We start from the raw sequence: 57,671 nt of genomic DNA, 5'->3' as shown, positions 1-57,671 counted from the left end.
TCGATGTACTGCACCAAGTAATTTTGGTATTTCGTTTTTGCGAACAGGCCATGGGGATCGATGTATTTCCGGAGCTGGCGGTAACGGTTAGGGCTAAGTGTTTCCTCCAAGCAGCTTGCTAAAGCGCTTTGAAATTTGCGGACAGCCGTTACCGATGGGTCCCAGCTATGGGCCCTTTCGCCGTCCGTATAATGGCTGATGAAATCGTTGAAGGCAAATGCTGCAAAAAGAACCTCAGGCCATAGCGCTTCAAATCTCAAATACACATTATTGCCTGTGTATTCCACCGGTATCCCAAGATCCTCCTCCTCGCTAAAGACGTTCGGCACAGCCTCGATGCCCCGGTTGCCGAGCTGTGCCTGCTGCAGCTCACTGAACAGTCCGAGAATCCGGCGACGCGGCTGACCGTAACCATCGTCTTCTTCCCGGCTGCGTATAATACGGTGAACAGCCTCGTTCAACTCATCAAAATCGGAATAGTCGCCCGAAATATGGACGCCGGCAAAATTTGGCGTGTTGCGGATTCGGATCATCGGAAACAACCCTTTCCTGTTTTATTGGCATATATAAATAAATTCTCTTGCACTAAGGATAATACAGATGGGTGATTTAGGGTAGAGAATGATAGTTATTTGACTTATCAGATTTTTTTGTAGACAATAAGTCTAATGAAGAACATAATATTTTCACATCGCTTATTGAAAAAGGTTTAAAAGAAGGTATAAAAGCATAGAATCTGTAGTTGAAATGAAGGGAGTTGGCCAATGGGGATGAAACCGTTTCTCGCATTTCTGTGGGCTGCGGCCATTATCGTTGCAACCTGCAATAATGATGCACACGCTTTTCTATTTGACCGGATCGTCGGATTCAGTTTCAATGCGTCTCCTGATCTGATGGATCTCCTGATCATCAACGACATAGATTTTACAGATAGCTTCTACTTAATACAAAAAACAGGTCATTTCCTGTCTTTTGCGTTATTGTATGTGCTGCTGTTCAACTGGCTGAAAAAGCACTTGCCGGCGGTAGCCATTGCCGTGGTGTTTGCGGTATTTACAGAAATCCTGCAATTGTATTTTGAGCGGGACGGACGGCTTTTTGATGCCTTCATCGACAGTTTGGGCATACTGTTGGCATTTGTCCTTGTTATTATCGTGATAAGCTTCAAGCGTGACGCTGCAGAAGACACATCTTATTAAGCGTCTTGGTAGAATGGATTTAAAACTATAAAAAATGTCAAAAAGCACTTCTGTAGATACGTAGCAAAACTGCGGAGAAAACTTTACTGCTCTTGTGGAGCTATGCGCTTCGTTGCAAAGGGGCAGTGAAGCGACGAGAAAGCTGAGACCTGCAACGGTTTTTCAAGTCCCGAAGCTAGGCAACTCTTTTTCATGTCTCGAAGCTAGCGCAGCGATGCAACGCACCTTCAAGTCTCGAAGCTAGCGAAGCGTTGCAACGCACCTTCATGTCTCGAAGCTAGCGAAGCGTTGCAGTGACAGGGACAGGGACAGGAGCGAAGCGGCTCAGCGCTCGTCCACGGCAAGCCTAGCGGTTTTGCGGAGTATCCACAAGTGAAATATGTATACTAAGCAAATTCGATACCATCAGAGGAGGTTCCGAAGTGAAAAAGAAAGTTACGAAAGCAATTATTCCCGCAGCGGGACTGGGTACCAGATTTCTACCTGCTACTAAAGCGATGCCAAAAGAAATGCTGCCAATATTGAATAAGCCGACAATCCAATATATAGTCGAAGAAGCGATCGAATCGGGGATCGAAGACATTATTATCGTAACCGGTAAAGGGAAAAGAGCAATTGAAGACCATTTCGACAATAACTTCGAACTTGAAGACAATTTGCTGAAACGCGAAAAATATGAGCTGTTGGAACAAGTTCGCGATTCATCCAAAGTGGAAATCCATTATATCCGCCAAAAAGAACCGAAAGGCTTGGGGCACGCAATTTGGTGTGCGCGCAAGTTTATCGGCAATGAGCCTTTCGGCGTTTTACTGGGGGATGACATCATCCAATCTGAAACCCCAGCGCTTAAGCAATTAATGGCGCAGTACGAAGCCAAAGGATCGTCCGTAATCGGCGTCCAGCAAGTCGGGATGTCCGAAACCCACCGCTACGGCATTATCGATCCAGGTAAGGCGGATGGCCGCCTTTTTAAAGTCGAGAACTTTGTAGAAAAACCGATGCCGGGAACAGCCCCATCTGATTTAGCGATTTTAGGGCGCTACGTCCTGACGCCGGAAATCTTTCAGTTTCTGGGCCAGCATAAAATTGGAGCCGGCGGAGAAATCCAATTGACAGACGCTATCCAACTTTTGAATCAGCATCAAAAGGTGTTTGCCTATAATTTTGAAGGGAAGCGCTATGATGTCGGGGAGATGGTCGGGTTTATCCGGACAACGATGGAGTTCGCCTTGAAAAACGATGAGTATGCCGAGGAAGTCGCTGGCATCATGGCCGCTTTGTTGGCTGAACGGAAACGTGCAATCGAGTTAAAATATTAATTAGGTGCCGGCCGATTCGTTATTCGAATCAGTCGGCGCTTTTTTGTGTAGCTGAAAAGTTAGAAAGAGAAAGTGGGTATAAATATTAAAAATTCAGATAATTAATTGACTTGCTTTTAACAGCTTGATATCCTAGTTATAAATACCCTGGTTTATATTGTGCGGAAAGTAACGTTATTTTTGAATTGATGGGCAATGCGTTTGTAATGTTGGATGATGCCATAGCTCTGTAGGGAAGGTGGGATTCGAATTGATTGATGGGAAAAAGAAGATTCTGATTCTCGGCGGGACGCACCATATGATTGATGTTGTAAAAACGGCGAATGCGATGGGATTCTATACAATTGTCGCGGATAATGTAGCGGGCTCTCCGGCTAAGGTCCATGCAGCTAAGTTTTTTGATGAAAGTACTGCCGACATTCAAAAGATGGCAGAAATCGTGCGTGAAGAAAAGGTAGACGGAGTATTTACGGCTTTTGAGGACATTAATACATGGAATGCGGAAAAATTGGCGCGCGAAACTGGCCTCCCATTTTACGCTACCGAGGAGCAACTGGAAGTCTCCTCGAATAAAAAAAAATTCAAGGAATTCTGCCGGCGTTATGAGGTTCCGGTCATCCCGGAATACACCGCAGATAGAACGCTGGATGATGAAGTGGTGCAAAACATGAAGTTCCCTGTCATTGCGAAACCTGTGGACAGCTATGCCAGCAAAGGGATTACCGTATGCCACAATTCAGCAGAAGTGAAGGCCGGATTTGAGAACGCGCTTGGCTTTTCGAAATCGGGAAAAGTAATTGTTGAGCCGTTCATCGATAATTCTTACGGAGTCCAGATATTCTACGCCGTCCGCAATGGCGAGATTGTGTTGAATGGCACCACTGACCGATATGTCCACAAGCAGTCGAAAGAGCATCCGCCGCTGCCGATAGCGATGACGTTCCCTTCGAAACACCAACAGCATTATATTGACAACGTGGATCCAAATGTCCGAAACCTGATCAGTGGCTTGGGGATTGAGAATGGGTTGGTGTTCATCCAGTCGCTTTACGAAGATGGAGCATTCTACATTTACGAGATGGGCTTCCGGTTCAGCGGTGAGCAGCATTATAAAATTATCGAGAAGCAGACAGGCATCAATTTACTGGAAATGATGCTCGATTTCGCGGTAGGTGAAGATATCGGAAAATACGATGTTCCGGCATTCGATTATGGATATATGCCCAAGCCATCGTGCAACCTGCCGATTCTCCTCGATAATGGGATCATTGCGAAAGTCAGCGGGATGGACAAAATCGATCGCATGGAAGAAGTCGTTTCCTACTGCCTAAACCACGAAGTGGGAGATGTGATTGTGGCGAACGGCTCGTATGCGCAGATGTTCGGCAGGTTCAATCTGGTCGCAGCTTCAGAAGAAGCGTTGCACAGCGCCATCGAAAAACTCTACAAACTTCTGGAAATTGAGTCTATCGAAGGTGCGGATATGGTGCTGGCGAAGCACGAACCAGCCAAAACAAGGGTCCAATAAAAAATTCGGTAAATCTAAAAGGCAGAGGCGATAAATTCGCTCCTGCCTTTTTCGTTTCCAAATTATCCGCGGTAAAGCGGGAAATGTCCCGGATTCTCAATTACGCCTCTGCTTAAATTATAATCCACGAGGAGGTTGTAAATTGTTTCGTTGCGGACTTTCTTGCCTGTCAGGATTTCGAGGGGCTCAGTTTTCGTGAATCCGCGCTTGAAGCGGTACAGCACGTCGCTCGTTGCTCCGCCAAGGTGTAATTGTTTTTTGCCATTCTCGACACCCCAGCGGCAGCCTTCGTTCAGCACTAGGCTGTTGCCGGCGACGTTGAAGAATTCAGGGTCATTCGCAGACAGGTGATAATGGAGGAAATCGCCATGGTGCAAATACATCGCCGCTGAAATGTATTGGCCATCGTATTTCGCATAGACGATAAACTGTTTGCCTTCCAGCAACGTAAAAGATTCCGCCAATAGCTCTTTTGAGAACCGGTAATGATTCGGGATGTTATTCCTTTTCGCCATGATTTCATAGAGGCGGTGGAACTCATCGATCGTGGCACCCGTATAATCATACTCAATTTCCACATTGTTTTTTAATGCACGGCGAACTTGCTGCCGCGTGCTGGATTTGAATTCTTTTAGGAAATAATCGCCTACGCTCAAATCGATGTACATCGTTATCCCCCGGTTGTCCATGCTGTAGATTTCATTGAAATCTACCGCATTCTTCACGCAGGAGTTGAAGCGGACATATTCAGAAACGATATTATTGGCGATGCAGTATTTTTGGAATTCTGCGTCGAATGCCGCTGCCAGCTCTTTTCTTCTTCCGGCAGCACAGCTGATGATCACCGGACCGCTTTGGCCAAACGGGGTGATCGTGTCGTAATAATTTACATCACCTAAAGCAATCGGGATTGGCCGCAGGACAAACTGGTAGTAGATGTAGCCGTAATCGGGAGCGAATTCGAAAACTTTGCTCTCTCCCAAGTCCTGTGTTGCGTAGGCCTTGCCCCATTCCGGCAAGAAAAAAATGTCAGACAATAATGTTGTCAGCATAACCGCCATTTCGTGCTTCCTCCTTTGAATAGCTGCAAATAAAAAATTTCGAGTGTTTTATTTAAATCTAAATTAATGATAATTATGATTGGTTAAAACTAGGTTAAATGAATCATACTCATTAAGTAGGAAAAAAAACATACGCTAGGAACTTAAATATTCGGGATTCTATCGTAAAAGAGTTGATATACCTAAGCGGAAAGCGTAGATATTCAAGTATTTAAAAATTCAGAATAGTATATTGACAATGCGGCAACGAACTGATAACTTGGTAGTTAATAGGTAAAAGGTTTCTGGAACATCCAGATTTTAGTTGAATTCATGATGTGTATTTGCTCTCTAGGGTCGACAATGGATGAAAAGCGGGAAACGCAAGCACGGTGCAACAGGGGTGATTAGCGATTGCTGCTCATTCACAAAACATGCTGGGAGATGTTATGGATGAAAACAGCTAAACAGAGAAAAGTGCTGATACTTGGCGGCATTACACATATGATTGATGTTGTGAAAACCGCTAAGAAAATGGGGATGTATGCTATTGTAACGGACAATAATGTCGGATCTCCCGCTAAGAAATTTGCAGACAAAGCTTATGACATCAGCACCTCGGATACCGAAAAGCTGGCGAAAATCGCGAATGAAGAAGGAATAGATGGGGTTTTTACAGCGTTTGATGACCTCAATACGTGGAATGCCTTAAAATTATGCAAAAAACTAAATTTGCCGTTCTATGCGTCCAATGAACAATTGGCGATTACATCGAACAAGGACAAATTCAAGGAATTCTGCCGCACATTCAATGTGCCGGTCATCGAGGAATACAGCAGCGAAGAAATTCTATGGGGAAAAATGGAATTCCCTCTCTTTGTTGAACAGTTAATCGATAATGACAGTGGTGTCAAATTTAATTACACGGTGCAGGAAGGCCGTGCTATATTGACAGAAGTGACTGACAAAAATGAAATGATCCTTGCACGATATGAACCTTATATAGCAGAAATGGGGACGGCGTGATGATGGATATTTTTTTCGAACCGGATTATGGAAAATTATACGAGGAGATCGAGGGCGGGGTTTGCGAAGCTTATGAGTTTTCGCATCCGCTCGGCTCCGTCACGCACCTTTTCATAAAAAGGCAAGCACCGATTCTTGTTGATGGGAAAAAATACTATGACATCGTTACACCTTATGGTTATGGCGGTCCGCTGATCACCTGCAGTGCAGAAAACGATAAAGCCGAATTGGTCCGGGCGTTCAAAGATGCTTTCCAGCAATACTGCGACGCCAACCACATCGTGGGCGAATTTGTCCGCTTCCATCCAGTCCTCGGCAATGCCGAGGACTTCAAGGAATGCTACGATGTCGAGTTTACGAGGAAAACGGTGGGTACCAATTTGAAGGATTTCGCCGATCCTATCCAGGAAGAATTTTCGAAATCGACGCGCAAGGCGATTCGCCATGCGCTGCGCTTAGGAATCGAGTACCGCATTACTGTTAATCCGGTAAACCTCGATAAATTTGCCGAACTTTATCATATCAATATGGAACGTGTGCACGCCGACATGTTCTATTATTTCGACAAAGCTTATTTCGATCGCATCTTGCATTATTTTGGCGAGCATGTCGTTCTGGTAGAGGCCATGTTTGAAGGCGAAGTTATTGGAGCAGAAATGCATTTCACCTATAATAATCTGATCCACACGCATTTATCCGGTACTTTGGAAGGCTATCATCATTTATCGCCAGTCTACGTTATGACGTATGCGATTGCCTTATGGGGCAAGGAAAATGGCATGGAACTGATCCACGCGGGCGGCGGGTTCACCAACGAACCGGATGATACTTTGCTGCTTTTTAAAAAGAAATTCGGCAAGAACACGGAATTTGATTTCCATGTCGGGCGCAAAGTATGGAATGAGGCGGTCTATGCGGAGCTCTGCATCGCATCCGGAGCCGCGGAAGAAGAAGAATTCTTTCCTGCATACCGTGCGAAAGGTGCCTGGAAAGTCAGCCAACCTTAACGGGTTCTCATGGAATAAATATATCAGAATGAAAACGAATTAAAAAAGCCGCAGCGCTGCTGCGGCTTTTTTTTATTCCTCCCGTACTTCCAAATTGATCGGGCGTATCGTTCCCCACGGGGAAACATCGATGGTCACTTGCAAATCGACCGCTTCTTCAAGCTCAGGTCCGAGGCCTTGTTCTACATAATACTGTTCAAGCTGGGGTGCGGCGACCCGATTGTCGTAAGTGGATCCGGAAATGGCACCGAAGAACGGTTCATTTTCCATCCGGTCAACGACCGCGTAGCCATCTGCTTCTTCTTTCAACGTGAAATAGACGGGACCGTCCTTGATGCCGGAAGGCGCTTCGAGATCCGGGTATTGCAGCATCACATATTCTCCGTAAAACGGATTGAAAGGATCATATGGTTCTGCCCGCAGCAAGTATTCATCACCGAACCAGGAGGCAGCGTAGAAGCTTGTGACAAGAATTGCGACAAATATGGTCATAATGATCGGCAAGAGCCATGCTTTCATAACGATACACCTTCTCTCTTACGGTTGAGCCACCAGGCGATGCCGGAAAGGGCAAAAAGCAAAAGCGCACCGATCAGGAAGAATAGCGACATATCCAGGCGTTCCCATGCATAGATGAAGTAAATGACGAACTGGACAACGATGAAATAGACAAAGCCGAGTGCCAGTGGCTTATCTTGCCGCTGGGCAATGATCAAATAGGCGAGAGCCGATAATTCGGCGACTATCGCCAAACCGATGGCTGTTTCATCAAACAGCAGCAAGCCCGTCGCACCGAGCAGAGCGATCCACATGATCGGACGGAATTTGATATACGTCACTACTAGGACAACGAGCCCAGTCACAGCTAACGCAATCGATTCCGGCCAATTCAAGTCGACAAGCGACAGTTCGGTTTCGCCGCGTACCGCCAAATAGACCACGAGCATGATGGCGCCAAAAACCAGGTATAGCGGCGACAGCAAGCGCTGTTTGTCAGCCGGTATGATGAACAGCAGGAGTACGAGCGCGAACAGCGTCCATACTGGCCAAAATGGGCTGGTGTATTCAACGAGATCCCAAAGCGTCAGACCTGAGAAGAACAACAGCATCCAGCTGAAAATCATCGAAGCATCGTCTTTGCTGAAGAAGAACCATGCCAAGGCCACTGCAACGAAGATTCCCCATTCAAGCCAGCTAGTAAATGGCAGGAATGAAGTCAGCGTTGAGATGCCGAAGATGAATGCGACGACAGCGTAAGCAAAATGGCGCCAGTAGAAGTAATGAGCCAGTGCAGCGATGAAGATAGCCCATGGCAACACCGAGTTTGACGTAGAAAAATGGAATGTCTGCGCAGCGACCAGAATGCTTGCCGCGAACATCGCCAAACCAAGCAGCCTGAAAATGATTGGACGGCCAAAATGCTTTTTCTCTGAAAAATAAGCTAAGATATAAAAAATCCACATCAACAAAACGACCATAGCTACTTTCAGCAAATCCGGAATCAGCTGCCAGTTGGCAGCGATAAAGCTGAATACGGCCAGAGCGAAGAAAATAAGTCCGATGACCAAAAGCAACGGCACTTTTCTCTTTTGCGGCTGGCGTTTTTCAAATGCCAAAATGCGATCGAAAGCCGCTTGGTCCAGCAATCCTTCATTGCGCCACTGCACCAATTTCCGTTCCGTTTCCATACAAGCACCTCCCTAATCTTTACCTGTATTATAAACCTTTTTTATCAGAATTGATAGAAAATAAGCATGTACAGAGAGGCGGAAACAGGAATATTTTCCTGCATAATTCGATTCTCAAAGTGCTTTGGCATTTCACAGTTAACGCTGGTTTTAAGCAGGCCGCGAAGGGTAAAATGGGAAAAAGGGCTTGAGCAGGAACCATCAATAGAAGCTCTTATTCTAGAGGGGGAAGCATAATGGCAAAAGATTATATATTGTCCATCGACCAAGGGACCACCAGTTCACGGGCGATTCTGTTTAATCACGAAGGGGAAATCGTTGCGGTCGGGCAGCAGGAATTCGAACAATTCTTCCAAAAGCCGGGCTGGGTTGAACATGACGCCAGCGAAATATGGACATCGGTGCTCGCTTGCATAGCGCAAGTGCTTCGTATTGCTGACATCAATCCGGACCAGGTAGCGGGGATAGGCATAACGAACCAACGTGAAACAACAGTTGTCTGGGACCGCCATACCGGACGCCCGGTTTACAAAGCCATCGTTTGGCAATCTCGCCAGACAGATGCAATCTGCAAAGATTTAAAGGAGCAAGGCCTTGAAGGGAAATTCCGTGAGAAAACAGGGCTTTTGCTCGACGCTTATTTCTCGGGGACGAAAGTCAAATGGATCCTTGACCATGTGGATGGCGCCAGGGAAAAAGCGGATCGCGGCGACCTGATGTTCGGCACGATCGATTCATGGTTAGTTTATAAGCTGTCAGGCGGCAAACGCCATGTTACGGATTACAGCAACGCATCCCGCACCTTGATGTACAACATCTACGAACTCCAATGGGATAAGGAATTATTGGAAATTTTAACGGTGCCCGAAAGCATGCTGCCGGAAGTACGGCCGTCGTCTGAAATCTATGCCCATACAATCGACTATCATTTCTTCGGCTGTGAAGTGCCGATAGCGGGAATTGCCGGAGACCAGCAGGCAGCTTTGTTCGGACAGGCTTGCTTTGAGAAAGGCATGGCAAAAAATACCTATGGTACTGGATGCTTCATGTTGATGAATACCGGCGAGCAAGGCATGAAATCCGAACACGGCTTGCTGACGACGATTGCTTGGGGAGTCGGCGGCCAAGTGGAGTATGCGCTAGAAGGCAGTATATTTGTAGCGGGATCCGCTATTCAATGGCTGCGTGACGGGCTGCAGCTGCTGGACAAGGCGTCTGATAGCGAAGGGTTTGCAAGGCAAGTGGAAACGGCTGAGGGGGTTTACATGGTGCCGGCTTTTGTCGGCCTTGGGACGCCTTATTGGGATACGGATGCGAGAGGGGCAATTTTCGGATTGACGCGCGGCACCACAAAGTCTCATTTGATCCGTGCCACGCTTGAATCTCTCGCGTACCAAACGAAAGATGTTGTGGATGTCATGGTTGAAGATTCCGGCATTGAACTGAAAACATTGCGCGTCGATGGCGGAGCGGTAGCCAATGACCTGTTGATGCAATTCCAGAGCGATATGCTCGGAGTGCCTGTAGAACGCCCGAAAGTCCAAGAAACTACTGCCCTAGGCGCAGCCTATTTAGCCGGTCTGGCTGTCGGCTACTGGAAAGACAAAGAAGAAATCTCACATCAATGGAAGCTCGATAAGACGTTTGATCCGTCCATGGAAAACGGACAGCGAGATGAGCTTTACAGCGGCTGGCAGCAAGCAGTAGCGGCCACCAGAACGTTTAAAACAAAGAATGGCAGCTGATCATCCTTTGTTCTCGGCCATAAACTGAACGAAAAGCCCGTGGATGTTTAGATCCATAGGCTTTTTTTATTGAAAAAAAGGGTTATTGCGCCTGCCGTCGTATGTTATTCAGTAAATAAGCTTTCATTCTTTGAAACGGGGTGGAAACATGGGGAACAGAAAAGGCAAGGGCTTGTGGCAAAAAATGGCCCTTAGTGGAGCGGCTGCTGCTATCGTCTATACGCTGCATGTCATCATTGGCGGCGCTTTATGGGATGGCTACAGCCATGTCAGGCAAACCATCAGCGAACTGACTGGCAACGGAGCTCCGAATGCGGGCATGCTGAAAATATTCACAGTTATCTACGGCGTATTGGCTTTGGTTTTTTCGGTATCGGTATACATGCTTTTTTTGAAATACAACGTCCATAAATGGGCATTGACGGGAGCAGCGCTGTTGATCCTCATGGAGTTTACATCGCTTGTAGGCTACAACCTTTTTCCGCTCCAAGACGGAGGGGCTGTCCTGACGGTTGGAAACCTCATGCATTTGGCAGTAACAGCCATTGTCGCATTGTCGGCAATCGGCGCGATTTTTGCCATTAGTTTCGGTCTGCTGAAGACAGAGCATTTCCGGTCAATCGGGATGCTGTCGCTGTTTTGCGCTGTGGTTGTGACCATTTCGGGAATCGCGACACCCCTTGTGCTGAACAATAGCATGGCCATTGCCGGCCTAGTGGAACGCATCAATATCTTCACATTGCAGATTTGGCTCTTTTCGCTATCGCTTTTCCTGTTCAACGTCAAGCTGCCCAAAAAAAAAGCTTTGGATTTAGAACGGATGGGCCTTATCGATGTGTACCGGCATAACGGGCGAAAAGGACAATGAAAAACCCGCTCTTCCGAAGTTCGGAAGAGCGGGCGGCATTAGTAATAATTTATCGGCGTATAGACGGAGTTCCATGCTTTCGGGCTTTTGCCATATGCATTTGCCCCTAGGTCGCTATTGAATAATGTGAAAGCGATAAGCGCAATCCATCCGATGACAGGAACGAGATACAGGAGGGACCACCATCCGCTGCGGCCGGTGTCATGCAGGCGGCGTATCGTCACAGAAACGGTTGGAGCGGCAATGGCGAGTGCATAGATTGTAGATAAGATGCCAATATCCTGAGCCAATTGCAGCCCAAGCAGTGTTTCGATAATTGTTAGGCCTGCAGCGAGCACTGAAGCGATCAGCATAAACATCCAAAATTCTCTTCTTCTGGATCTCCCTTTCAAATCGAATGACTTTTTGACGGCATTTACAAAATCTTGCATAAACAAACCCCCTAGGTAGTAATGCTTAATTAACATGATTATACCAATCTACCTAAATGCTGTATAGATACTTTTAACCAAATTTACTGATTATTTTTAATTATTGATAAATAGGGTAAAAAAAATACAAAAAAAGCCTTCTTTTGCTAAAGTGCAAAACGATTTTTACAATTTGATGTGTAAATTGATTAACTGTTAAATATATGTAAAATATAGTTTTATTACAAATGAGATTATTTTATTACAATTAGGAACCAGTTGTAGTTTGGCTTCGTCAATGGGTTTATAATGAGGTCTATTACATCGAATGAGGTTTTTGCATCTAAGGGGGTACTGATATGATTTGTAACAAGTGCGGACATGAAAATAGCTTGCAAGACAATTTCTGCGGAAATTGTGGAAAAGCGTTAATGAATAAAAAAAAGACTGCCAAACTAAATAAAAAGGTGGCGGTGATAGCCCTTTTCCTTCTAGTTTTAGGGAGTATCGGACTTGGTGCAGCATGGATTTTGCCAGAAGAAAAAACGCCATCTTCTTCAATTGCTGATAGTAAGATTGCCGAGCCGGAAGAATTGGTAAAGACGGAAGAACCTGTTGAAGGTGCTGTCATTCAAGCGGAAGACATCATTCCGCCTTCTGAACAGCCCGAGAAAGTGGACCCTAAAAAGGTTGGAAAGACAGTAGTAATTAAAGAATCGCAGCAAAAAACATATACCATTTTAACTGAGAGTGGACAAGGCTCTGGATTTCTATTCACCGACCAAGGCATGGTAGTGACAAACGCCCATGTAGTCGCAGGGGTTAAGGAAGTCATCGTAAGAAATATTAACGGACAAGATGTTCCCGGAAAAGTGGTCGGCATTTCTGATAAGTCCGATATTGCATTGATTAAAGTGGAAGCATTCGAAGGAATTGTGCCACTTGAAAGTGAGCTGGAACCAACGGATGTTGGCACGGAAGTGATTGCGCTCGGCAGTCCTTCCGGTTTTGAAAACACGGCGACTATTGGATACCTGACTGGCATTGACCGTGATTTTGAGCAGGAATTCATGTATGACGACATTTATCAAATTGACGCACCGATTGCTCCGGGAAGCAGTGGGGGACCGCTATTGGATGCCAGCACAGGAAAAGTGATAGGCATCAATTCTCTCGTCATGACGGAAGGGGATTCAATCGGATTTTCAATTCCGCTATATTCCATGCACGCGGAACTTATGGAATGGGCTGTAAACCCGCTTTCTCCGGAAGAAGTAGAGGGGAAATTTCATGTCTACGATGACTTCAGCGGCTATGAGGACGAGGAGTACGAGTACGAGTACGATTTGGAAATGGAATTCAGTGAGACAAATTTACAACAATTTATCGGAGATTTCCGTTATTACTATGAATTGGCGCTGCAAAATGAAGATTTCTTTTATGTACAGAATGTCCTAGTTTACAAAAGTAATATTTACAATAGTATCCTAGATTATATCAATGAAATTGCGGGTCAAGGCATGGAATTCAATTTCCGGAAGTTAGAGATAACCGACATTGAAATTAAAGACGATCACGCTGTTGTGCAGACGGAAGAGTCATTTGATTTAAAGAATGCAGAAGGTGAATTGACTGTAGAGGAGCGGCGTAAATCCTATACAATTGTGATGGATGAAAATGGTTTCTATTATGTCTCTGATATTATTAATCATGAGTAGGAGTAGCGTATTATACGAGGGATTCACCTCGTATAATACTTTTTTGTTTATAAGTAAATATTATTACATTTATGTAAAACAAAATAGTTCTATTTAACCTCTCCTTAACGTTTCAAAGATAAAATAGCAACAAATGAAATTTTTAGGAGGTGAAACAATTCCGGATATGCATGCTAACTTGAATAGAGGGAGGCAGCAACTGATCATGCGGATCATGTGGAAGGGGAGGACGTTTAATGACTTATTATTTCATCGCATCGAAGAACATTCTCGGGGTAAAAACGAATATTAAAAATTTCACTTGGAGTTTCGGTACGGAAATGCCGCAAGCGACAAAGGAAGAATACGACAAATGCGCGGTCAGAATCAATGTCGTATTGGAGAATTTCAATGATGATGAGCAACTCAAGGGGATGGGGCGCTATCATTATTTCAATGGCAACCCGGGGGAAGACAAGATCTATTACACACGCAAACTCGCATTAAATCAAAAGATGAGAGTGAAAGCGGAAAATCTGATGTCAGATGAAGCGATAATCACAGTCAACAAAGCCTATTATAAATTCATCACGCACAGAATCATGAATCTGCATTCAATCCATTACATCGTTACCGACCTCGCGGCGCTGTTATTGCTGAAAAAGGGTTATGCCCCGATTCATTGCTCCGCATTTGAAAAAGACGGAAAAACCGTTGCAATATTCGCTCCGCCGGATACCGGGAAAACATTGAGCGCAACAACTGCATGTATGGAATATGGCGCACAGTTCATAGCGGAAGATCTGGCAATAACCGATGGCCATAAAATTTATGCGGTGCCGTGGACAAATTCGTTTTGCCATTACTCAAAAAATAACGATAAAAAGGGCGCAGAATCGTCATCAAAAAATGTGAAAAAGAAAAGTCTAATGATTGCGGAAGTGACACATATCGCCATCCTGGAAAAAGGGGCAGATGAAGTGGTACCGCTGCAGGAAAGCGTTGCTGTCAGCAAATTGATGAACTTGAATAGATACGAATTCAATTTTCTCAGAGCACCATTGTTGATCGCCTATGAGTTTTTTAATCCTGGCCTTATGATCGACGATGCCACTCGCGTAGAACTCGAGATATTGTCTGGCCTCAGCCGGAAAAGTGAGAAAGTTTTTTCGCTGAAAAAAGCCAATCCCACGCATTACGCCAAAACGCTTGTTCAGGAAATGGAGAAAGAACAAGACGTCCTTCACATTTCCATTGTTTAAACTCAACTCTCTTGGAGCGCATCTGCTTCTGGAGAGTTTTTTGTCATTGCCCTAAAAGAAAAAATCATCAATGCATCCAAGATGCTTGATGAAGTAAAAGGGAATATTAGTTGGCGGCGTGCACTGAAATGGCCGGTTCTGCCAGCCATATCATCATTATGTTGCATACCATTTCTTGTATTCCGGGTTTAAGGTATAGCACAGCATGTGCTCTACAACATCCCGAGTTTCAGGCTGTTCGATTTCTACCCAGTAAATTGAAATTGAACGCGGAACATCGTTTGCAGGAAATGCAGCTTCCTGTTCAGTGGAGGTCTTTTTGAGTTTAGCGAAATGGCGGCGGATCCGGTTGTAGATTGGAGCACCTTTTCCAATGTATAGAATCCGTTCGTTGGAATCGCTGAAAATATAGATGCCTTTGGCCATGCCCATATTTTTTTTGATCTTGTTGAGAAGCTGGATAGTTCCTGCGTTATACGAGAAAGGCACATTTTCAATCGACTTCCATTTGTCTTTATCGAAAGCGTAATTCTCTTTGGACAATAAATCATTGATCTTTTCTCTCATTTGCATTTCCTCCTCACGTTATCCTGCGTTCAAAAGCCATTTCAATTTAGTGGCTCCCAGAGCTGCTGGCATAATGCCTACATCTACCACCAGCTCTTAATTTGTAATAATACTTCTATTCTAACCAATTAGTTAAAATTAAGCGATACTATTCAAAGAATTTGTAAAATTAAGTTTATTCAAGATCCTATGCATTGATTTTTCGGGAGAAAAAATCTAAAAACCGCCAACGCTAGGGATTCGGCGCGGCGGATGTTTTTTCAATATACATTAAAAGGAATTTCAATTAAATGGTTTCTTCTATAAACCAGCGGTTTCTTTCAGGATGTCCCGGCGGAGTTTGTTCTTCTTGATTTTGTATTCCTTCTGCATAGACGCTACTGTTTCAGTGGAATGCCCATTCGCTTTTAAATCATGTTCCATAATTTGCATGACCACATTGAACACTTTGTCAGTCCGTTCTTCAAGTTTAGCAGCGGCGCCAGTGTATTTATTGTAGAAATATGGATAACTGATATTCTGGTCATTGGCTTCCATTTCCAAGTATTCGCTTTTGGCGAGATCGATCAGATTGTCCAAGTTGTCATATGCTTGTTTTTCGATATCCGCTAAAGCTGGCGCATAATGTTGCTTGATATCTTTCACTGAAGCTTTTGGAGCTTTTCCTTTGGACGCTTTAGATTCAAATGCTTTGCCCGAATTGCCGGAATCGCCTTTTCGGACGGAGGACTTATCGTTTTCACTAGTGGCAGTAGCGACCGCTAGTTCACTGACCTGTGAAATGGGCAAGCTGCCTGCAAAGTCGACTGTAGTCACTTTGCCATCTGTCCCTGTAATGTGGCGGATCAAGTTGCCGTTTTTATCCAACACAATTTTCGAGCCATCCGCAAGCTCAATGACATATTCTTCTTTTGTCAGGACGTCGACTTCTGCATCAGATGTATTGTATTCCTTAAACTCAAACAAGTAGACCAGATAACCTCCCAGTATCAATATTACAGCACCGAACAGAAGCCCATACTTTTTCATTTCACCATCCTCCTCGCATAATTTTCGATAAGAATCAATGAAACTTAATAAATATTTACCTTAATTAATTGAATATTAACACGATTGAAAATATTAAACAATACAATCCGTAGTAAAAAAGTTGTTGAATACTCGAAAAGAAAATCAGGAAGTTACATAAAAAAACTTATTTTTATTAAGTATTGTTCGTTATTAGTTATTATTTAAGTTGAATTGAAGAAATGACTTAAAGGGCACCGCTTCGGACGCTTTGGGCAGTGCAAAAACGATGGCTCCTGCACAAGCTCGTCGAAAAGGAGTTGCCGCAAGTGCCTGGCACTTCCTTGGCTCCTGCAATGAGCCGGGAAGAACACTCGTATCAATACTAAAAACCTCCTGCTTCTGCATCGCTGCGCTAGCTTCGAAGCAAAGGAAATGGTCCAAATTTCATTTGGCCATCTCCTTGCCTAGCCCCTTGACACGCCTTCGCTGGATAAGCTCTTTGAACAATAGAGTGTGAGGGGATATTTCTTTGATAGAATTTATTGTAGGGGTGAAAAGAAGATATTTTATTTTTATCAGACAATTCGAGAGCTAAATAAAAAGACCGCAAGCAGCTCGTGTTTCTTGAGCTTGCTTGTGATCTTTTAAAATGCTTGCATCATTCCGAAGAAATGAGGTCAGCGACTAAAATATAGCGATCGGGTGCGTAGCCGACGAAATCGAACGGGTAGCACGTTGATACGGTGAGCGTGGCTCTAGGTTTCGGGACGATGACGGTGCGGTCATCTTCATCGACGATCCGGACTTGGCGGACTTTGTAAGTGAATTTGCCAGCTTCGGTAGTGACAACGAGCAAATCGCCTTTTCCTACTTCACCAAGTTCACGGAACACGGTGTCACGATGGCCTGAGAGAACACTGTTATCGTCTTCGCCAGGAAGGACGCTGCCGGCGAAATGGCCGACGCCTTTTTCAAGTTCTTCTTCGTCAGTTCCGTGGATGATCGGCAAAGAGGCTTCGAGTTTTGGAATGTACAAGTCGCCGATATTGTCGCCTTCCACAGGCTTTTCTTGATAAAGCGCCTTCGGTTTCAGAGTTTTTCCGGTACTTTTGGCTGCCGGCTCTTCAGCAGCAGGTTCGGCTTGGGTAGACTCGATAGCAGAATCGGCTTTATATAGAAGGTAGCCTTTTAAAAATGTTGAAGCATTTGTAGTGCTGAACCAAAGTCCAAAAACAATTAATGCGGCTGACAGGGAAAGAAGAATCAGGCGCTTGCCGCGCCCGATTCTTCTTTCTTCTTTCGACCTTTTTTTCATAGATTATAATCCCATAGCTTTTGAACGACGGAACAACGCAACTCCTGCGAGCGCGATAACCAATCCGATCAAAGCATTTGGAAGGTAATCAGAAGCTGTTTTCGGAAGTTTTCCGCCTTTAACGGTTTTCTTCACTGGTGTTTTTTCCGATTTTTTGCCTGGCGTTTTAACTGCAGGCGGGGCAACTACGACATTTGTTTCTTCTTTAACTTCTTCTTTAACGTCTTCTTCAACCACTTTAATGTCTTCGCCCGTTTCTTTAATGATGTCAGAACCGAACGAGTCGTTTGTCAAAATGAAGTCAGCTAAGAATGTGCCTTGTGTGTTGTAAACTTCAACCAATAGGTCATATCCGTCAACTGTTTCAAGCGTTATCAATGTCCCCAAAGTAATCGGCAACTTTTCTGAGCCTTTTACCAAATAATATTTAGTATCCAGCTCTAGCAAATCAAGCATTTCCGTGTAGATTGCGATCAATTCTGAAATCTGTGCCGCCGTCAATTCATCAGCTGATTCGAATTCTTCGATCATCATCATGCGGTCAGCAAGTGCAGTAGCTCTATCTTGGAAGGCAGGATCTTCAAAATTAAGAGTCTCTAAGTGAGCTTCTAATCTTTCCAATTCTTCCATTGTCAATCCAAGTTCAGTAAATATTCCTTCGATATCAACTTCAATATCGTATTCTTCGCCATATCCGTAAATGTAATCATCTATAGCGTACTCAAGGTCTTCAATGAATTCATAGTTTTCAATTGTATCGCCTTGTTCGTTCAAGAAGTTTTCTAGCTCTTCTTTGGATTCGAATTCGTAGTATTCAAGAAGCTCCTGCAAATTTGCATCTGTAATCGCTGTGCCGCCATTCAAGTAAAAATTGATGCCATCTGAAAGGTCTTCAATGAACAAATACCATTCTGTATCTAGAACATCTTGCCCTTGCTCAATGTCACCATTTTCGACTAGAAGTGCATTCAATTCGCTGCGGCTTAATTCGAAATCCGTAAGAACGGATTGAAGCGTTTCTTCAGTGATTGGCAGTCCCAAGTCATCGGCAGACTCAAACTCCTCTAAAGAATAGCCTTTGCTTTCCAAGTAATCTATGTAGGCCGATTTTTCCCACTGGATTTCCTTAAGAAACTCATCAAACCCTTTGTCGTTTGCTTCCATTGCTAAAGCGGATGCAGGCAAAAATCCAAACATTAATGCAGCTGATAAAATCATTAAAAACAAGCGTTTCATTCCTTACCTCCTAGGTAAATATTGTAATATCTAGAATAGTATAAGCATAAGTCGCTTCTTATAAAATAGGTATTATTAACTATTAACATTTTATTATGAAAAATATTTTGGTAAATGAGGTGTGTATAGCTGAATACCGCATTTTAAACCTTCTATATACACCGAATTGCACAAGTACTTTAAAGGAAATTAAATGTAGCACTTTCCCGTTGGAAGGAATATACTATAAAAAATTAATATTTCAGCCTTTTCATCTTTTAGGTACTGCATACCATCAGAGAAAGAAGAGAGAATCATGAAAGATATTTATTTCGATGATCGTTATGGAAAGTTATTCGAAGAAATGGAGAATGGGGAAGCAGGCAAGTTCAACTTCAAGCATCCACTAGGCAGTGTTCAACATCTATTTATCAAACGGCAAATACCGATTGCCTTGAACGGTGAACATTTTTATGACCTAGTCACGCCTTACGGTTATGGAGGACCATTGATTGTCGAAGGCAGCAAAGGTTCCAGGCTTGAACTGGCCGCTGAGTTTGAAAAAGCTTTTAAAGAGTACTGCCTTTCCAATAAAATCGTTTCTGAATTTATCCGCTTCCATCCTCTTGCTGGCAACGCAGCCGACTTTGAAGAGGCATTCGAAGTAACTTATCTGCGAGAAACAGTGTGCACCAATTTAAGAGAGCATGATACTCCGTTTGATGGCGAATTTTCAAGGTCAGCGCGCAAAAACATCCGCCAAGCGTTGAATGGGGGAGTCCAGTACAAGGTGACGTTAAATCCGGCTAGCCTGGACGCATTCAAAGAAATCTATAACGGAACGATGGAAAGGAACCATGCCGATTCATTCTACTATTTCGAGGATGCCTATTTTAAAAAGTTAATGGAACTTTTCGGAGAGAATCTGCTTTTGGTCGAAGCAAAGTTTGAAGGCAAAGTAATTGGCGCCGGATTAAATTTTGTTTATGGCAATTTGGCCCATACCCATCTTTCCGGCTCGTTATCGGAGTATAACCATCTTTCTCCTGCCTCTGTCATTTACCATGCTTTGGCGGAATGGGGCAAAGAAAATGGGGTTGATGTGATCCATGCCGGAGGAGGGCACACGAATAATCCGGACGATAAATTGTATTTATTCAAGAAACAATTCGGCAAAGAAAGTAACTGCCATTTTTACATTGGAAAGAAAATTTGGAACCCCGAAATTTATAAAGCTTTGTGTGAAGCTTCAGGAATCAATGAAGAAGTCCATTTTTTTCCAGCTTATAGGGTAAAAAAATAAAGCAAACTGAAAATGTAAAAAGAATTGGTTCGCACAGTGGAATTATGCTGTGCGGACTTTTGTGTAAGAAAGCAGTTTGCATTAAGGGAAATTTAGACAATAATGAGGACATAGACTTTTACAGATACAAAAAGAATAAAATCCTACGTTTTCTCGATTATCCCTAGAACTTTTGTCGCAAGCAAGGTATAATTGCCTTGTATATAATCTGATAATTCCAACAATACAAATTTTGTATTTTATAGGGAATTATCCAATAAGATTTGAAGAAGCAAAAATTTAAGCGAATTCATTTCATGAATGGAGTTGAGATTTTGAGAGATTTATACTTTGATGAAAATTATGGGCGGTTGTACGAGGAGATTGAAAACGGGACATGCGAGGTATATCAGTTCCGTCATTCACTCGGAACTATACGGCACATGTTCATTAAACGTGAGATCCCTATAAAACTGAACGGCAAGACTTATTATGACATTGTAACGCCTTATGGCTATGGCGGCCCGTTGATTGAAGAATGCAGCCCGGGCAAAAAGGAACTGTTAGTCGAGGCATTTAAAGAAGCTTTTCAGCGTTACTGTGAAGAGCATGATATTGTCAGCGAATTCATCCGTTTCCAGCCAGTCATCGACAACGCTCAAGATTTCGAAAGTTGCTACGATGTAGTTTATATTCGCAATACGGTAGGAACCAATTTGAAGGAGTACGACGATCCAGTGCAAAAGGAATTTTCCAAATCAACACGCAAGAATATCAGGAAAGCCTTGGAAGCCGGAGTGGAGTTCAACGTGATTATGGGCCCAAATGAATTTAAAGAGTTCAAAGGTATTTACCATGAAACGATGACCCGCAATCAAGCAGATACGTATTATTATTTTGATGATGTGTATTTCGAAAGGCTCATTGCTTATTTCGGCGAAAATATGTTGTTGGTGGAAGCGGTTTACGAAGGGCAGACCATCGGAATGGGCTTAAATTTTGTCTACGACAACATGATCCATACCCATCTTTCCGGAACACTCAACGATTTTCGCCATTTGTCCCCGGCATACATCCTGCAGTACGCACTGGTTGTTTGGGGCAAAGAGAACGGCGTCGATCTAATTCATGACGGCGGTGGACGGACCAATAGCTTGGACGACAAGCTATATCTCTTCAAAAAACAATTCGGAAAGAACACTGGTTTCAAATTTTATATCGGCAAAAAAATATGGCATCCAGAAATATACAAAGAATTATGCGAAGCTGTGGATGTAGAGTCGGATCTTGAATATTTCCCGGCATACAGATCCAGGTCGTTGAAAGAAATAGAGAACGTCTGAATGGAATAACATAAAACAAAAGGGGCAGCCCCAAAAGGCCAGTAAGAATGGCATTTTGGAGGCTGCCTTTTTTTGTGTGTCAAAACAGGGAATAAGAACTAATTTCGGCTACTCATTTCCAGCTATACCATATTCATTATTTTATGTTTGGGCATTTATAAAACAAATAGCTCTATCTTCTATCAACCGCTTATCTAGCACAGGCGCGAATACGGGCTAGGCGGAGCAAGAAGAGGGGCGATTCCTGCTTTGCTTTTAGTGTGAGCCATGTCCTGAGCGTGCTAAGCGACATTTAAGAGCAACAAATTTCTAATACAACAATTCTGCAGAACTTACTGCTTAAAGCAAACCCTAGCGCTATCTACTCAATAATTTTAAAGTATTTTAAATATTAAAACAGTTTAACCTACTTTTAACCTAAACGCTTTAGTATAAAGCTCAATAATAGAGGCGAAAGAGGGGGAGATAGTCATACGTTCCGCCGATGATGCAGATGGGTAGAAAGCAAGACAGAATACACAAGCAAGCGAGGGAGAAAATCATGGAGAAAACCGTCATTGCGCTAATGGCTGTCATCATAGCGACAAAAGTGCTTGGCTTTTCAAGGGACATTTCCCTTTCGTATTTTTACGGTGCCGACGGGCTGACTGATGCTTACTTGATATCCCAGACCATACCTTCCGTTCTTTTTTCTTTTGTCGGGATGGGGATAGCTGCAAGCTTTATACCGATTTTCACTAAGATCAACGAAAATCAGGGGCCGGAATACGCACAGCGCTTCACAGCCAATTTAACAAATATCGTCCTTTTGCTGTCGACGGTGCTGGTCATAACCATGCAGCTCTTTCCAGTACAAATCGTGAAAATCTTTGCCAGCGGATTTGAAGGGGAAACGCTTAAGATCGCTTCAGATTTCACGAGGATTTCCGCTTTCAGCATTTATTTTACCGCACTCGTTTATATCTTCAGTAGTTACTTGGAAGTGAACAGACGCTTCTTGGCAACTGTGCTCAGCGGCTTGCCGCTGAACCTGCTAATCATCTTCTTCATCTACCTCAGCTTTGAAGTGAACTTCTATCTGCTGTCGATCGGATCAGTCGTCGCCGTGGTGGTGCAATTTCTCTTCCTCTTGCCTTCAATCCGTAAAACAGGCTATCGGCACAGGCTGACTGCGGCCCCTCGAGAGCAGAACATCCAAAGGATGCTGCTGCTGGCGATTCCGGTGATTGTCGGCGTTTCCGCAGATCAGATCAATGTCCTGGTAGATAAGACATTGGCTTCGCAGATTTCTGAAGGAGGCATTTCAGCGCTGACTTATTCCCATCGGATTGTCTTCTTCATACAGGCAATTTTTGTAACTGCGATTGTCACTGTAATGTTCCCTAAAATTTCCAAATTAGCAGTAAATAAAAATATTGCACATTTAAAAGATATTGTCGGAAAAATCGTCACGACGGTTGCGCTGTTAGTCATTCCGGCGACAGTGGGGTTGATGATTTTCTCGGAACAAGTAACAGAGATGTTGTTCGGCCGCGGCGCATTTACAAACGATGCAGTTGTTATGACATCCGGAGCACTCTTCTTCTACACAATCGGCATGCTGGGCTTCGGCTTGCGGGAAGTGCTGGCGAAAGTCTTTTATTCGCTGGAAGATTCCAAAACGCCGATGATCAGTGCGGTCGGGGCGATGTTCTTAAATGTCGTATTAAACATCGTGTTGTCGCGGTTCATGGGAATCAACGGATTGGCGCTCGCGACCAGCATTTCGGCATTGGCGACAACCGGCGTGCTATATATATCCCTGGTTCGGAAAGTCGGATCGATGAATACGAAAAAAATCTTGATGGATATAACGAAAGGCGTTTTCGCAGCAGCCGTCATGGGAGTAGCTGCAAAAAGTGTGTTTTCCTATCTCGACAGTCCACAGACAGAATTGCTGGCTCTTGCGGGGGGCATCATTTCCGGTGCTTTGGTTTACGGACTGATGCTCTGGCTGCTTCAGCTCAGCGATATCGCTTATTACAAAGCGAGGTTAGCAGCACTCGCGAAACGTTAAAGAGTTTTTTAAAAAAGCAGACAAGAATATTCCAGGGGGTGCTTGAATCATGCTCTTCGTGCTAGCTTTCTTCATTTTAGAAGTGTTGATCACTTTTTTACTCAAAGACTATATTGTGCTTGGTCCTGGCTACGGCATGATGATGCTGTTTGCCAGCATCGCCGCAATTTCGCTGTATTTGTACCGGACGCTTGAAAAAGAATGGCTGTTGCTGATCTTTGCAGGATTTGTAATCAGGGTGCTGGTGCTGTTCATCGATTTGTATGTACCTTCAATCCAGATTTTCTCCAGTGGAACTGACACGGAATATTTCCATGAAATTTCGCTGCTAATCGCAAATGGCATGTTCCCACTGGAAGACGGCGCGACCAATTACGTTCCTTTCCTTTCAGCCATCTATTACATGGTAGGTGACCAAAGGCCGTTCGCCCAATTCCTTAATGTGGCATTTTGGGTGTTCGCGGCAGTCTATTTGATGAAGGCTTTAATGCATCTTGAAATCGACAAAAAATTGATTTTCATTGCAATGCTGATTTTCACGGTTATGCCAAACAGCATATTCATGTCCAGCATCCTACTGCGTGAATCCATCATCATTTTCCTTATTACGGTTTCGCTTTATCATTTTGTGCGATGGTTCGCCGATGGCACGTTCCCGAATTTCATCATGGCAGTTTTGCTAGCCCTCGGGTCGATGATGTTCCATTCCGGCATGATCGGTTTTGTTATCGCCTATGTTCTGGCATTCATGTTCCTCAGCACGAGCGGTTCGAAAAAGGTAATGCAAAACGCACTCTTTCTCATGTTGCTGGTGGTCATGGCCGCCATTATGATTCAGAATTCGGAACTTTTCCTCAGTAAGTTCATGGGACCTGAAGGCACCGCAGTTTCTGCTCTTGAAATTTCAGGTCGCGGGGGATCGATGTACTTGTCCAGTTTAAATGGTTTGACGGGCATCGTTGCTTTGCTGGTGGCGCCGCTCAAGATGTTTTACTTTATGTTCTCCCCGATTCCGCTGGATTGGCGGGGCCTCGGCGATGTAGCGAGCTTCCTGTTCGATTCGTCGATCTATATTTTCCTGGTAGGGGCAACAATTTACGGGCTATTCAAAAGCGATATGCCGCTGCGCAATAAAATATTCATCCTGCTGTTCCTCGGCATCACCGTTTTGGTTTATTCATACGGGACCCAGAGCGCTGGAACGGCCATGCGCCACCGCAATAAAATTATTCCATTGCTGCTGATCACATTTGCTATTGCCAACAGCAAACAATTGTTAAAAATAGCCGGCAGTCGTTTCCGGAAGTCTGAAGGGGAGAAAGCGGCATGATGAACGACAAATTGACTATTGGAGTAGTTGGCCTCGGGCATGTTGGATTGCCCTTGGCAATGGCTTTTGCCAAGAAATACAGTGTTATCGGCTACGACAGCAATAGAATCCGCATCAAACAGTTGCTTGAAGGAAAGGACAAAACGGGTCAAGCCAACGCGCAGCAGCTTGCGGAGTGCGGTATTGCTTACACTTCTGACCCGTCCTCTTTAAATGCCGCAGGTTTTATCATGATCGCTGTTGCGACGCCAATCGACTCAGCAGACCAACCAGACTTAAGCCAATTGATTGAAGCTTGCAGCATTGTTGGAAAGTACATGAAAAAAGGGGCTGTCATCGTGTTTGAATCGACAGTTTACCCAGGGGCCACAGAAGAAAAATGCATTCCCGTGTTGGAGGAGTATTCCAGTCTGGAGAGCGGTGTTGAGTTTTTTGTCGGCTATTCCCCGGAACGCTTTAACCCTGGAGAACGGAAGTTTCCCATCACCAAAATAAAAAAAGTGGTGGCAGGGCAGAATGATGCGGTTCTCGACTACGTAGCGGAAATCTACGGCAGCGTCATGGATGCCGGCATTTTCAAAGCAAAATCAATCCGTGTTGCTGAGGCAGCAAAAGTCATTGAAAACACACAGCAAGACGTCAATATCGCCTTGATCAATGAATTTTCTTTGATTTTTAATCATCTGGGCATCGATACGGGCGCTGTTTTGGAAACGGCCGGCACCAAAAAGAGCTTTCTGAAATTTACGCCAGGACTTGCAGGCGGGCCGAGGCTAGGAATTGATTCGCATTATTTGGCGCATAAAGCCCGTGCAGTGGGCTACGAGCCGGAAATCATTCTTGCCGGCAGAAAAGTGAACGACGGGATGGGGCATTATATTGCTCGGACAGTAGCAAAACGGCTAATCCAGCGCAATCTGCCATCTCGCGGAACACGTGTGACTGTTCTTGGAATCACCTACAAGGAAGATGTCCAAGATCTTCGGAATTCAAAGATTATTGATGTTATTGAAGAATTGCACGATTACGGTTTTGAAGTCCAGACATCCGATTGCTGTGCCGATCCGCAAGACGCGGATCGGAAGTATGGCGTGATGCTGACGCCGGAACATGAACTGCTGCCAGCGTCGGCTGTCATTTTGGCCATGCCCCATAAGCAATATAAAGAGGCAGGATGGAAGCTGATTCAGCCGCTGCTGGACAGACAAGGCGGCATGGTTTTCGATGTCAAAGGGGTTTTGGAGCAGGAAGGCAAACCTGAGAACGTTGAATTATGGAGATTATAGGGAGGAATTTACATGACTCTTGAAACGGTAGATCCGGTAAAGAGAAAAAACAAAGTGAAAGGCTCTATCAAGCAGGTTTTTGAATTCATCGCTGCGCTGCTAATGCTGGCAGTGCTGTCGCCGGTATTTCTGGTAATTGCGATTCTTGTCAAATCAGAATCGAAAGGACCTGTCTTTTTCACGCAAATGCGCGGCGGCAAGGACAATGTCCATTTTTTGATTTATAAGTTCCGGACAATGGCGGACGATGATTCACTGCGCGATGACACTATCCACGTTTTGGAAACAGATAGCCGCATCACGAAAGTGGGTTATTACCTCCGCAAAATGAGCTTGGATGAATTGCCGCAACTGATCAATATTGTCAAAGGAGACATGTCTTTTGTAGGCCCGCGGCCAACTTTGACTTCCCAGACGGACAGTTACAGCCCTTATCAGATGCAAAGGCTCCTTGTTAAGCCGGGAGTCACAGGATGGGCGCAGGTGAGAGGCCGCAATTCGCTGAGCTGGAATGAAAAAATCGAGTTGGATCTCGAGTACATCGAACGGCAGAGCCTGCGTTTCGATTTTTATATCCTGTTGCAGACTGTGGAGAAAGTATTTAACTCCGAAGGTGTTTTCAGGGGTGAGAGCAAACAACCGGAAGTGAAAAAGAAAAATCAGGATGCCCGCGACAACTGACGGATGGAGCCGGAGCAGAAATAAGGGAGAGGAACCATATGGCGGTGAAAGTGATACATGCGGTGACGATTTCAGAAAGCTTAGTTTTTCTTCAAGGGCAAATGAAATATTTAAATAGCCGCGGCTATGAAGCCAAAGCCTTGAGTTCGAAAGGCAAATACGCCCAAGAATTCGAATCCAATGAAGAAACACAGGTTTTGCTGTTGGATATGGAGCGGGAAATCTCGTTGGCGAAAGACTTCCGGGCATTAATCAGATGCATCCGGATCCTGCGCAGCGAAAAGCCGGATATCGTCAATGCCAGCACTCCGAAAGCAGGGCTCGTCGTTACGCTTGCAGCTTTGATATGCGGCGTGCCGATCCGCGTTTACAATATGCGGGGGCTGAGGTTGGAAACCACCGGCGGGTTAAAGCGTAAAATTTTGCTTGCAGCTGAAAAAGTTTCTGCAGGTGCGGCAACCCATTGCTTGGCTGTTTCTAACAGCCTCAGAGACCAAGTCATCGATTTCAAAATCGTGGATAGCCGGAAAATTTCAGTACTCGGTAAAGGCAGCGGAGATGGCTTTGATGTCGGACGTTTCCGCTTGGACAGCGAACAAGAACGGAATATGGCGGATTTGAAAACGGCATATGGTTTCGCTCCGGACGATTTGGTGCTCGGGTTTGCCGGGCGCTTGACGAATGATAAAGGCATCACGGAACTCGTAAACGTTTTTGAACAATTGGCCAGCAAGTATGAAAACCTGAAGCTGTTGATCGTTGGGGATTATGAATCGACGGATCCCGTTAATGAAGTAACCAAATCGAAAATCGAGGGACATCCGGATATCACGTTTACAGGCTTTCAAAAAGACCCCGTGCCATTTTTCCATATGATGGACATTTTCGTTTTCCTGACCAAACGGGAAGGCTTCGGCAATGTATCGATTGAAGCAGCGCTTTGCGGGACACCGGTAATCGTTTCCGATGTCACGGGGGCAAAAGACACCATAGTCGACGGCCGGAACGGATTTTTAGTGGATTGTGAAAACCAGCAAGATATTGCCGAGAAATTGGAACTGCTCATTTTGGCTCCCGAGATGCGCGCACGGATGGGGGAATTCGGGCAGCGTTGGGCAGCGGAGAATTTCAGCAATGCCACGATCTGGAATGAGCTGGATGGATTTTATCAACAATGCCTCGCAGAACGCATGCGCCCAGCAAGGCAAATCTTATAAAAAAGTAGACTTTATGCGGATAAGAGGGGGAGATTGAGTGATGCATTATTATGTTGCAGCCAAAGGGCTGTTGGCTATCAAAACCAATGTCAAAGACTTTAAATGGTCGTTCGGCCACAATATGCCGGAAGCGTCCCAAGAGGAGTACGAACAATGTGAAGTGAAGCTGCATCTGGCAATCGAAGATTTTAATGAAGACGAAGGTTTAGAGAAACTGGGGAAATACCACTATTTTAATGGCGATCCGGGCGCCGGTAAAATTTATTACACCCGTAATTTTGCCATGAGGATGAAGCTTAGGATCAAAGCAGAGAATCTATTGTCAGAAGAACCGAAAATCACATTTAACCCGAATTACTACAAATTCATCACACACCGGATTATGAATCTCCATTCGGTCGGCTATATCCTGACCGATTTGGCTACATTGCTGTTATTGAAAAAAGGCTACGCGCCAATTCATTGTTCGGCATTTAAAAAAGGCAATTCGGCTGTGGCTGTATTTGCACCGCCGAGCACTGGAAAAACCTTGAGCAGCATGATGGCGTGCATGGACCATGGAGCTCAGTTTATCGCAGAAGACCTCGCCATCACCGACGGCAAAAAAATCTATTCAGTGCCTTGGACGAGTACGTTCCGCTTCTACTCCAATATGGAACCAAGCACTGCATCGAAAATGAAAAATAAGGCGGTTAAAATATTGCCGCCTCTTGAATATGTCTCTTTCTCTAAAGCGAAGCCAGTGACGGATTACGTAGATACAGGATCTATCCTTGACGAGGAAATTGTAACTCATGTCGCTATCTTGGAAAGAGGGATCGAAGAAGTGGCCATTCAAGATGATGCGGAGGCAGTTCGGAAAATGCTGAATTTGAACCGCAATGCTTTCCATTACTTGAAATCGCCATTTTTAACTGCTTATGAATTTTTTAATCCGGAGCTGGATATTGAGTACGCAGCAGCACAGGAAAAAGCTATATTATCAGAGCTGATCAGCAATAGCGAAAAAGTTTTCTCATTGAAGGCGGCGAACCCCACAGATTATGCCCACATATTAGTTGAACAGATTCAAGCGCCTGTACTGAAGTATGGAAGCATCTGAATAAAGGAGTTTTATTTTGCAAAGAAAGGCGGGGGAGAAATATGGCAGCTAAAGTGATCCATGCTGTGACTGTGCCGCAAACCTTGAAACTGATGAAGGGACAGCTGGCTTATTTGAAGAAAAAGGGATATGACACGATGGCCTTAAGTTCCCAAGGGGATTATATCCAAGACTATGAACAGTCGGAGGGTGTAGAGGTACTCATTGTGGAAATGGAAAGAGAGATCTCCCTTTTAAAAGATTTAACCTCGCTGATCACATGCATAAAACTGTTTTATAAAGAAAAGCCAGATATCGTCAATGCGGGAACTCCAAAAGCAGGATTCGTCGCCATACTTGCGGCTTTTTTAACCGGTGTGCCAATCCGTATTTATAATGTGCTTGGTTTGAGGCTGGAAACAACGACAGGGCTGAAAAGATTGATTTTATTGACGGCTGAGAAAATTACAGCGACAGCAGCCACTCATGTTTTGTCCGTTTCGCCTAGCCTGTCAGAGCAATTGGTCTCCAATGAGATTGCTGCTCCTGAGAAGATTAGGGTCTTAGGGAATGGCAGCCTTAACGGCTTTAATCTGACAGATTTTGAAATGGACGATGAGCTGCGAATGAAAATCGATTCCCTCAAAAAAGAGCTTGGTTTGTCAATGGATCACCTTGTGATTGGCTATATGGGCCGCATTACAAGAGACAAAGGCGTCGAGGAAACCGTTGCAGCGTTTCTGGGGCTGAGCCGAAGATATCCGCAGCTCCGGCTGCTGCTGGTGGGAGATTTTGAAGATGGCGATCCGATTGGGGAGAACACGAAACGGGAAATCTTCGACAATCCGTCCATCATCCTGGTCCCTTACCAGAAAGATCCGATCCCTTATTTCTACATGCTGGATATTTTTCTCTTCCTGACGAAAAGGGAAGGGTTCGGCAATGTTTCGATTGAAGCGGCCCTTGCAGGGAAACCCGTCATTGTAGGTGATGTGACAGGAGCTCGAGACACAGTCAACGATTGGGAAACCGGCTTTTTGGTAGATCCTCTAAATGGTGTAGAAGTTATCAATAGGCTGGAACTGCTTATCAATGACAAGGCGCTGCGGCAGCGGCTCGGCGCGAACGGCAAAGTCCATGCTGAAGCCAATTACTGCAATGAGGCGATTTGGATGGAATTGGAACAATTCTACCACCAATTGCTGCTCCAGCAAACGGGAACCTTCCAGCGGACCATGTGAAAGGTGAAGGTTTTAAGCGCTGCGATGGCATTTCCCATGGAAAAGACTGTATGATAAATGAGATTAGCTGTTTAATTGAAAGGAGGATTCCATGAAGTATTTTGCTGTGCTGCTGCCAATGGCTGATAAAGAAAAAAGCGCGCTGTACCGTCCTGATCACTTGGCATTTCTTGAGAAGATGAGGGATGAAGGGCATGTCCGCGTCAATGGCAAATTTACGGACGGATCAGGCGGACTGGTCATCTACCGGGCAGATTCCTACGAACAATGCGAGGAGTTTGTTAAACAAGACCCTTTTATCGTGGAAGGGGCAAGAGATTACGAAATTATCGAATGGGAAGCAGTGTGGAACGAAGATTAGGCAAGTTGGAAGGGGGCTGTTCTGAAGCCGGTGAAAACCGGGTATCGGAGCGGTTCTTTTTATGGGCAAAACTAGAGCTCACCGAAAAATGGGAATTGGCGGTCAAGTTTAAAAATGCTGGAAGAAGGCTATAAAATGTATTGGGCGCTAGCCCTTACATCTCAGAGAAATAGGAAGTGGCTTAACGTGAAAACGAAGAAAAAATTATTGATTGCGTCGCTCGCAGTAAATGTGCTGTTGATCGGAGCGGCAGGGATCATTGTCAATAAACAAGGCGGCATAGGCTTTATAGAAGAACAATATCAAGCGATGGAATCGAAAGAGGAATTCCCAGAGTATTATCGCCAGAAAAAAGATATTTTCGAAGCGCTTGAAGGCGAAAGCGCCGACAAGATTTTTCTCGGTGACAGCATCACTGACCATGGGGAGTTCCCGGAATATTTTCCAGATGAAAAAGTCCTGAACCGCGGAATCGCGGAAGACACAACAAAAGGCGTGCTTAACCGCATTGATGAAGTGGTATCGCGAAACCCGGAAGAAGTTTATATCATGATTGGTGTCAATGATATTGCTGCGGGGGTAAAAAAAGAAACGTACGAGCAAAACATGAAAAAGATTGTCCGGTCATTTGAACAAGAGAAAACCCGCGTGGTCTTGCAATCGCTTCTGCCGGTCAACAACGACAGCTTCAATAACGATTTGCCGAACAGCCAAGTCGATGACTTCAATGCTATTCTTAAAAAAGTGGCATCCGAGAATAATGTTGCATATGTGGATTTGCATACGCATTTCGAAGATGACAATGGACAGCTGCAAAAAGAAATCACGATCGACGGCCTCCATCTCATGGGTGGAGGATATGATATATGGATGGAGCAGCTTGAACAGCAGCTTCCTTAAAATGAGTCTGGGCATTTCCGCATAGGGAGTGCTCTTTTTTTTTGTAGTATTTCACCAAAGGATGTAGTATTATTGGAATATTAAATGTTTTATTTTAACAATAAAGACAAGTATTTAACATAGTTAGTAAAATTAATCAGAATGGGAGTGAGAATATGACAAGTTTTTTTGTTTGGATGATCGGTATTTTACTGATGCTGCAAATATTATTATTAATAGGGTTGATCGGCTGGAAAACGGTGATGCTGCGCAATGAAACAAAGATCAATGCAGAAGTTGTTAGGCTACAACCGCAATACCAGGATTTTGTTGCAGGCCGCCGTCATGGCTATCCAGAAGCTCCGGCGAAGAACCGGTTTCAAATAGCTATTGTCGAACGCTTGCTTGAAGCTATGGTTCATGCCCATACTAGTGCAGAGAATGGAAAAAGGATCACGGAGCTGGCCCAACAGCTCTTAACGGACACTTACCGGATAGTGCTCAAAAAAGGCTCATGGGCCGAGCGGATTAACTGCTTATACTTCATCGAAGATTTCCGGATGCTAGAGTTGAAGGAAGATCTGTATGCCCATTATAAAGGCCTGGACAAGCGGGATGAAGAGCTTCGGCAATGTTTGCGGACAGCTGCTGTATTAGGTGAAGGCCGCATCAACGCCGCCTTGTTTGCTGAGCCGCCCTTATCAATCGGTTTTAACAAAGAACTGTTGGTGCGGATGGACAAAACGATGTTATCGGATTTGGCTGAACACATCGAATCCCGCAAAGAAGTGCCGCAGAACCTGCTATTCGCCTTTATCACATTTAGTGGCGAACAGAAAAATGAAGCGTTTTTTCCTTTTGTCGAGAAAATGATCTTTGACGAACGAAAAGAAGTCCGCATCAAGGCAATGAAAAGCCTTTGCGATTATGAAAAAGTTTCGGATCCATCCATGCTATCCGGATTTTTCAAATCCATCTTTTGGGAAGAGCGGATGTATGCTGCGAAATTGGCCGGCGCTTGCAAACTTGATGAATACAAGAAACCGATGGCGCTGCTGTTTTCAGATCCTGTCTGGTGGGTGCGTTTTGCGGCAGCTGACAATATCTTCGGCCTAGAGGATGGATCGCTCTTGCTGAAGGACATTGCATCGACTAGCAAAGATGCTTTCGCGCGTGATATTGCGAACCATATGCTGACAAGGAAAGGCAGGGCGGTTTCATGAATGATGAAATGCTGAAACTGTGGTTGGAATGGGCTGGCTGGGCGATTATCGTCTATATGGTGATAGCGAATTTGATTTATTTGACGTTGTTTTTGATTGCTGCCCCCAAAATCAATCGGGAGAAAAAATTGAATCGCCTTGAACAGATTGAAGGAATGTTGATCAACAAAGATACGTATCCGATTTCTGTCCTCGTTCCCGCATTCAATGAAGAAATGGGAATAGCAAGTACGGTGCAGTCATTGATAGCATTGAACTATCCGCAATTTGAAGTTGTAGTCATCAACGACGGCTCGACGGACAACACAAGTGGGAAACTCATAAGCCGTTTTCAGATGAAGCCAATCGATCTTGCTGCCCGCAGTTATTTTAAAACTGAAGTAATGGTTCGGGCTTTTCAGTCTCAGCTTCATCCGCACCTGTTTTTGATTGAAAAAATCAATGGCGGCAAGGCAGACGCATTGAATGCTGGAATCAATTTCTCCCATTATCCGTACTTTGCGGCGATAGACGGCGACTCGATTCTTGAACAAGATGCATTGCTTAAATCAATCAAGCCAATCATCGATTCGGATGGGCTGGTCACTGCGACCGGCGGCACTGTGCGCATTGCCAATGGCTGCAAAATTGTCAATGGGTCTGTCCAACAAATGCGTTTGCCAAAAAGTCCACTTGAAATCATGCAGATCATCGAATATTTCCGATCATTCCTGATTGGCCGACTCGGCTTTAGCAGAGTCAATATCCTGCTGATCGTTTCTGGCGCGTTCGGAGTATTTGAAAAAAGCCGCGTTGTGAAAGTAGGCGGCTATAACCGGGAAACAGTCGGCGAAGACATGGAATTAATCGTCCGGATCCATCGATCAATCAAAGAAGAGAAATCGAAGCAACGGATTGAATATATCCAGGATCCTGTCTGCTGGACAGAAGGCCCGAGCACTGTCGCTTCACTGCGCGCTCAGCGGATCCGCTGGCAGCGGGGGTTAGCTGAAACCATCTGGATTCACCGGAAAATGATTTTGAATCCGAAATATCACGGAATCGGCATGTTCTCTATGCCGTATTTCTTGCTCATCGAATTATTGAGTGCAGTGTTTGAAGTGCTGGGCTATACTTTCATCATTTCCTCGCTGCTGTTTTCACTTGTCGATACCAACATCGTCCTGATTATGCTGATCGTGATGATCCTCTATGGTTCGCTTCTATCTGCACTAGCCGTGCTGCTCGAAGAATGGACCTACCATAAATACTCAGATGTGAAGAGCATTATCATCCTGTACTTTTTTGCGTTGACGGAATCTTTCTGGTACCGCATCATCATGAACGTCTGGCGCGTGGAGGGCCTGGTGCGGGCATTCAGTAAAAATGTGGAATGGGGCAATATGGAAAGACAGGGCGTTTTTTCGAAAGAAGATAGCCCTTAAAATCAAAAGAGGTATCGGACTCAGTCCGATACCTCTTTTGATTTTATAAAAGGAACGCTCGATGCGACTCCTTTATTTGATTCCGCCAAAATAGTCTTGGAGGATGTAATACGATTGCTTGAGGCGTTCTTCGGATTCAGGCAATGACCAGCTTTCCCATGTGTAGAAAGGCGGTTTCCCTGAAACTGAAGAATCGATGATGTTGCTTTCACTGTCAGTCAGCACAGCGGAAATGCCGATTCCGTCGATGGTCATCGATGAGTCGATGCCGTCTTTCTGAAGGTCGCCGATAAACTCTTTATTGCTTGGGTCTTTGGCGTTCAGCAGCATCCATGGAATCCGAATCTCCAGAATCCCGGTGTCTTCGGAGTAGAACCAGTCATTCAGCGAATCGTATTGCGCCATTTCGGGATTCGCGATGCCATACTGCAGAATTCCGGTTTCATAGGAACTGAACGGGATCACTTCGTCTGTATCCGTTCGAGTAATTTCTTTACTCAGCGCGAGGCGAATGGGATGGAATTCTTCCGCAACGTCTTTTTCAGAAAGTGCGATCAGTTGCTGCTGCTCCGCATAATTGTAATAGAACGTGTCGTAATCACCGGCGACCATCAGGCGTGCGGACTCTTTATTGTCTATGGACAAATGGAAATCAGCTTTCGCGGTTTCGCCAGTGGAAGGGCTGAATTGGATTCCTCCGTCTTCCCGAACGCTGAAATACAGGTGGAAAGTATCGTTGCCCAACCACTCCTTCGCATCTTCATTGAATGCCGATTTGATGTAGAGATAACGTTCATCGTGGTCGACGGCAAGCGATTCTATCGCTCCGCTTCCGTCTTGATACAAATCAGTGCCGGAATCCCAGTCGTCTTCTCCGTCCACTTTTACTTTATGGCGGTCAAACGCCAGCAGCCCGAATTGCTGTTCACTCGTCTGGGCGTTCGACCAGAACGGGCGCCGGTCAGGATTGTCGTAATCCATCGTATTCCAAGTGCGCTTGAACCATTCGTCCTGCCAAGAAAACACGATTCCACCGAGCATATCCGTTTCCATGATATCTTCGTAGAGGTGCCGAGCGATATCGCCCTGCTGCTTTTCCGAGATGAATCCTTGGTTCCAGCCGAATGGGTTGTCGTGCGTTTTGCCGCGGGAAGCAGGAACGCCGAATTCTGCAATCAGGATGGGCAGTTCATGGGAATCTTTCAAGTCCTTCAAATAACCTGCGTAATTATTGCGCTCATTGCGATGGTCAATAAACTCAGTGTATTTTTTCTCGAGATTCAAAAAGTCCGGATAATAAGGATATACGTGGTAGGAAGCGAACATCCCTGTTTCCGAAAGCTTCTCTTTCACTTTGATGTGGTTCGGATCCACGGTTGCAATATCTTCGATATCTCCTACATCAGATGGATGCTCAAGATTGTCTGTCGTCACCCAGTTTGTAAAGCTTAGCGGGCGCATGCTTTGATAGGTTTCCATTTCGTATTTTGCAAGGCCGTCAAGCTGCACCGCAAGCCAGTGTTCCATCGGGTTGGCGTTTTCGGTATTGACGTGGCTGCCGGAAAAGTCGCCGAGATCCGGATAAAGCCGTTCCATTTCCTGTACCATGACGGGGTCCCATTCGATGCCGATGACCCAGCCGATCATGTAAGGCGAAACGTCTGCTGTATAGTTGCCGGATGCATGGCCAGGCTGCGGTTCCACTTCCGCATTGCCGTGGACCGCATCCGCCAGATTGCGGATCTCCTTTTGGAAGCGCTCTGTGATTTCCGAATCGAAGGCGTCCATTTTTTCGGCTAACGGTTCTTCGTCTATCCACACGCCCTGAAAAAGGTAAAGCGGCTCCTCAGCCGTTTCGTTGTGGCGCTTTAAAGCTTCATAAAAGCCCGGTGGATGAAGCGTGTATATCCGCAGCGCATTGGCATTCATCTCGCCAATTTGCTTGAACCAGCGTTCGTATTCGCTTGGCGAGATAGCTGCTTCACCAGGAAAAGTGCCCGGTTTCGCCATGCCCATATTGACACCTTTGACGGTCAGCGGCTGCCATTCGCCATCCTGATAAACTTCAAACTCCTGTCCGTTAATGCGGGAAGGGTAGTTAATGCCTTCGCGCTCCGCTTGTATCGTTTCCGGCACAAGCTGCTCTTTATTCTGGATTTGCCAAACCACCACAGGCAATGCCAATGAAAACGCAATGGCGAACACCGTAAAAATAATCTTTTTCATCTATATTCCTCATTCCCAATCACCAATACAATCTAATTTAAACTTTCTTTAGAAAACTTTTTATAAACTAATTATAACTCAAAAGGCGCATATGGTAATACGAAGGGTGTGTAAAATTTCAAAAATTTTCCGCTGTACTTTTGAAAAGTGTGAATGGTTGCCATATGAAAAGTGCATAAAAATGCCGCAATCCGGCTTTTGTGGGACAAGCGCGCTATACTGTGGGAAGAGAGGTGTGAGGATATGGAAGGGATTATCGATCAGGCGATCCAATTCGCCGCTGTAAAACACGCTGGGCAATTGCGGAAATCCACAGCCGTTCCATACATCAGCCATCCGTTCGCTGTGGCAATGCTTCTGCAGGAAGCGGGGCATGGAGCTGAAGTGGTGGCCGCCGGTATATTGCATGATACACTCGAAGATACAGCGGCCACCGCAGAAGAAGTTTTAACGCTTTTTGGAGCGGTGGTACTGAAGCTTATCGAAGCAGCGTCTGAGCCTGATAAATCGCTGCCTTGGGAAGACCGCAAACGCCATACAATGTCATCTCTTGCAGAGCGCTCGGATGATGAGCTGGCTGTGATTATTGCGGATAAATTGCACAACCTGCGTTCCATTCGGCTCGATATCGTTCGCCACGGCGAAAAAGTATGGACCCGTTTCAACAGGGGCAAAGAGCAGCAGGCTTGGTATTATCAGGGGATTGTCAATGCAGTGAAAGAACGGAAAGGTCAAGTGCCGCTAATCGGGGATTTGGAACACGAAGTGGACTTGGTTTTTTCAGAAGCATAAAAAAACGCTTGGAAAACTCCAAGCGTTTTTGTGTGCTATAAGAATAAAGCAATAATGGCCGTGACGGCAAAAGCGGCATAAAAGGCGAACGCTTTTTTCGTTTGTTGGTGGTACGCATATCGGCTGATTCGCTCAGCACCTGTTTTCTTATGCGCGCTGTAAGCTTTCACATGAATGGACAAGGCGATCAAGGCAAAAATAATGCTTATCGCCAGTAAACTGAATTTAACGATCAGGATTAATTCCAAACGGTCTCATCTCCAAAATTTAAATCAATGCTGTAATTATTCCGGCTTTTATTATAATACGATTAGAGTGAAATGACTATATCCAAAGCGAGCGATTGAAAGAGCAGAATTGCCATGGCCAAAAGGATGCGCTGAATTCGGCGCATCCTTTAATTATGAAGCTATGCTTTGAATCGAATGGCTTACCGTCATTTCGGAATAACCAGCACTTGTCCGACACGGATGATGTACGGGCTGGCAATTTTGTTGGCGGTGGCAATTTTTGCGACGGTCGTATTGTACTTCCGGGCGATGCTGTATAAGGTATCGCCAGCTTTGACGGTATATTTGACTACGGTTGCCGGAGGCGGAGTGATTGGAATAATCAGCACTTGCCCGACTCGAATGAGATTGTAGTTTGTAATGTTATTGGCTTTTGCTAACGCGGCGACGGTAACTTTGTATCTAGCGGCGATGCTGTAAAGTGTATCGCCAGCTTTGACGGTGTATTTGACGGTGCCAGCTTTCAGATTCAACAGCTGCTGGACTGTTACAAATGAATAGCCTTTCGCTTTCAGTTTTGAAATCATTCCAGGAAGCGCGCCGGGCGTTCCGGATGCGCCGGCTCCTGTGTGCATCAAAACAATCGAGCCAGGAACGATATTATTGACGACTTTGTTGGTGATGGCGGTCGATGAAACGCCTTTCCAGTCAACGGTGTCAATATTCCAATGGATGGTGTGCGTATAGCCTGCTGCGCTGACTCCTGATAGTACAGCAGAATTGACAGCCCCGAAAGGCGCGCGGAACAGCGGTTTTGTCGTTTTTCCAGTGATGTTCTTGATTGTTGTTTCTGTTTTATCGAGTTCCGCTTTCATCTTAGCAGCCGTCAATTTTGTGAAATCCGGATGCGAATACGAATGGTTGCCAATGGCGTGTCCTTGGGTGGTGATGTTTTTGATCCACGTTGGGTGCTTGGCGGCGCCAGATCCAGTCAAAAAGAACGTGGCTTTGATTTTATTGGTCGACAGAATGCCAAGAATCTTGTTGATGTTTGTGCCGTCCGAGCCATCGTCAAAAGTCAGTGCAACGACTTTGTTTGATGTGGCTCCTTTTATGACGTAAGTCGAAGCGGCTGCTTCCGCTTTTAGAGAGAACGACAATGCCGTGAACAATATGAGCGTTAGAGCAGCAATAACTTTAAATATTTTACTCCCCACAATCCTCACCCCTTTTTTATTTCCGGGTTCTCCCCCGGCTATGTAAATAAATAAGGTGAGGCGATTTTACTATGTATGTGTTTTTAATTTGAAAATTCAGATTTTATATGACTCTATTATATCAGATAATTACGATAATTAATAGTTGGGTTGCATTTGTAATAAAAAATTGTTTTGGCGAACAGTGGTCGTTGCCGTATTCGAATAGAGGCCTCTGCGAAAAAGTTTACATGGATTTCAGAGAAGGGTAAGATTTAATTACTCTGATAAATAGATGAATGGAGGAATTTTTGAATGGAGCAAGTCAGCAAAAATAAATTAGTGGCGACTTTTTCGATAGCAGCAGCAGATCCATCAACAGGGGAGGTCGGCGTTGCGGTGCAATCCAAGTTTCTGGCAGTAGGTTCGGTGGTGCCGTGGGTGAAGGCAAATGTCGGTGCAGTGGCTACGCAATCGTGGGCGAACACATCTTACGGGCCAAGAGGATTGGAATTGCTGGAGCAAGGCTTAACGCCGGAAGCGGTGATTGAAGAACTTGTCGGCTCGGACGAAGGCAAAAGCCTGCGGCAAGTTGCAATTGTTAGCGCGAGTGGCGAATCAGCTGCATTCACTGGCGAGGAATGCTACGACTGGGCGGGCCACAAGATCGGCCGCCATCATTCAGCGCAAGGCAATATTCTTGTCAGCGAAGAGACGGTATCGGCGATGAGTGAAACTTTCGAACGCGCAACCGGAACACTTGCTGAGCGCTTGCTCCAAGCGCTTGCCGCGGCCCAGCAGGCAGGGGGCGACAGCCGCGGCAAGCAATCTGCAGCAGTTTATGTGCTGCAGGAAGGTGCGGGCTACGGCGGCTACAATGATGTCAAAGTGGACCTGCGCGTCGATGACCACCCGGAGCCGATCGATGAGCTGCAACGGCTTTACAAGCTCCATCAATTATTCAATGCGCCTTCGGAGAATTTTTTGAAGCTGGAAGGCGATGTGTTCGAAGAGGTGAAGCGTAAGCTCGCGGAGTTGGAATTGCTCCTTCACACGGAATATCCTTCCTATGAAGGAGCAGTGAAAGATGCGCTGAAGACATTCGCCTTGAGCGAAAACTTCGATGACCGCTGGACTGAAGACAATCAAATTGATGAGCAAGTATTTGAATTTTTACTAGCTAAATAAAGAGAAGATCCCGCTGATGCGACAGCAGCGGGAGTTTTTTCGGCCAAATAGTGATGTGGAAGCGTGTTTCGGCTGCAAGGGGGCGTATTTTATTTGTAGTAGAGCGTATTTTGAGACTAACAGAGCGTATTTCAAAATAAACATAAAAAAGCCTGCACACTCATCTTCGAGTGTGCAGGCTTTTGGACGTTAATTCACTTCTTTTTTACGGAATTTCGATACGACTTCATAAACGATCGGCACAATGACCAATGTCAGCATTGTCGAACTCGTCAAACCACCGATAACCGTGATGCCAAGGCCTTTTGAAATCAGGCCGCCGCCTTCCGCGCCAATGGCAAGCGGAATTAACGCGCCAATTGTCGCAAGTGCCGTCATCAGGATCGGACGAAGCCGCGTCGTGCCTGCTTCAAGCAAGGCGGCGCGCGTCGTGAATCCTTCTTTTTCTTTATGGATGACGCGGTCAACCAGTACGATTGCGTTGGTGACCACGATGCCGATTAGCATCAGGACGCCAATCAAAGCGTTGACACTCAACGGTTCGCCTGAAATCCACAATGCCACTAAGACGCCGATTACGGTGAATGGCAATGAGAAGAGGATGGCGAATGGCGCCAATGCGCCGCCGAACGTTACGACCAGGACGAAATAGACGATCGCGATTGCAGCGAGCATCGCCATACCGAGCTGCGTGAACGATTCGTTAATTTGTTCCGCAACACCGCCTTGGTCAACTGACACGCCGCTCGGCAATTCCAGGCCGTTGACGCTTTCATCAAGAGAAGCCGCTATATCCGAAGCGTTATTGCCAAGAACGTCCGCCGATAAGGATGCGTACATCTGGCCGTCGCGGCGGTTGATCGTATCTGGTGAACGTCCTTCTTCGACTTCCATAAGGTCTCCGATTGCCACAGTCGTGCCAAGTGAGGTCGGCACTTCAATAGCTGTGACATCGTTTATGTCGGCATATTCGGTTTCTGTCATTTCAATGTAGACATCCAAATCTTTGCCATCTTGCTGGACTGTTGTCAATGCAGGAGCCTGCCCGGTTCCGCGCAGCGCCATGCCGACTTGTGCAGAGGTCAGGCCGTATTGGCTCAGCGTTTGCTGATCAGCGACAAGCGTGTATTGCTCGTATGCTTCCGTCAGGCTCGATTCTACATTTTCCAAGCCGTTATTGTCTTCCATAATCGGCTGGATCTGGTCGATGGCGGATTGGATATCTTCCGTGTTATCGCCGTAGACGAAGAGCTCAAGGCCGCTTCCGCCGACAGCGGCGAAGTCCATCGTTTTCCATTCGCCAGCTTCGGTACTGCTGTTTAGTTCGTCAATCAGTTTTCCGCCTTCTTCGCTGAAGTTCTCGAAGTCGCTGTCGTATTCAATAAAGAACAGCGCGGAATTATTGCCGCCGCCGGACATGGCGGCCATCGGATTTTCTCCACCGAGCGAGTATTGATAAGTCGTAACGCCAGTGCGTTCGCTGATCAAGCTTTCTGCGTCAGTGGCGATTTGTTCAACATCGCCGCGCGTCTGTCCTGGCTCCGGTGAATAAGTTGCCATGACCATTTTCTGTTCTTCTTCCGGCAGGAAGCTGACGCCGATGACTGGCACCAAGAACAAACTTGCGACAAGCAATACGGTGGCTGCGCCGAATGTGATGATTTTGTGGTTCAGCGACCACTCAAGGATGCGCTTGTACGTGTGGGCCAATTTGCTTGGCTTTTCTTCGCTGTGGCCGGGTTTATTGGCAAGCTGGCCGTTCAATTGCTTGGCGTACATGGAATGCGCAAGCATCGGGACGATTGTCACTGCGACTACTAATGAGGCCGACAATGCGAATACGACGGCTAATGCGAACGGCAGGAACAGTTCGCCGATCTGCCCGCTGACAAGTGCCAGGGGAAGGAATACCGCAATCGTTACGATTGTGGATGAAAAAATTGGGATAAACATCTCGCGCGTCGCTTCGCGGATCAATGATTTGCCGCGCAACGGTTCGCCAGGCAGCGACATGCGGCGGTATATGTTTTCGATAACGACAATCGAGTCATCGATGACGCGGCCGATCGCAACCGTCAAAGCACCGAGTGTCATGATGTTAAGCGTAATGTCCATTTGGTTCAAAAGGAAAATTGCCATCAATAACGACAATGGGATCGAAATGATCGAAATGATGGTCGTTTTAAAGCTGCGCAGGAACATCAAAATGATGACGACTGCGAAAAGGATGCCGAATAATGCTTTGCTGAGCATGGTCTCGACAGACTGTTCAATCGGTTCGCCTTGGTCAAATGTTGTCGTGATCGTCAGGTCATATTCCTTTTCCAAATCGGCTGTGATGTCTTTCACCGCATTGACAACTTCGACCGTGTTGGCGTCAGGCGCTTTGACAATCTGGATGCCAATCGATTCTTCGCCGTTCGTGCGCGAAATCGATTCGGCTTCGCTGACAATCTGGATATCGGCAAGTTCACTTAAAGCGACAGTTGGAATCTGAGCGGGAACTGCACTTGCTGCATCAGGTACAGTTTCTGCACCTGGAGGCGTTTGAGTGGGGCTCCCAGGTGGTGCAGCTTGTGGCACTGCGGGAATCTGCAGCGCTTTTAAATCATCAACAGTTGCCACATTGCCGTCTATTACCAGGTTTTTAATCTCACCGCCAAAATCTGTGAGGCCAAGCGGGAACGTCAGGTTCGAAGCCTGGATCAATTGCTGGACTGCATCTTGCGTCAATCCGTAACGGGCCATCGCTTCTTCGTCGAAAGCCATTGTGACTTTCTCGAGGCGCTGGCCGGAAATCTGGGCGTCCGACAAACCGGCAACACCTTCAATTTCAGGCAATACGGTATCCTCAACTGTTTTTGTCAGTTCTTCAAGGGATTGCTGCTCGTCGCTGATGCTGAGCGTCAGGACAGGGAAAGCATCAATGCTGATGCGGGAAATCTGAGGATCATTAGCTCCATCCGGAAATGTTAATTCGGACACGGCGCTTTCCACTTCACGCAGCGCTTCGTCCATGTCCGTATCAAAATCGAATTGGACTTGGATCGATGAAGCGTTGGCGAGTGATGACGACGTCAGCAATTCAACGCCGTTCAGGTTTTGGATGCGCTGTTCGATCGGCACCGTCAATTCACTCATCACTTCGTCAGGGGCAGCGCCCGGATATGGTGTGATGACCGTCAGCGCAGGGACCGTAATATTCGGTATGGACTCCTGTTTCATCGTCAATCCGGCGAATAAACCGGCGACAACCACCATGATTGTCAAGATCCACAGCGCGAATTTATTGTTCAGGGAAAAATCAATGATCTTTTTCATGCATAATCTCCTCGTATAAAAATAAATTCTGTGTCAAATCAATTTCTCGAGCCATGAAAGTTCGGGCTCAAACTTGGATTCTTGCGCCAAATAGGCGATCAGCGCTTCAATCAAGAAATCCTGGCGTTCCGGCTTGCTGACTTCTTCTTTCAAGAGGCGCAGCGAAGACAACCGTTTTTCGGTGTCTTTTCCGGTGCTTCGCATTTTATCTTCTAAAGCTGCAAAAGCTTTGTCTAATGGGCTTGGCGTGGGAGGAATGGCGGATAGGACCGGTTCCATATGCTCCAGATTGTGGACGATGGCATCCATGCTGGCAACAATGAATTGCGCAAGCTTCTTCACATCCAAGGGCTCATTTTCGAAAATGAGGTAAATGAAAAACTCGCGCTTCATGCCGTCATACAGTGCCGCCAAATCTGCGATGAATGGCTTAGCAGAATCACAATAAACTTCAAGTAGCATATTTTTGGTGATGTCCAGCTGGGCAATACGCAGTTCCTGTAACAAGACTTGCATTTGGCCGCTGTCATCTTTCGGGAAATCTTTGAAAATCATCAGGAAGAAGTCCTTGTCGGAAATGGTCTTTTCAATTTCAAAAACCAGTTTATCGATGAAAGCCTGTTTGCTGTCGGCGGCATCCACAAAACGGGGAGCAGCCAGCGCTAAATTCAAATCCAGCTGGTAGCGTTTCAGCAATTCGATGAAAAGGCTTTCCTTGGAATCGAAGTGTTTATAGAATGCTCCTTTGGAAATGCCAGCTCCATGGGCGATTTCCTGGACAGAAGTTTGATGAAATCCTTTTGAAGAAAACAAGCGGGTAGCTTGCTTCATTAATTCTTGACGTTTATCCATTTATTCCCTCCTTGTAACCGATGAGTCATAAAAAGTAACCATTTGGTCATACATTAACAATAAGGCTTAAGACACAGGAAATCAATTTCTTGGAGGCCTCAAGATATGTACATTTAATGTCGTTGCAGAATGCAGGAATTTCACTGCAGTTATCGAATAATTACTATATAAGTTGAGCTAAATTTTTAGTAGTATACTCCGCAAACCTGTCTCGCTTGCCGCGGGCTAGCGCCAAGCCTCCTCAGCCCGCTAATCTCGTACTTCCGGGGTCTCGGCTGTCTCGTCGCTTGGCTGCCCCGCAAGCAAGACATTGGCCGAAGTATGCGAGGACAAGTCTTTGTGACGAAGTGCGCAGCATTGCAACGCACTTCAATGTTTCGAAGCTAGCGCAGCGATGCAACGCTTTTTCATGTCCCGAAGCTAGCGTAGCGTTGCAACGCACTTTCATGTCTCGAAGCTAGCGCAGCGATGCAGAGACAGAGACAGAGACAGAGACAGAGACAGAGTCAGAAACAATGGTCGTTGCTCTGCCATGAGCGTTCGAAGCAGTGTTTAATAGGCTGCTTCTTTAGCTCACCTATTATAGTGAAAAAGCTGTTGATCTCTCAGATGGAAACACGCATAACCATAGTCGAAAGGAAGGGTTGGCATGGCCCATAAATATATAAGTGAGCCGATAGTGGAGTACCAGAAGGAAAAACCATATGCAGCGATTGCATTCGAAACGGTGGATGTGGAATGGGAGGAAGCTGCTGCATTGATCCCGGAAATCGTTGAGTGGCTTGGAAAAAGGAAGTTGAAGACTGCGGGAATGCCGCTGTACAGGTATTGGTGCTCATCAGGCAATGGAGATGAAGCTTTTACTCTGGAAGTCGGCGTGCCAGTGGACAGGATGGCAGCGGGAGATGAGCGGGTTGTTGTCAGCACGATTCCCGGGGGATCGTATTTGAAAGCGATCCACCGTGGGCATCCTGATAATCTGCCGGAGTCGCATGAAGCGTTGGTGCAATGGGCGCAGGCAGAGGGACTGGAATTCGACAAGCGTTGGGAAGAGGAATACGAAATTTGGAATGGACGGTTTGAAGTTTTTTTGACGAATCCGGAAATAGAGCCGGATCCTGAGAAATGGGAAATTGAAATCCTGCTTTTGCTGGTCCGCGATGAAGCAGCATAACGAAAAAGACACCTCTCTCTGAATTGGATGAATCGTCCAATGCACAGTGAGGTGTCTTTTGCTTCTAAGAAAGAATGTACAAAATAGCAATATGCTGATTATATATCGTATCTGTCGCGAACTTTCAAATAATAATACAGCATTTCATACATACGGGTGCGCTGCTTTTCCAAAGTATGGATGGAAACGTCAAGCACTACAGAAATGCCATATTGTTCGTAAATGATTTTAGTCTTTCCGACCGAAACGAATTCGGTCCGATAATCATGGTTGAAAATCCAAACGCATTCCGGAAGGGAAGGGGATTTTGTTGGAAATGCTGCAACTCCGTCACTTGAGATGAGAATGGGTGTTTTTTTGTGCTGCTTAAGGTTATACCTCGTTGCCTTGACCCGGCCTTCGTAAGTCGAAGCGTAAAGCATGCACGCCCTGTCTATCAGCTGCAGGGCTGAGAGCCGTGAATAATACTCCCCGTGCTTCGTCACCACTTTCGACTTACGTTCTGTTTCAAATGAAGACAACAGAAATAATGTGGAGCGGTCAATAAAATTCTCATCATACTTTCCCAAGCAGTTGATCCCCTTTCTGCGTACTAGAGAATCTTACCATTCGATTTTTGGAGAATCAATACCATAATCAGAAAATAGGATATTTTATGACAATTTAATACGACAAACGTCATGTATTGAGTATACAAAAATATTCGATGATAGGTTAGACGTTTTAATGGTGCTTTTGTGATGTTCTTCTGGGTTGGCTAAGCTAACCTTACCCGGGAATAACAAGGACGTCCAGAAGGATTGCAAGTGGATACAATAGAAGAAGTATTGCAGCAATACACGCCGATGATTTCGGCCCTCATCCGCAAATTGCACATTTACCGCGATTTTGAAAGTTACCGCCAAATTGGCGAAGTGGCCTTATGGCAAGCATGGCTGCGGTTTGACGAAACAAAAGGAGATTTTACGCCGTTCGCCTACCGTTCGATCAAGGGAGCGATGCTGGATGAATTAAATCGGGAAAACCGTTTTTCCATCCGTTTTGCGGTAATGGAGAATCCAGGTTTGGAAGAACCGGCAAGTCCTCATTTTGAAAATATATTACCAGAATGGTTGGATTCCGTCCCACTGTCAGCGCAGGAAAAATTACTTCTTGAAGATCTTTTTGTCAACGGCGAGAGCATTCGGAAACTCGCTGAGCAGCAAGGGCTATCCGTTTCAGGCTTGAAAAAGAGGAAAGGCCGAGCGCTGGAAAAGATCAGGAGAGGGATGCCGGATGATTTTAATCATTAAAAGAGCATGGCAATATGCCCGAAATGTGTGGATTGTCCTACTGTCCAAGTTGTATAATAAATTTCAAACGGATTCAGCGAGGGGATGGACGAGATATTTGAAATGATGACAGGAATGATCAATAATATATTTTTCATCATCTTTCCCATCCTGATTTATCAGATGTTTGCGACTGCTGGCAAACGAAATTTTTTTAAAAGCCACAGGGCAATATTGACCGCGCTGTTCTCGGTATCCATTATTTTATGCATGGTCGTTCCTTATCAAGTTATGGGAGAAGAATACATCTTTGACCTCAGGCAAGTGCCATTGATTGTCGGCGCACTTTACGGCGGACCGGCTGTCAGTGCGATTCTTTTCCTGGTTTCGGCAGTCGGACGCATCGCTATTGGTGGAGATGGCATGTATATTGGGGTATTGAATTTATTCGTGGTCGCTGTAGGTGTGCCGCTGCTGCGTCCTCTTTATTTGCGCATCAACCGTTTAAAGAAGACGGCACTCGTCTTTGCAATTACTATCGCATCCTTAGGCTTTAATTTGCTTGCCGGTTTTTGGCTGTTCGGAGACCCGATTGAAAGTCTTCTGAGCATTTGGCTGATGCTTATGCTGAACCAAGGGGCTGTCACGGCAATCGCAGCATTATTGATCGAACATATCCAACGCCAGGAATATTTGTTGAATTCATTGATGAAGCATGAAAAGTTAGAGACCGTCAGCCATTTTGCGGCTTCGGTATCACATGAACTTCGGAATCCGATCCAAAGCATTCAGGGCTTCGTTCAATTAATGAAAGAGCATGAGTATAGCCGTGACAAGCAAATTGAATTCTACGATACGATTCTTCACGAAATCACAGCAGCAGACCAATTGATTGAAGATTACTTGGTATTTGCGAAACCGGCGAGCGGCAAGCTTGAGCAAATCCATGTGAAAGTGGAAATCCAGCATGTGCTGAAGGTGCTTACCCCTTATGCCAATTGGGAGAAAGTCACCATCAATTTAATCGATGGCGGCTGCAAGGCGGAAATCATGGCCGACCGTCAAAAGTTCCACCAAATGCTTATCAATATCATCCGCAATGGAATCGATGCCATGCCAGACGGCGGTGTCTTGACGATCCGCATCAAGGAAAAAGCGCCTTCTGTGCTGATTCTCATAAAAGATGAAGGATGGGGCATGACCAGAGAAGAGCTTCAACGCCTTGGAGAGCCTTATTTTTCTACGAAAAGCAAAGGCACTGGACTCGGAATGATGGTGTCGTATAGCATTGCGCACCAATTGCGTGGCGAAATAAACGTCCAGTCTGAAAAAGGCAAAGGCACCATATTTACACTGGTATTCCCTACAGCCCAATAGAAAGGAGGCCGAATTAAATCGGCCTCCTTTCGCTTTTTAAATTATTTTCCGTTGGCGTCCAACGGTGTCATTGCACGCTTTGAAGTTTGCGTACGAATGGCAGTACGGCTTGTTCTTTCAGCTTCGCTTCGAACATGATGTCTGCATCAATGCCGCCTAGCAGCAAGAGCAGTTCATTGAAATCTTCTTCGGCAATAAGGTTGTGGTGGCGCAAATCAGTAAACCCTTCTTTGCCTGTGCTGATATGGATTTTCGGCGTCCCGAAACCTTCCCACGTCGCTAAAATTTCCGAAAAGTCGACCGGTTGGCCGTCGTTATTGCAATTATGGTGGTGGATATCGAAGCATACCGGAACACCAGTCATTTTACTGACGTCGAGCACATCGCGTATCGTGAATGTTTTGTCGTCATTTTCCAAGCGCAGCCGCTTCTTGATGGAGCTGGAAAGGAGTTGCGCGTAATTTTCAGCGAACCTTTTCTTGGCGTCCTCTTTATCGCCATAAGCACCGCCCGTATGAAGGATCAAGTCGTTGCCACCCAGCAATTCGATCAGGCGGTCGTGATATTCCAAATCCTGGACTGATTTCTCGACCACCAATTCTTTTGGTGAATTAAGTACGGTATATTGGCCGGGGTGCATTGAAATCCGCATCTTGTACTTATCAACAAGCGCTCTGATTTGTGCGGCTATTTCAAGGAAATCTGGATCTTCCCACCAAATCCAGTCGTTAATCGGGTGAGTCGATAAAGGAATAATAGAGCTGGACGCACGATAAAAATAAATGCCATTCTCCACATTCCAGTTCAAGATTTCCAAAGTGGTGTGTATATTCTGCATCGTCAATTCTTTTATTTTTGCCGATCCTTCCATTTCCACAGTCGCAACGCGCACCGTGCGGAAGACGGTTTTCAATTCAGTATTCATACAAGCATAGCCTAATCTCATGATCGTCAACTCCTTAAATTCCTATACCCGATTTTAGCACGATGCACCCATCAAAACCTTGCCGCGTGTTCGTGTATAATAGAATCATGACTATTAGATTAGGGGGAACAGGCATGCGAGCAGAAATCACACAAAAAGATCAAGGGTACGAGGCAAGATTCGAACTGACATTGCCATTTGATAGTGAACAGGTATGGGAAATGCTGGCGGACAATGAAAAGCTCAATCAATGGTTTTCGGAGTTGGAGATTGCCGATTTGCGCAAAGGCGGGTCGTTAACTTTCGATATGGGGGACGGCAGCTCTGAAAGCTTGGCGATTGTTGATTTTGAAGAAGGCAAAGTTCTGGCGTTCAATTGGTGGGAAGATGAAGTCCGTTTTGAAGTGTCACCTGGAAATCAGGGGACGACATTAAAACTGATCGAGTCAATCCGTAAAATCACACCCCAGACAGCAAAGGACCTTGCGGGCTGGCATGTTTGCCTGGATGTAATCGAGTCTCTGTTGAAGGGTGAGGAAATCGACCGGCACGCCGAATGGGAAAAGGAATTCTCGGAATACAAAAGGCTGCTCGATAGTATGACCATCGACTTTGCATAACGGTAACGTTGCTATATAAGTGATGCAATTTTCATTTCAAGTTCAAAAGGAGCCCTTCGCAAATCTGCTAAGGGCTCCTTTTGATGTTCAAGCGTATTCAGGTAGTGTGAAATAGTTTAAAAGCGGAGAAATTTTACTCGTTAACAAATGTTATTTCAAAGTTAACAGGACTAAGCAAGCTATTAACATGAATTGGAAGGACGTTACCATGATCTAATCGGGCGTTAACATGAACTGTTAAGAGTTTAAAATGAACTCCCTGTAATGGTTCCTTTTGAAAGAGTGGAAAAGTGTAAGCGTCTCTCCGCGATCCAAGTTCAAGAACATAAATGGAAAAGCCGTTCGCCCAGGCGAACAGCTCCTTCTCTAGCAATTGCGCATTTCGCTCCTGCGAAATGCAACCATTTGTAAGTATGGGAAGAAGGTTCTTTCGTTAACATGTAGTAATTCGGCTCAACATGATTTAGCTTTTCGTTAACATGAAGTACGAGAGAGTTAACATGAATTAAGAAGAAGTTAACATTAATTGCTTAAAAGTTAACCGGCATTAGCTCAAAACACGTACTTCATTTTTCAATATCGAACTCGAAGCGGTTGTCTTCCTGCAATTTGCCGCTATTGTATACGCGTTCAGCAAAAACGACATGGTCATCATGGCTGATGAGCACGACGGTGGAAGAGCGGGTGCCGTATTCCGGCGTTTTTATGAACATCGGCGACAGCTTGCGTTCGAGCTCAGAGCCGATTCCCGTGTCCGGCAAATCGCTGTCTACTGATTCTTCTGCGTCCTGCAGAATGTCGAACAAATCGTCGATGTGCACATCTTCGTTGTCCGTCAGGTAGCGTTCGAGATGCATACTGCCTTTTACGACTTTCGGCCAAGGCGTGTCGAGGAAGTGGTTGCTAAGGCCATGAATTCCTGGCTCCACTTCGGCGGCTTTCGCTTCCAGGTTGTTGTAATAAAACATTTGGCTGCTGTCACCGGCTAAAATATTAAAACCGGCATAGTCTTCCGGGATCAAGTTTTCCAGAAAAAGCCGCACATCCATATCCGTAGACAAGAAGTGCCGCACAATCGAGCCGCGTGAAATTTTATTGGCTTCAGGCGCTGAGGGATCTCGGAAATTTGTCAAAGCAGCAACTCGCCCGGTTTTCGTGACGCCAAGCCAAGTACCCATCTGCATCAGGTCGCGGCCAGCCAATAATTGTGGTTCGTCTTTCCAAAAATGGGCAGATTCTGTCGGGCGTAAGTAAAATTCATCCCGGTTTGCAGCCAACACTAATTTGTATTTCGGATGACCGTTCAATTGGAAATTAATCAAACACATGAAGACAGCCCCTTTTCAGTCTATTGTTAAAGCTATTATAAACAAGCGGCTACGAAGTTGACAGAATAATACATTAGAAATACGGTGCTTGGGCCTGTCCATTGCTATAATAGCAACAACTAGAAATACAGAGGGGGAAGAGTGGTGGCAAGGAATATCACAATTGGAATTATCCCGCCATACGAAGCGATGGCGCAATTAATCGAAGATTTGAAAGAAGCTTATCCAACTATCGAACTTCTTGTGGAAGCGGGTAATCTGGAAGCAGGAGTCCTGGTGGCTAAGCGCATGGAGCGGGAAGGTGCAGATTTGATCATCAGCAGAGGCGGAACGGCGCAAATGATCCGTAATGCATTGGACTTGCCGGTCATCGATATCCGAATTTCAGGCTACGATCTGCTGCGTGCCATTATGCTAGTGAGCGCACCTGGACAAGCAAAGAGCGCATTAGCGGGTTTTCCTTCTGTAACGATGGGTGCAAGTTCGATAGCGGGCTTGCTGGATATGGATATTAAAGTGGCGACGATACAAAAGGCTGAAGAAATCGGTAAAGTATTGGAGGCTCTGAAAAAAGAAGGGGTCAGCCGAGTTCTCGGTGATGTTGTGACGGTGGAAGCCGCGGAGAGGATGGGCATGGAAGGGTTGTTGATCCAGTCAGGCCGTGAGTCCGTGATGGAGGCAATCGAAGAAGCGCGACGCTTAATCACATCATTGGAAAAAAACAGGCGCAAGCAGCGCATCCTGCACACAGTAATTGCCCGCGAAAAATTCGATTTCATGGCGCTGTCAGAAGATGGCCAGGCAATCGAAGCTCAATGGACGTTGTTCAAGGGCCAGCCGATTTCAAATAAAGAACTGGAAGGGATGCGGGTAAAATTACTGAGCAGCAGAATTCCTGTATTGTCCACATCACATAGGGGGAGATTTTCTTTCACAGTGCAAGCGGAACTCGTTGCCGATCGGGACGGCCCGCTCGTTTATTTCTTTTTTGAACGGCTCGATGCGCGGGAGGCGGAAGCCATGCAGCTTGAACAAATCAACCATCTGCCGCTGCTTGTTGCAGAAAGTGCAGCGATGAGGAATCTGCTATTGGCAGCAGAAGCCCCGGCGTGTACATCTTCACTTTTGCTGCTGGTTGGAAAAGACGGCTTGGCTAAGCGGGAACTGGCGCGCTATATACATGCTTTTCATGGCAAAATCGGATTTTTTGCTGAAGCGGGCTCTCGGGATCTTCAGGAAATAGAGATTAGCCGCCTACCAGATTCATTTTCGACCTTGTTTATTGAATTGACCGCTATTCCGGATGAAAAGAAGATGGCCTATTTAACACACATTGCAAAACAGGCGGATGCGAAAAATATACAGCTGATGATTTCCGCCGCTGCATTGACGACAGATATAGCAGAACGCACTGGTTTTGATCAGGCAATCGTGCTTGCGGTTCCAACATTGGCAAATCGTCAGACAGACATTCCGGCTTTGGTCCAAAATTATTTAGAGGAGTTTCATCAAACGCTGGGAACGCAGCCGGTCAAAGTGCAAAAAGATGCATTGGAAAACATTATCCATTCAGTAAAAGACAGCAATTTGGCATCTTTGAAAGCTTATGTGAAAAATCTGGCGTTGATTGAAAAAACATACGTGATTAACAGCAATACATTGCAGAAAACAGCATTCATGCCGATTGGTGACTCTGCTCACGGGCTGATCAGCATCAACGACAACGAGACACTGAAAGAAATTGAGCAGAAAATCATCAACCATGTCTTGAAAGAAGAAAAGCTAAACCAGACCAAAGCAGCCCTTCGCTTAGGAATCAATCGGGCAACATTATGGCGCAAGCTCAAATCATGAATCAGCGATTTTGTTGCATTTTTAAACGTTATTTTGCTTAGAGAAGAAAACAGAGTTTTAAATGTTGCAATATTTAGTGTTCGTTTTATAGTAAAAGAAAGACTGGCGGCACAAGCTGCTTGCGGCAAAGGGGTTGGGGATGTGGCAAAAGGGATTGGCATCATTGCAGATGATTTTACCGGAGCCAATGACACGGGCGTGCGGCTTGCGCAGAAAGGGCTTCGGACAAAAGTGCTGCTGACGGATTCAGTAAACGCTTCAAATTTTGGCGATGAAGAAATCGAGGTTTGGATTGTCGATACCGATAGCCGGGCAATGGCTGCAACTGACGCCTACCAAGCAGTCCACCGGGAAATTATGCGTTTTAAAACGAACGGTATCACTAACTTTTATAAAAAAGTGGATTCAACGTTGCGCGGCCCTGTAGCAGCTGAGTTGCAGGCGATGAAAGATGCCGGCGGAATGGACATGATATGGATCGTTCCCGCTTTTCCGGTAATGGGCAGAACCGTTGAGCAAGGCGTTCTCTACGTAAACGGCGTAAAAATTACGGAAACTGAGTTTGCCAAAGACCCTAAAACACCGGTTTTGAAAAGCTTTATTCCAGATTTATTGGAGGCGGGACCCGCAAAAGCGGCGGTTCTTACACGGGAAGTGCTCTTTAGCGCAGACGCTGCAAAGTGGGTGCAGGAGCAATTTGAACGAGGTGTGGAATGGGTGGTGTGCGATGCGGTCGATGAAGCGGATTTCGCTGAACTGGCAATTTTGGAAAAAGGAGTGGCCTTGACAATCGGCTGGGCTGGATCCGCTGGTATGATCAACCATTTGTATACTGAATTAAGCACAGGTAAAAATAATGGACGGCAACCTATCGGGGCAGAAAAAGTCCTTGTGGCTGCCGGCAGTTTGTCCAGTCAGACAAGTGGACAATTGGCGGAGTTAAAGAAAAGAGAAGGAACGGTTATGGCGGAAGCGGATCCGCTGGAATTATTGCAGAATCCAGCTCAGGCCCTCGCGGGTATGCGGCAACAATTAGCTCGGGATGGATGGGACGCTGCGGTGATTTATGTGGATGGTTCCGAAGAAAACCGCGAAAGGGTCAAGAAATGGTCAGCCAGCAATGGATGGTCAGCCGCTGCATGCGGAAAAGGGATTGCGGAAGGGCTTGGCTTACTGGCGGAAGCTGCTCTGCAACAATCCGCTTTCGACGCCATCATTATGACGGGCGGAGACACTGCGAAGGCAATTTGCAATAATTTGGGCATCCACGACATGGAATTGAAGTTTGAAGTAGAGCCAGGATTGCCGCTTGGGATCGTGGACTGGAAAAACAAAAAGATGGCGGCGATTACAAAAGCAGGGGGGTTTGGCACTAGCCATTCTCTTGTCGATGCCGTCGATTATCTGAGAGGAGCGGGATTACATGCAAACTTATAGGCCGATTATTGGAATTACAATGGGGGACGCGGCAGGCGTCGGCCCGGAAATCATTTTAAAAAGCTTCGAACATGAGCTTGTCCATGAAACTAGCCGTTCGTTTGTGATCGGGGATGCTTCAATTCTGGAGCGCGCAAAAAAATTTACGGGCAGCACAAAAGAGATTCGCCGCATCAATCACCCGCGAGAAGCGCAATTCGATCCAGCTGTAATCGATTGTTTAGATCTCGCTCTTTTACCAGATACGCTGCCAATCGGGGAAGTGTCTGCGGAAGCCGGTAATGCAGCATTTCAATATTTGGCCAAAGCAATCGGTTTGGCCACTGACAAAGAGATTGATGCTATCTGCACCGCCCCACTGAATAAAGAGGCCTTGCAAAAAGGGGGCCATCTTTATCCTGGGCATACAGAAATACTGGCTGAACTGACCGGTACCAAGGATTATTCAATGATGCTTTCGGCTCCAAATTTAAAAGTAATCCATGTCACCACGCATGTAGGCATCATTGATGCGATCAATATGATCACGCCTGAACGTGTCCTGCACGTCATTCAACTGGCACACGAGACTTTATCCAAAGCGGGTATAGCTTCTCCGAAGATTGCGGTATGCGGCATCAATCCCCATGCCGGGGAAAATGGTTTGTTCGGTTACGGCGAAGAAGCGGACAAAATCGTTCCGGCAGTGGAGAAAGCACAAGCTGAAGGAATTGATGTGCAAGGGCCGCTGCCAGCGGATACATTATTTTTCCGCGCGGTGCGCGGTGATTTTGATATCGTTGTTGCCATGTACCATGACCAGGGCCACGGTCCGGTCAAAGTGCTGGGCCTGGAGTCGGGCGTCAACATTACTGTTGGGCTGCCCATTATCCGAACAAGTGTGGACCACGGCACCGCTTTTGATATTGCGGGCACAGGCAAGGCAGATGAAAAAAGCTTAGTGGAAGCATTGCGCCAAGCTGTCGAACTCGCACCTAAAAAATAATGGACAAAAAAATCCAGTCGCATTTCACACATGCGGCTGGATTTTTATTATGGGCTTATTTCCAGTTGCTCTTTGAAAACCGTCTGCACCTCAGCAAGTTCTTCTTCATCCATCATGTAATACCAGATGCCACCGATTGTTTCACCGTATCCCTGTTCAAAATAAAGCTGTTCCAGGTCGTTTGTGGCACTGCGGTAATTGTTTTGGACATCAATCATTTCGTTGAAGCCCATATTGGTTTTTACGTTATTGCCTAACGCGTTGAAAATTTTTGGGTAATTGAAAAGCGCTTTAGCAGAAACGGCTTTGGTCATTATGCTCTGGATAACTTGTTTTTGGCGGTTCTGGCGGCCAAAGTCCCCATCCGGATCGTTGTAGCGCATCCGTACGTAATCCAATGCTTGTGTGCCGTTCAAAGTCAGTTCGCCTGAGGGGAAATCGTCAAAGGCAAAAGAGTTGTCGACCTTTACGCCATCCAATGCGTCGACGATGTCCTCGAATCCTTCCATATTAAGCTGGACGACATAGTCGATGGGAATGTCCAACAGGTTTTCTGCGGAATCCATCGACATTTCAATGCCGCCAAAAGCATACGCGTGATTGATCTTATCAGACATATTGAGTCCGACAATCTCGGTATAAGTGTCACGTGGAATGCTGATCATCTTGGTGGATTCCTTTTCCGGGTTGATGGCAACAACAACCATCGTATCCGAGCGGCCTTTATCGCCCGCACGCTCATCCACACCGAGCAGCAGGACGGAAATTGGATCCTTATCCTCTAAGACGACTTTCTCTTGCCGTTTAGGGGATGCTTCCCTGACCAGTGGTTCATGGATTTCATCCAATGTACTAGTTGCTTTCGGAAATAGGACCAGTAAGTATAGTGCACCTACTAGAATGGAAATCTTTACAAAAATACCGAACCAATTCTTCTTCTTTTTCGGAAGGGTTGAAGATTTCTTCTGGAACATCGCTATCACCTCTTCTGGGGCATTAAATGCCCGATTCAAATTTCATGCGACAAATGAACCTAGAGTGTCCTTTTTTATAGAATAATCGCAAGTAGGTTCTGGGTCAATAGTTTTATTTGAATTTTCAGATAAAAAAATGTTTTCTTTTTCCAAGTATAATGGTATTATTCTATCAATTGGTAATGATACTTATGGTTCATAAATGGCGAATCTTAATAATTTAAATATTCAAAATAAATTATACAAGTTAGAATTTAGTTAAGGGTTTAAGTAATAATTTATGACCGTTACTGTTTTTTTGATTTGATAATGATTATCTTAAACGAATTCTAGAAAAACAGAGGTGCATGATTATGTCCCGACTTTACCGGAATGTTTCTATAACCGTTAAAATAGTATTTATCCTTATTATATTGCTGGTTTTTATAACAGCCAAAAGCCCGGAAGGCGGATTAGAAGAAAGCGGCGAAACGCTGATGTTGACTGATTCAATGGATAAGATCCGATTGGACAGTGAAATGTCCATTTTAGAAGATGGTTCAGGCAGTTTGACGATGGAAGAGGTTTCACAGCCGATTTTAAGCATGCAGTTCATGCCGAATATAGAAGGAACACTGAATGAGGGATATACAGACAGTGCTTATTGGATCAGGTTCGATCTGCAGAATACGTCAGCGGACAAGAAGTGGCTCTTGGAAGTCGCTTCTTCGACATTGGACGATGTCACATTGTATATGCCCGCACCCGGGGGCGGATTCGAAGCGAAGGAAAGCGGCCGGTCTGTGCCAGTCGGCGAGCGCGAATACTACCACCGGAATCTCGTTTTCAACCTTGATATGGAGGAAGGCGCTGCAGGGACCTTTTATCTCCATGCAAAATCTGACGGACCGATGCAAATTCCTGTGACAGTCTGGGAAGAAAAGGCTTTTGAAGCGGAAACAAGAGCGACTACAGCATTGATCGGTGTAGGGTCAGGAATCGCCATCGTCATCACAGCCTATCATCTACTCCAATTCGTACAGCTCAGACAATTAAGTTTTTTATATTTCGCGCTCTTGTCAATGTCGATTTTATTCGCGATTTCCTCGCTCACAGGTTTGACGCTGGCATTTATCTGGCCAGATATGATTTGGTGGAACGAACGCTCGATCCTTTTTTTCATTGGCTTGAGCACCATCTTCATGCTGTTATTCACTGAAAGTTTTCTGGATATCCGGCGGCATTTGCCTTGGCTTGAAAAAGTGTTCAAGGGACTAATTGCTGCTGACTTGATCTTGCTGTTCATCTTGTTGTTGAACTTAGATGCTATTCGCCTCTTTTTGCCGCTGCTGCTTGTCGCCAGTTCCATCGCAGTTTTCGTCATCTCGGTAATATGTCTGGAAAAAGATATCCTTTATGCCAGGTATTACACTGTCGGCGCATTCTTGATGATGTTCGGCATCACGGTTTCGTTCCTGGTTATGAATGGTTATATGCTTTTCACTCTCAGAACGCGCCATGGTGGTTATCTAGCAGTAGGGCTGGGAATTCTGTTAGCCGCACTCGCGTTGAATGATAAAGCGGCAGTTAAGAGGTTGGAGAAACAGGAGCTTGAACGCAAGGCTGTTGAGCGGCAGCGCA

Annotated in this window: 50 protein-coding genes (2 of these 50 only partly in view); 32 read left to right on the top strand and 18 right to left on the bottom strand. The window is 45.6% G+C overall.

From position 1 onward, the window contains the following. Positions 1-533, bottom strand: the 5' portion of a protein-coding gene (locus AC4EHB_RS06660; RefSeq protein WP_490980991.1) for a DUF6904 family protein. The gene continues 199 nt to the left of window position 1, outside the view; 533 of the gene's 732 nt are visible here — the first part of the coding sequence; its start codon is at positions 531-533; the stop codon falls past the left edge of the window. A gap of 231 nt (positions 534-764) precedes the next feature. Between AC4EHB_RS06660 and AC4EHB_RS06655 the strand changes: the two genes are divergently transcribed. The 3 genes from AC4EHB_RS06655 (at position 765) to AC4EHB_RS06645 (ending at position 4,046) form a co-directional block, all read left to right on the top strand. Further along, positions 765-1,199: a VanZ family protein gene (locus AC4EHB_RS06655; RefSeq protein ID WP_490974784.1), complete on the top strand. Its 435-nt coding sequence runs from the start codon at positions 765-767 to the stop codon at positions 1,197-1,199. Between the two features lie 422 nt (positions 1,200-1,621). Continuing rightward, positions 1,622-2,518: a UTP--glucose-1-phosphate uridylyltransferase GalU gene (gene galU, locus AC4EHB_RS06650; RefSeq protein ID WP_490974783.1), complete on the top strand. Its 897-nt coding sequence runs from the start codon at positions 1,622-1,624 to the stop codon at positions 2,516-2,518. 250 nt (positions 2,519-2,768) lie between these two features. Beyond that, entirely contained in the window at positions 2,769-4,046 is a 1,278-nt protein-coding gene (locus tag AC4EHB_RS06645; protein WP_490980990.1) for an ATP-grasp domain-containing protein, read from the top strand. A gap of 62 nt (positions 4,047-4,108) precedes the next feature. Here the strand turns inward: AC4EHB_RS06645 and AC4EHB_RS06640 are convergent, their stop codons facing one another. After that, positions 4,109-5,107, bottom strand: coding sequence for a GNAT family N-acetyltransferase (locus AC4EHB_RS06640; protein WP_490974781.1), 999 nt, complete (start codon positions 5,105-5,107; stop codon positions 4,109-4,111). Between the two features lie 432 nt (positions 5,108-5,539). On the opposite strand from AC4EHB_RS06640, the gene AC4EHB_RS06635 reads away from it, so the two are divergent. After that, the gene (locus AC4EHB_RS06635) at positions 5,540-6,112 is read left to right on the top strand and encodes a hypothetical protein (protein ID WP_490974780.1); all 573 of its coding nucleotides are present in this window, start codon (positions 5,540-5,542) and stop codon (positions 6,110-6,112) included. After that, positions 6,112-7,119, top strand: coding sequence for a GNAT family N-acetyltransferase (locus AC4EHB_RS06630; RefSeq protein WP_490980989.1), 1,008 nt, complete (start codon positions 6,112-6,114; stop codon positions 7,117-7,119). The genes AC4EHB_RS06635 and AC4EHB_RS06630 overlap by 1 nt, the downstream gene beginning before the upstream one ends. Positions 7,120-7,191: 72 nt before the next feature. On the opposite strand, the gene AC4EHB_RS06625 is transcribed toward AC4EHB_RS06630, so the two are convergent. Then, the gene (locus AC4EHB_RS06625; protein ID WP_490974778.1) at positions 7,192-7,638 is read right to left on the bottom strand and encodes a GDYXXLXY domain-containing protein; all 447 of its coding nucleotides are present in this window, start codon (positions 7,636-7,638) and stop codon (positions 7,192-7,194) included. Further along, positions 7,635-8,807 (bottom strand): DUF2157 domain-containing protein, encoded by a 1,173-nt coding sequence (locus tag AC4EHB_RS06620; RefSeq protein WP_490980988.1) that lies wholly within the window; start codon positions 8,805-8,807, stop codon positions 7,635-7,637. The genes AC4EHB_RS06625 and AC4EHB_RS06620 overlap by 4 nt, the downstream gene beginning before the upstream one ends. A 236-nt stretch (positions 8,808-9,043) precedes the next feature. Between AC4EHB_RS06620 and glpK the strand changes: the two genes are divergently transcribed. Both glpK and AC4EHB_RS06610 read left to right on the top strand, forming a co-directional pair. Further along, positions 9,044-10,552 (top strand): glycerol kinase GlpK, encoded by a 1,509-nt coding sequence (glpK, locus tag AC4EHB_RS06615; RefSeq protein ID WP_490974776.1) that lies wholly within the window; start codon positions 9,044-9,046, stop codon positions 10,550-10,552. A gap of 148 nt (positions 10,553-10,700) precedes the next feature. Beyond that, positions 10,701-11,420, top strand: coding sequence for a DUF998 domain-containing protein (locus tag AC4EHB_RS06610; RefSeq protein ID WP_490974775.1), 720 nt, complete (start codon positions 10,701-10,703; stop codon positions 11,418-11,420). Positions 11,421-11,458: 38 nt separating this feature from the next. Here AC4EHB_RS06610 and AC4EHB_RS06605 read toward each other — a convergent pair whose 3' ends face one another. Next, on the bottom strand, positions 11,459-11,851 hold the full coding sequence (locus AC4EHB_RS06605) for a DUF805 domain-containing protein (RefSeq protein ID WP_490974774.1): 393 nt from the start codon (positions 11,849-11,851) through the stop codon (positions 11,459-11,461). 410 nt (positions 11,852-12,261) lie between these two features. Here AC4EHB_RS06605 and AC4EHB_RS06600 point away from each other — a divergent pair, with 410 nt between their 5' ends. Beyond that, positions 12,262-13,548, top strand: coding sequence for a S1C family serine protease (locus tag AC4EHB_RS06600; protein WP_490974773.1), 1,287 nt, complete (start codon positions 12,262-12,264; stop codon positions 13,546-13,548). 236 nt (positions 13,549-13,784) lie between these two features. Then, positions 13,785-14,789, top strand: a complete 1,005-nt coding sequence (locus AC4EHB_RS06595) for a hypothetical protein (RefSeq protein WP_490974772.1) — start codon at positions 13,785-13,787, stop codon at positions 14,787-14,789. Positions 14,790-14,945: 156 nt separating this feature from the next. Here AC4EHB_RS06595 and AC4EHB_RS06590 read toward each other — a convergent pair whose 3' ends face one another. The 4 genes from AC4EHB_RS06590 to AC4EHB_RS06575 form a co-directional block, all read right to left on the bottom strand. Then, positions 14,946-15,356, bottom strand: coding sequence for a GIY-YIG nuclease family protein (locus AC4EHB_RS06590; protein ID WP_490974771.1), 411 nt, complete (start codon positions 15,354-15,356; stop codon positions 14,946-14,948). Positions 15,357-15,656: 300 nt separating this feature from the next. Further along, the gene (locus AC4EHB_RS06585) at positions 15,657-16,385 is read right to left on the bottom strand and encodes a hypothetical protein (protein ID WP_490980987.1); all 729 of its coding nucleotides are present in this window, start codon (positions 16,383-16,385) and stop codon (positions 15,657-15,659) included. 640 nt (positions 16,386-17,025) lie between these two features. Then, on the bottom strand, positions 17,026-17,682 hold the full coding sequence (locus AC4EHB_RS06580) for a class D sortase (RefSeq protein WP_490980986.1): 657 nt from the start codon (positions 17,680-17,682) through the stop codon (positions 17,026-17,028). Between the two features lie 3 nt (positions 17,683-17,685). After that, positions 17,686-18,918: a processed acidic surface protein gene (locus AC4EHB_RS06575; RefSeq protein ID WP_490980985.1), complete on the bottom strand. Its 1,233-nt coding sequence runs from the start codon at positions 18,916-18,918 to the stop codon at positions 17,686-17,688. A gap of 295 nt (positions 18,919-19,213) precedes the next feature. Here AC4EHB_RS06575 and AC4EHB_RS06570 point away from each other — a divergent pair, with 295 nt between their 5' ends. From AC4EHB_RS06570 to AC4EHB_RS06510, 13 genes are all read left to right on the top strand, one after another. Continuing rightward, a complete protein-coding gene (locus AC4EHB_RS06570) occupies positions 19,214-20,200 on the top strand; it encodes a GNAT family N-acetyltransferase (RefSeq protein ID WP_490980984.1) in 987 nt (328 codons plus the stop codon). A 314-nt stretch (positions 20,201-20,514) separates the two neighbouring features. Then, the gene (locus AC4EHB_RS06565) at positions 20,515-21,522 is read left to right on the top strand and encodes a lipid II:glycine glycyltransferase FemX (protein ID WP_490980983.1); all 1,008 of its coding nucleotides are present in this window, start codon (positions 20,515-20,517) and stop codon (positions 21,520-21,522) included. Positions 21,523-22,063: 541 nt separating this feature from the next. Further along, the gene (gene murJ / locus AC4EHB_RS06560) at positions 22,064-23,578 is read left to right on the top strand and encodes a murein biosynthesis integral membrane protein MurJ (protein ID WP_490980982.1); all 1,515 of its coding nucleotides are present in this window, start codon (positions 22,064-22,066) and stop codon (positions 23,576-23,578) included. A 49-nt stretch (positions 23,579-23,627) separates the two neighbouring features. Next, complete coding sequence (locus tag AC4EHB_RS06555) at positions 23,628-24,908, top strand: hypothetical protein (RefSeq protein ID WP_490974764.1); 1,281 nt, start codon at positions 23,628-23,630, stop codon at positions 24,906-24,908. After that, positions 24,905-26,194 (top strand): nucleotide sugar dehydrogenase, encoded by a 1,290-nt coding sequence (locus AC4EHB_RS06550; protein WP_490974763.1) that lies wholly within the window; start codon positions 24,905-24,907, stop codon positions 26,192-26,194. The genes AC4EHB_RS06555 and AC4EHB_RS06550 overlap by 4 nt, the downstream gene beginning before the upstream one ends. A gap of 12 nt (positions 26,195-26,206) precedes the next feature. Beyond that, positions 26,207-26,875 carry a sugar transferase gene (locus tag AC4EHB_RS06545; protein WP_490974762.1) on the top strand — a complete coding sequence of 223 codons (669 nt, stop codon included), beginning with the start codon at positions 26,207-26,209 and terminating at the stop codon, positions 26,873-26,875. A 38-nt stretch (positions 26,876-26,913) separates the two neighbouring features. Continuing rightward, on the top strand, positions 26,914-28,092 hold the full coding sequence (locus tag AC4EHB_RS06540; RefSeq protein WP_490980981.1) for a glycosyltransferase family 4 protein: 1,179 nt from the start codon (positions 26,914-26,916) through the stop codon (positions 28,090-28,092). A gap of 37 nt (positions 28,093-28,129) precedes the next feature. After that, complete coding sequence (locus AC4EHB_RS06535; RefSeq protein ID WP_490980980.1) at positions 28,130-29,194, top strand: hypothetical protein; 1,065 nt, start codon at positions 28,130-28,132, stop codon at positions 29,192-29,194. A gap of 41 nt (positions 29,195-29,235) precedes the next feature. Further along, entirely contained in the window at positions 29,236-30,414 is a 1,179-nt protein-coding gene (locus AC4EHB_RS06530; RefSeq protein ID WP_490974759.1) for a glycosyltransferase family 4 protein, read from the top strand. 91 nt (positions 30,415-30,505) lie between these two features. Next, positions 30,506-30,775: a YciI family protein gene (locus tag AC4EHB_RS06525; RefSeq protein ID WP_135503984.1), complete on the top strand. Its 270-nt coding sequence runs from the start codon at positions 30,506-30,508 to the stop codon at positions 30,773-30,775. Between the two features lie 186 nt (positions 30,776-30,961). After that, positions 30,962-31,675: a DUF459 domain-containing protein gene (locus AC4EHB_RS06520; RefSeq protein WP_490980979.1), complete on the top strand. Its 714-nt coding sequence runs from the start codon at positions 30,962-30,964 to the stop codon at positions 31,673-31,675. 155 nt (positions 31,676-31,830) lie between these two features. After that, positions 31,831-32,877 (top strand): hypothetical protein, encoded by a 1,047-nt coding sequence (locus tag AC4EHB_RS06515; protein ID WP_490980978.1) that lies wholly within the window; start codon positions 31,831-31,833, stop codon positions 32,875-32,877. Further along, positions 32,874-34,301, top strand: coding sequence for a glycosyltransferase family 2 protein (locus AC4EHB_RS06510; RefSeq protein WP_490974756.1), 1,428 nt, complete (start codon positions 32,874-32,876; stop codon positions 34,299-34,301). Before AC4EHB_RS06515 ends, AC4EHB_RS06510 begins: the two co-directional genes overlap by 4 nt. 72 nt (positions 34,302-34,373) lie before the next feature. On the opposite strand, the gene AC4EHB_RS06505 is transcribed toward AC4EHB_RS06510, so the two are convergent. Beyond that, positions 34,374-36,527 (bottom strand): hypothetical protein, encoded by a 2,154-nt coding sequence (locus AC4EHB_RS06505; protein ID WP_490980977.1) that lies wholly within the window; start codon positions 36,525-36,527, stop codon positions 34,374-34,376. 243 nt (positions 36,528-36,770) lie between these two features. Between AC4EHB_RS06505 and AC4EHB_RS06500 the strand changes: the two genes are divergently transcribed. Next, on the top strand, positions 36,771-37,319 hold the full coding sequence (locus AC4EHB_RS06500; RefSeq protein WP_490980976.1) for an HD domain-containing protein: 549 nt from the start codon (positions 36,771-36,773) through the stop codon (positions 37,317-37,319). Between the two features lie 35 nt (positions 37,320-37,354). On the opposite strand, the gene AC4EHB_RS06495 is transcribed toward AC4EHB_RS06500, so the two are convergent. After that, a complete protein-coding gene (locus AC4EHB_RS06495) occupies positions 37,355-37,567 on the bottom strand; it encodes a hypothetical protein (protein WP_490980975.1) in 213 nt (70 codons plus the stop codon). Positions 37,568-37,755: 188 nt separating this feature from the next. After that, positions 37,756-38,766, bottom strand: a complete 1,011-nt coding sequence (locus AC4EHB_RS06490; protein ID WP_490980974.1) for a LysM peptidoglycan-binding domain-containing protein — start codon at positions 38,764-38,766, stop codon at positions 37,756-37,758. A 294-nt stretch (positions 38,767-39,060) separates the two neighbouring features. Here AC4EHB_RS06490 and AC4EHB_RS06485 point away from each other — a divergent pair, with 294 nt between their 5' ends. Continuing rightward, positions 39,061-39,933 carry a DUF1028 domain-containing protein gene (locus AC4EHB_RS06485; protein ID WP_490980973.1) on the top strand — a complete coding sequence of 291 codons (873 nt, stop codon included), beginning with the start codon at positions 39,061-39,063 and terminating at the stop codon, positions 39,931-39,933. A 189-nt stretch (positions 39,934-40,122) separates the two neighbouring features. On the opposite strand, the gene AC4EHB_RS06480 is transcribed toward AC4EHB_RS06485, so the two are convergent. Together AC4EHB_RS06480 and AC4EHB_RS06475 are read right to left on the bottom strand one after the other, a co-directional pair. Next, positions 40,123-43,254 carry an efflux RND transporter permease subunit gene (locus AC4EHB_RS06480; protein WP_490980972.1) on the bottom strand — a complete coding sequence of 1,044 codons (3,132 nt, stop codon included), beginning with the start codon at positions 43,252-43,254 and terminating at the stop codon, positions 40,123-40,125. Positions 43,255-43,287: 33 nt separating this feature from the next. Then, positions 43,288-44,106 (bottom strand): TetR/AcrR family transcriptional regulator, encoded by an 819-nt coding sequence (locus AC4EHB_RS06475; protein ID WP_490980971.1) that lies wholly within the window; start codon positions 44,104-44,106, stop codon positions 43,288-43,290. A gap of 649 nt (positions 44,107-44,755) precedes the next feature. Here AC4EHB_RS06475 and AC4EHB_RS06470 point away from each other — a divergent pair. After that, positions 44,756-45,280, top strand: coding sequence for a GyrI-like domain-containing protein (locus AC4EHB_RS06470; RefSeq protein WP_490980970.1), 525 nt, complete (start codon positions 44,756-44,758; stop codon positions 45,278-45,280). A 98-nt stretch (positions 45,281-45,378) separates the two neighbouring features. Here AC4EHB_RS06470 and AC4EHB_RS06465 read toward each other — a convergent pair whose 3' ends face one another. After that, on the bottom strand, positions 45,379-45,849 hold the full coding sequence (locus AC4EHB_RS06465; RefSeq protein WP_490974747.1) for a competence protein ComK: 471 nt from the start codon (positions 45,847-45,849) through the stop codon (positions 45,379-45,381). 237 nt (positions 45,850-46,086) lie between these two features. Here AC4EHB_RS06465 and AC4EHB_RS06460 point away from each other — a divergent pair, with 237 nt between their 5' ends. Further along, complete coding sequence (locus AC4EHB_RS06460; RefSeq protein ID WP_490980969.1) at positions 46,087-46,572, top strand: sigma-70 family RNA polymerase sigma factor; 486 nt, start codon at positions 46,087-46,089, stop codon at positions 46,570-46,572. Between the two features lie 84 nt (positions 46,573-46,656). Further along, entirely contained in the window at positions 46,657-47,928 is a 1,272-nt protein-coding gene (locus tag AC4EHB_RS06455; RefSeq protein WP_490974745.1) for an ATP-binding protein, read from the top strand. Between the two features lie 67 nt (positions 47,929-47,995). Here the strand turns inward: AC4EHB_RS06455 and uvsE are convergent, their stop codons facing one another. Further along, positions 47,996-48,874 carry a UV DNA damage repair endonuclease UvsE gene (uvsE, locus tag AC4EHB_RS06450; RefSeq protein ID WP_490980968.1) on the bottom strand — a complete coding sequence of 293 codons (879 nt, stop codon included), beginning with the start codon at positions 48,872-48,874 and terminating at the stop codon, positions 47,996-47,998. Between the two features lie 113 nt (positions 48,875-48,987). On the opposite strand from uvsE, the gene AC4EHB_RS06445 reads away from it, so the two are divergent. Beyond that, positions 48,988-49,473, top strand: a complete 486-nt coding sequence (locus AC4EHB_RS06445; protein WP_490980967.1) for an SRPBCC family protein — start codon at positions 48,988-48,990, stop codon at positions 49,471-49,473. Between the two features lie 566 nt (positions 49,474-50,039). Here the strand turns inward: AC4EHB_RS06445 and AC4EHB_RS06440 are convergent. Next, the gene (locus AC4EHB_RS06440) at positions 50,040-50,801 is read right to left on the bottom strand and encodes an NRDE family protein (protein ID WP_490974742.1); all 762 of its coding nucleotides are present in this window, start codon (positions 50,799-50,801) and stop codon (positions 50,040-50,042) included. 144 nt (positions 50,802-50,945) lie between these two features. On the opposite strand from AC4EHB_RS06440, the gene AC4EHB_RS06435 reads away from it, so the two are divergent. The 3 genes from AC4EHB_RS06435 (at position 50,946) to pdxA (ending at position 55,077) form a co-directional block, all read left to right on the top strand. Continuing rightward, positions 50,946-52,655, top strand: a complete 1,710-nt coding sequence (locus AC4EHB_RS06435) for a sigma-54-dependent transcriptional regulator (protein WP_490974741.1) — start codon at positions 50,946-50,948, stop codon at positions 52,653-52,655. 141 nt (positions 52,656-52,796) lie between these two features. Further along, positions 52,797-54,092, top strand: coding sequence for a four-carbon acid sugar kinase family protein (locus tag AC4EHB_RS06430; protein ID WP_490980966.1), 1,296 nt, complete (start codon positions 52,797-52,799; stop codon positions 54,090-54,092). Next, positions 54,079-55,077, top strand: a complete 999-nt coding sequence (pdxA, locus tag AC4EHB_RS06425) for a 4-hydroxythreonine-4-phosphate dehydrogenase PdxA (protein ID WP_490980965.1) — start codon at positions 54,079-54,081, stop codon at positions 55,075-55,077. Before AC4EHB_RS06430 ends, pdxA begins: the two co-directional genes overlap by 14 nt. Before the next feature lie 47 nt (positions 55,078-55,124). Here pdxA and AC4EHB_RS06420 read toward each other — a convergent pair whose 3' ends face one another. Continuing rightward, the gene (locus AC4EHB_RS06420; protein ID WP_490980964.1) at positions 55,125-56,051 is read right to left on the bottom strand and encodes an LCP family glycopolymer transferase; all 927 of its coding nucleotides are present in this window, start codon (positions 56,049-56,051) and stop codon (positions 55,125-55,127) included. Positions 56,052-56,404: 353 nt separating this feature from the next. On the opposite strand from AC4EHB_RS06420, the gene AC4EHB_RS06415 reads away from it, so the two are divergent. Then, a protein-coding gene (locus AC4EHB_RS06415) for an ATP-binding protein (protein ID WP_490980963.1) crosses the window boundary here: on the top strand, positions 56,405-57,671 show its 5' end (the start). 2,045 nt of this gene lie beyond the right edge of the window; the window shows 1,267 of its 3,312 coding nt (coding positions 1-1,267); it begins with the start codon at positions 56,405-56,407; the stop codon falls past the right edge of the window.

Source organism: Planococcus sp. TJ-302, from assembly GCF_058268455.1.
Note: the sequence above shows the minus strand (reverse complement) of the source record. Positions and strands in the feature narration are given on the sequence as shown.

Excerpts from the sequence above, each read along its gene's own strand:
- AC4EHB_RS06655 (WP_490974784.1), top strand. The coding sequence starts at position 765 with ATGGGGATGAAACCGTTTCTCGCATTTCTGTGGGCTGCGGCCATTATC.
- AC4EHB_RS06640 (WP_490974781.1), bottom strand. The coding sequence starts at position 5,107 with ATGGCGGTTATGCTGACAACATTATTGTCTGACATTTTTTTCTTGCCG.
- AC4EHB_RS06635 (WP_490974780.1), top strand. The coding sequence starts at position 5,540 with ATGAAAACAGCTAAACAGAGAAAAGTGCTGATACTTGGCGGCATTACA.
- AC4EHB_RS06630 (WP_490980989.1), top strand. The coding sequence starts at position 6,112 with ATGATGGATATTTTTTTCGAACCGGATTATGGAAAATTATACGAGGAG.
- AC4EHB_RS06625 (WP_490974778.1), bottom strand. The coding sequence starts at position 7,638 with ATGAAAGCATGGCTCTTGCCGATCATTATGACCATATTTGTCGCAATT.
- AC4EHB_RS06620 (WP_490980988.1), bottom strand. The coding sequence starts at position 8,807 with ATGGAAACGGAACGGAAATTGGTGCAGTGGCGCAATGAAGGATTGCTG.
- glpK (WP_490974776.1), top strand. The coding sequence starts at position 9,044 with ATGGCAAAAGATTATATATTGTCCATCGACCAAGGGACCACCAGTTCA.
- AC4EHB_RS06610 (WP_490974775.1), top strand. The coding sequence starts at position 10,701 with ATGGGGAACAGAAAAGGCAAGGGCTTGTGGCAAAAAATGGCCCTTAGT.
- AC4EHB_RS06605 (WP_490974774.1), bottom strand. The coding sequence starts at position 11,851 with ATGCAAGATTTTGTAAATGCCGTCAAAAAGTCATTCGATTTGAAAGGG.
- AC4EHB_RS06600 (WP_490974773.1), top strand. The coding sequence starts at position 12,262 with ATGAATAAAAAAAAGACTGCCAAACTAAATAAAAAGGTGGCGGTGATA.
- AC4EHB_RS06595 (WP_490974772.1), top strand. The coding sequence starts at position 13,785 with ATGACTTATTATTTCATCGCATCGAAGAACATTCTCGGGGTAAAAACG.
- AC4EHB_RS06590 (WP_490974771.1), bottom strand. The coding sequence starts at position 15,356 with ATGAGAGAAAAGATCAATGATTTATTGTCCAAAGAGAATTACGCTTTC.
- AC4EHB_RS06585 (WP_490980987.1), bottom strand. The coding sequence starts at position 16,385 with ATGAAAAAGTATGGGCTTCTGTTCGGTGCTGTAATATTGATACTGGGA.
- AC4EHB_RS06580 (WP_490980986.1), bottom strand. The coding sequence starts at position 17,682 with ATGAAAAAAAGGTCGAAAGAAGAAAGAAGAATCGGGCGCGGCAAGCGC.
- AC4EHB_RS06575 (WP_490980985.1), bottom strand. The coding sequence starts at position 18,918 with ATGAAACGCTTGTTTTTAATGATTTTATCAGCTGCATTAATGTTTGGA.
- AC4EHB_RS06570 (WP_490980984.1), top strand. The coding sequence starts at position 19,214 with ATGAAAGATATTTATTTCGATGATCGTTATGGAAAGTTATTCGAAGAA.
- murJ (WP_490980982.1), top strand. The coding sequence starts at position 22,064 with ATGGAGAAAACCGTCATTGCGCTAATGGCTGTCATCATAGCGACAAAA.
- AC4EHB_RS06555 (WP_490974764.1), top strand. The coding sequence starts at position 23,628 with ATGCTCTTCGTGCTAGCTTTCTTCATTTTAGAAGTGTTGATCACTTTT.
- AC4EHB_RS06550 (WP_490974763.1), top strand. The coding sequence starts at position 24,905 with ATGATGAACGACAAATTGACTATTGGAGTAGTTGGCCTCGGGCATGTT.
- AC4EHB_RS06545 (WP_490974762.1), top strand. The coding sequence starts at position 26,207 with ATGACTCTTGAAACGGTAGATCCGGTAAAGAGAAAAAACAAAGTGAAA.
- AC4EHB_RS06540 (WP_490980981.1), top strand. The coding sequence starts at position 26,914 with ATGGCGGTGAAAGTGATACATGCGGTGACGATTTCAGAAAGCTTAGTT.
- AC4EHB_RS06530 (WP_490974759.1), top strand. The coding sequence starts at position 29,236 with ATGGCAGCTAAAGTGATCCATGCTGTGACTGTGCCGCAAACCTTGAAA.
- AC4EHB_RS06525 (WP_135503984.1), top strand. The coding sequence starts at position 30,506 with ATGAAGTATTTTGCTGTGCTGCTGCCAATGGCTGATAAAGAAAAAAGC.
- AC4EHB_RS06515 (WP_490980978.1), top strand. The coding sequence starts at position 31,831 with ATGACAAGTTTTTTTGTTTGGATGATCGGTATTTTACTGATGCTGCAA.
- AC4EHB_RS06510 (WP_490974756.1), top strand. The coding sequence starts at position 32,874 with ATGAATGATGAAATGCTGAAACTGTGGTTGGAATGGGCTGGCTGGGCG.
- AC4EHB_RS06505 (WP_490980977.1), bottom strand. The coding sequence starts at position 36,527 with ATGAAAAAGATTATTTTTACGGTGTTCGCCATTGCGTTTTCATTGGCA.
- AC4EHB_RS06500 (WP_490980976.1), top strand. The coding sequence starts at position 36,771 with ATGGAAGGGATTATCGATCAGGCGATCCAATTCGCCGCTGTAAAACAC.
- AC4EHB_RS06485 (WP_490980973.1), top strand. The coding sequence starts at position 39,061 with ATGGAGCAAGTCAGCAAAAATAAATTAGTGGCGACTTTTTCGATAGCA.
- AC4EHB_RS06480 (WP_490980972.1), bottom strand. The coding sequence starts at position 43,254 with ATGAAAAAGATCATTGATTTTTCCCTGAACAATAAATTCGCGCTGTGG.
- AC4EHB_RS06475 (WP_490980971.1), bottom strand. The coding sequence starts at position 44,106 with ATGGATAAACGTCAAGAATTAATGAAGCAAGCTACCCGCTTGTTTTCT.
- AC4EHB_RS06470 (WP_490980970.1), top strand. The coding sequence starts at position 44,756 with ATGGCCCATAAATATATAAGTGAGCCGATAGTGGAGTACCAGAAGGAA.
- AC4EHB_RS06455 (WP_490974745.1), top strand. The coding sequence starts at position 46,657 with ATGGACGAGATATTTGAAATGATGACAGGAATGATCAATAATATATTT.
- uvsE (WP_490980968.1), bottom strand. The coding sequence starts at position 48,874 with ATGAGATTAGGCTATGCTTGTATGAATACTGAATTGAAAACCGTCTTC.
- AC4EHB_RS06445 (WP_490980967.1), top strand. The coding sequence starts at position 48,988 with ATGCGAGCAGAAATCACACAAAAAGATCAAGGGTACGAGGCAAGATTC.
- AC4EHB_RS06440 (WP_490974742.1), bottom strand. The coding sequence starts at position 50,801 with ATGTGTTTGATTAATTTCCAATTGAACGGTCATCCGAAATACAAATTA.
- pdxA (WP_490980965.1), top strand. The coding sequence starts at position 54,079 with ATGCAAACTTATAGGCCGATTATTGGAATTACAATGGGGGACGCGGCA.
- AC4EHB_RS06420 (WP_490980964.1), bottom strand. The coding sequence starts at position 56,051 with ATGTTCCAGAAGAAATCTTCAACCCTTCCGAAAAAGAAGAAGAATTGG.